Source organism: Collinsella sp. AK_207A (assembly GCF_902501965.1).
Classification (GTDB): Bacteria; Actinomycetota; Coriobacteriia; order Coriobacteriales; family Coriobacteriaceae; genus Collinsella.
On record NZ_CABWID010000018.1, the window covers coordinates 1 to 57,671 of the forward strand.

The 57,671-nt window shown below is 65.9% G+C and carries 44 protein-coding genes and 1 pseudogene; 12 read left to right on the forward strand and 33 right to left on the reverse strand.

Translation table 11 applies throughout. The features are described 5' to 3' along the window. Positions 1-142: 142 nt before the first annotated feature. Positions 143-1,990 carry an arginine--tRNA ligase gene (argS, locus tag GDJ97_RS06440; protein WP_152070481.1) on the reverse strand — a complete coding sequence of 616 codons (1,848 nt, stop codon included), beginning with the start codon at positions 1,988-1,990 and terminating at the stop codon, positions 143-145. A 318-nt stretch (positions 1,991-2,308) separates the two neighbouring features. Here argS and GDJ97_RS06445 point away from each other — a divergent pair, with 318 nt between their 5' ends. After that, entirely contained in the window at positions 2,309-2,812 is a 504-nt protein-coding gene (locus tag GDJ97_RS06445; protein WP_152070482.1) for a CarD family transcriptional regulator, read from the forward strand. A gap of 12 nt (positions 2,813-2,824) precedes the next feature. Here GDJ97_RS06445 and GDJ97_RS06450 read toward each other — a convergent pair whose 3' ends face one another. From GDJ97_RS06450 to GDJ97_RS06460, 3 genes are all read right to left on the reverse strand, one after another. Beyond that, the gene (locus tag GDJ97_RS06450; protein WP_152070483.1) at positions 2,825-3,427 is read right to left on the reverse strand and encodes an HD domain-containing protein; all 603 of its coding nucleotides are present in this window, start codon (positions 3,425-3,427) and stop codon (positions 2,825-2,827) included. A gap of 315 nt (positions 3,428-3,742) precedes the next feature. After that, complete coding sequence (locus GDJ97_RS06455) at positions 3,743-5,056, reverse strand: glutamate-5-semialdehyde dehydrogenase (RefSeq protein ID WP_152070484.1); 1,314 nt, start codon at positions 5,054-5,056, stop codon at positions 3,743-3,745. A gap of 34 nt (positions 5,057-5,090) precedes the next feature. Next, positions 5,091-6,065, reverse strand: a complete 975-nt coding sequence (locus tag GDJ97_RS06460; RefSeq protein WP_152070485.1) for a cation diffusion facilitator family transporter — start codon at positions 6,063-6,065, stop codon at positions 5,091-5,093. Between the two features lie 208 nt (positions 6,066-6,273). On the opposite strand from GDJ97_RS06460, the gene GDJ97_RS06465 reads away from it, so the two are divergent. After that, on the forward strand, positions 6,274-7,227 hold the full coding sequence (locus tag GDJ97_RS06465) for an RsmB/NOP family class I SAM-dependent RNA methyltransferase (protein ID WP_152070486.1): 954 nt from the start codon (positions 6,274-6,276) through the stop codon (positions 7,225-7,227). A 38-nt stretch (positions 7,228-7,265) separates the two neighbouring features. Here GDJ97_RS06465 and GDJ97_RS09390 read toward each other — a convergent pair whose 3' ends face one another. Further along, positions 7,266-7,424: a hypothetical protein gene (locus tag GDJ97_RS09390; RefSeq protein WP_193221340.1), complete on the reverse strand. Its 159-nt coding sequence runs from the start codon at positions 7,422-7,424 to the stop codon at positions 7,266-7,268. A 199-nt stretch (positions 7,425-7,623) separates the two neighbouring features. Here GDJ97_RS09390 and GDJ97_RS06470 point away from each other — a divergent pair, with 199 nt between their 5' ends. Further along, positions 7,624-8,691, forward strand: a complete 1,068-nt coding sequence (locus GDJ97_RS06470; RefSeq protein WP_226808883.1) for a hypothetical protein — start codon at positions 7,624-7,626, stop codon at positions 8,689-8,691. 75 nt (positions 8,692-8,766) lie between these two features. Here the strand turns inward: GDJ97_RS06470 and GDJ97_RS06475 are convergent, their stop codons facing one another. The 16 genes from GDJ97_RS06475 to GDJ97_RS06550 form a co-directional block, all read right to left on the reverse strand. Then, positions 8,767-9,654 carry a DegV family protein gene (locus GDJ97_RS06475; RefSeq protein WP_152070487.1) on the reverse strand — a complete coding sequence of 296 codons (888 nt, stop codon included), beginning with the start codon at positions 9,652-9,654 and terminating at the stop codon, positions 8,767-8,769. A 128-nt stretch (positions 9,655-9,782) separates the two neighbouring features. Next, positions 9,783-11,687 (reverse strand): DUF4012 domain-containing protein, encoded by a 1,905-nt coding sequence (locus tag GDJ97_RS06480; RefSeq protein ID WP_152070488.1) that lies wholly within the window; start codon positions 11,685-11,687, stop codon positions 9,783-9,785. 168 nt (positions 11,688-11,855) lie between these two features. After that, positions 11,856-13,691, reverse strand: coding sequence for a DUF4422 domain-containing protein (locus GDJ97_RS06485; protein ID WP_193221341.1), 1,836 nt, complete (start codon positions 13,689-13,691; stop codon positions 11,856-11,858). 124 nt (positions 13,692-13,815) lie between these two features. Beyond that, a complete protein-coding gene (locus GDJ97_RS06490) occupies positions 13,816-16,305 on the reverse strand; it encodes a glycosyltransferase family 2 protein (protein ID WP_152070490.1) in 2,490 nt (829 codons plus the stop codon). A gap of 3 nt (positions 16,306-16,308) precedes the next feature. Next, a complete protein-coding gene (locus tag GDJ97_RS06495) occupies positions 16,309-17,769 on the reverse strand; it encodes a bifunctional dTDP-4-dehydrorhamnose 3,5-epimerase family protein/NAD(P)-dependent oxidoreductase (RefSeq protein WP_152070491.1) in 1,461 nt (486 codons plus the stop codon). A 103-nt stretch (positions 17,770-17,872) separates the two neighbouring features. Continuing rightward, positions 17,873-18,892, reverse strand: coding sequence for a dTDP-glucose 4,6-dehydratase (rfbB, locus tag GDJ97_RS06500; protein ID WP_152070492.1), 1,020 nt, complete (start codon positions 18,890-18,892; stop codon positions 17,873-17,875). Positions 18,893-18,938: 46 nt separating this feature from the next. After that, on the reverse strand, positions 18,939-19,841 hold the full coding sequence (gene rfbA / locus GDJ97_RS06505; protein ID WP_152070493.1) for a glucose-1-phosphate thymidylyltransferase RfbA: 903 nt from the start codon (positions 19,839-19,841) through the stop codon (positions 18,939-18,941). 121 nt (positions 19,842-19,962) lie between these two features. Continuing rightward, entirely contained in the window at positions 19,963-21,945 is a 1,983-nt protein-coding gene (locus GDJ97_RS06510; protein WP_152070494.1) for an NAD(+) synthase, read from the reverse strand. Positions 21,946-22,026: 81 nt separating this feature from the next. Further along, positions 22,027-22,959, reverse strand: coding sequence for a metallophosphoesterase (locus GDJ97_RS06515; RefSeq protein ID WP_226808900.1), 933 nt, complete (start codon positions 22,957-22,959; stop codon positions 22,027-22,029). A gap of 131 nt (positions 22,960-23,090) precedes the next feature. Beyond that, entirely contained in the window at positions 23,091-24,254 is a 1,164-nt protein-coding gene (locus GDJ97_RS06520) for a phosphoglycerate dehydrogenase (RefSeq protein ID WP_152070496.1), read from the reverse strand. Positions 24,255-24,414: 160 nt separating this feature from the next. Further along, positions 24,415-25,518, reverse strand: a complete 1,104-nt coding sequence (gene serC, locus GDJ97_RS06525) for a 3-phosphoserine/phosphohydroxythreonine transaminase (protein ID WP_152070497.1) — start codon at positions 25,516-25,518, stop codon at positions 24,415-24,417. 147 nt (positions 25,519-25,665) lie between these two features. After that, positions 25,666-26,259, reverse strand: coding sequence for a histidine phosphatase family protein (locus GDJ97_RS06530; protein ID WP_152070498.1), 594 nt, complete (start codon positions 26,257-26,259; stop codon positions 25,666-25,668). A 77-nt stretch (positions 26,260-26,336) separates the two neighbouring features. Continuing rightward, positions 26,337-28,043 (reverse strand): FAD-dependent oxidoreductase, encoded by a 1,707-nt coding sequence (locus tag GDJ97_RS06535; RefSeq protein ID WP_152070499.1) that lies wholly within the window; start codon positions 28,041-28,043, stop codon positions 26,337-26,339. A 263-nt stretch (positions 28,044-28,306) separates the two neighbouring features. Next, complete coding sequence (gene ahpC / locus GDJ97_RS06540; protein ID WP_152070500.1) at positions 28,307-28,870, reverse strand: alkyl hydroperoxide reductase subunit C; 564 nt, start codon at positions 28,868-28,870, stop codon at positions 28,307-28,309. A 199-nt stretch (positions 28,871-29,069) separates the two neighbouring features. Next, positions 29,070-29,549 carry a YbaK/EbsC family protein gene (locus tag GDJ97_RS06545; RefSeq protein WP_152070501.1) on the reverse strand — a complete coding sequence of 160 codons (480 nt, stop codon included), beginning with the start codon at positions 29,547-29,549 and terminating at the stop codon, positions 29,070-29,072. Between the two features lie 166 nt (positions 29,550-29,715). Beyond that, on the reverse strand, positions 29,716-30,786 hold the full coding sequence (locus GDJ97_RS06550) for a putative manganese transporter (RefSeq protein WP_152070502.1): 1,071 nt from the start codon (positions 30,784-30,786) through the stop codon (positions 29,716-29,718). Between the two features lie 156 nt (positions 30,787-30,942). Here GDJ97_RS06550 and GDJ97_RS06555 point away from each other — a divergent pair, with 156 nt between their 5' ends. Next, a complete protein-coding gene (locus GDJ97_RS06555) occupies positions 30,943-31,914 on the forward strand; it encodes a 3'-5' exonuclease (protein ID WP_152070503.1) in 972 nt (323 codons plus the stop codon). Between the two features lie 272 nt (positions 31,915-32,186). Here the strand turns inward: GDJ97_RS06555 and GDJ97_RS06560 are convergent, their stop codons facing one another. The 6 genes from GDJ97_RS06560 to pckA all read right to left on the reverse strand — a co-directional run bounded on the left by GDJ97_RS06560 (position 32,187) and on the right by pckA (position 39,746). Beyond that, positions 32,187-32,981 carry a hypothetical protein gene (locus GDJ97_RS06560; protein WP_152070504.1) on the reverse strand — a complete coding sequence of 265 codons (795 nt, stop codon included), beginning with the start codon at positions 32,979-32,981 and terminating at the stop codon, positions 32,187-32,189. Positions 32,982-33,619: 638 nt separating this feature from the next. Continuing rightward, positions 33,620-34,930 carry an MFS transporter gene (locus GDJ97_RS06565; RefSeq protein WP_152070505.1) on the reverse strand — a complete coding sequence of 437 codons (1,311 nt, stop codon included), beginning with the start codon at positions 34,928-34,930 and terminating at the stop codon, positions 33,620-33,622. 75 nt (positions 34,931-35,005) lie between these two features. Next, the gene (locus GDJ97_RS06570) at positions 35,006-36,280 is read right to left on the reverse strand and encodes a glycosyltransferase family 4 protein (protein ID WP_193221342.1); all 1,275 of its coding nucleotides are present in this window, start codon (positions 36,278-36,280) and stop codon (positions 35,006-35,008) included. Between the two features lie 48 nt (positions 36,281-36,328). Beyond that, positions 36,329-37,090 carry an ABC transporter ATP-binding protein gene (locus GDJ97_RS06575; protein ID WP_152070506.1) on the reverse strand — a complete coding sequence of 254 codons (762 nt, stop codon included), beginning with the start codon at positions 37,088-37,090 and terminating at the stop codon, positions 36,329-36,331. A gap of 15 nt (positions 37,091-37,105) precedes the next feature. Beyond that, positions 37,106-37,927 (reverse strand): ABC transporter permease, encoded by an 822-nt coding sequence (locus tag GDJ97_RS06580; RefSeq protein ID WP_152070507.1) that lies wholly within the window; start codon positions 37,925-37,927, stop codon positions 37,106-37,108. Positions 37,928-38,135: 208 nt separating this feature from the next. Continuing rightward, a complete protein-coding gene (pckA, locus tag GDJ97_RS06585; protein WP_226808884.1) occupies positions 38,136-39,746 on the reverse strand; it encodes a phosphoenolpyruvate carboxykinase (ATP) in 1,611 nt (536 codons plus the stop codon). Positions 39,747-39,939: 193 nt separating this feature from the next. Here pckA and GDJ97_RS06590 point away from each other — a divergent pair, with 193 nt between their 5' ends. From GDJ97_RS06590 to GDJ97_RS06600, 3 genes are all read left to right on the forward strand, one after another. Further along, positions 39,940-41,385 carry a lipopolysaccharide biosynthesis protein gene (locus GDJ97_RS06590; RefSeq protein WP_226808885.1) on the forward strand — a complete coding sequence of 482 codons (1,446 nt, stop codon included), beginning with the start codon at positions 39,940-39,942 and terminating at the stop codon, positions 41,383-41,385. A gap of 204 nt (positions 41,386-41,589) precedes the next feature. Next, complete coding sequence (locus GDJ97_RS06595; RefSeq protein WP_152070508.1) at positions 41,590-42,654, forward strand: hypothetical protein; 1,065 nt, start codon at positions 41,590-41,592, stop codon at positions 42,652-42,654. A gap of 96 nt (positions 42,655-42,750) precedes the next feature. Beyond that, complete coding sequence (locus tag GDJ97_RS06600; RefSeq protein WP_152070509.1) at positions 42,751-44,268, forward strand: hypothetical protein; 1,518 nt, start codon at positions 42,751-42,753, stop codon at positions 44,266-44,268. 112 nt (positions 44,269-44,380) lie between these two features. Here GDJ97_RS06600 and GDJ97_RS06605 read toward each other — a convergent pair whose 3' ends face one another. The 5 genes from GDJ97_RS06605 to xseA form a co-directional block, all read right to left on the reverse strand. Continuing rightward, on the reverse strand, positions 44,381-45,553 hold the full coding sequence (locus GDJ97_RS06605) for an acetate/propionate family kinase (RefSeq protein ID WP_152070510.1): 1,173 nt from the start codon (positions 45,551-45,553) through the stop codon (positions 44,381-44,383). A 59-nt stretch (positions 45,554-45,612) separates the two neighbouring features. Further along, on the reverse strand, positions 45,613-46,788 hold the full coding sequence (locus GDJ97_RS06610) for an acetate/propionate family kinase (RefSeq protein WP_152070511.1): 1,176 nt from the start codon (positions 46,786-46,788) through the stop codon (positions 45,613-45,615). 158 nt (positions 46,789-46,946) lie between these two features. Next, positions 46,947-47,300, reverse strand: coding sequence for a histidine triad nucleotide-binding protein (locus tag GDJ97_RS06615; RefSeq protein WP_152070512.1), 354 nt, complete (start codon positions 47,298-47,300; stop codon positions 46,947-46,949). 2 nt (positions 47,301-47,302) lie between these two features. Then, complete coding sequence (gene xseB / locus GDJ97_RS06620; protein ID WP_152070513.1) at positions 47,303-47,557, reverse strand: exodeoxyribonuclease VII small subunit; 255 nt, start codon at positions 47,555-47,557, stop codon at positions 47,303-47,305. Between the two features lie 5 nt (positions 47,558-47,562). Further along, on the reverse strand, positions 47,563-49,047 hold the full coding sequence (gene xseA / locus GDJ97_RS06625; protein WP_226808886.1) for an exodeoxyribonuclease VII large subunit: 1,485 nt from the start codon (positions 49,045-49,047) through the stop codon (positions 47,563-47,565). A 275-nt stretch (positions 49,048-49,322) separates the two neighbouring features. On the opposite strand from xseA, the gene GDJ97_RS06630 reads away from it, so the two are divergent. From GDJ97_RS06630 to GDJ97_RS06650, 5 genes and pseudogenes are all read left to right on the forward strand, one after another. Continuing rightward, entirely contained in the window at positions 49,323-49,973 is a 651-nt protein-coding gene (locus tag GDJ97_RS06630) for a TetR/AcrR family transcriptional regulator (RefSeq protein WP_152070514.1), read from the forward strand. 156 nt (positions 49,974-50,129) lie between these two features. Next, a complete protein-coding gene (locus GDJ97_RS06635; protein WP_152070515.1) occupies positions 50,130-51,950 on the forward strand; it encodes an ABC transporter ATP-binding protein in 1,821 nt (606 codons plus the stop codon). 141 nt (positions 51,951-52,091) lie between these two features. Further along, positions 52,092-53,804, forward strand: a pseudogene (locus tag GDJ97_RS06640) (ABC transporter ATP-binding protein). After that, positions 53,801-56,221 (forward strand): ATP-binding cassette domain-containing protein, encoded by a 2,421-nt coding sequence (locus GDJ97_RS06645; RefSeq protein WP_152070516.1) that lies wholly within the window; start codon positions 53,801-53,803, stop codon positions 56,219-56,221. The pseudogene GDJ97_RS06640 and the gene GDJ97_RS06645 overlap by 4 nt, the downstream one beginning before the upstream one ends. A gap of 15 nt (positions 56,222-56,236) precedes the next feature. Further along, positions 56,237-56,824 carry an MptD family putative ECF transporter S component gene (locus GDJ97_RS06650; protein ID WP_152070517.1) on the forward strand — a complete coding sequence of 196 codons (588 nt, stop codon included), beginning with the start codon at positions 56,237-56,239 and terminating at the stop codon, positions 56,822-56,824. 59 nt (positions 56,825-56,883) lie between these two features. Here GDJ97_RS06650 and GDJ97_RS06655 read toward each other — a convergent pair whose 3' ends face one another. Further along, on the reverse strand, positions 56,884-57,603 hold the full coding sequence (locus GDJ97_RS06655) for a zinc metallopeptidase (protein WP_152070518.1): 720 nt from the start codon (positions 57,601-57,603) through the stop codon (positions 56,884-56,886). Between the last annotated feature and the right edge of the window lie 68 nt (positions 57,604-57,671).

The window sequence follows — 57,671 nt, forward strand, 5'->3', positions numbered from 1 at the left end:
CATCTCCACCATTCCTTCAACTGGGAAAATGCCGCCCCCGGGGCCCGGATAGGACCTCGGGGGCGTTCGGTTAACTGCGGGAGCGTGCCGTCAGCTCAATGTGTTCGGTTGGGATCGGAAATCAACCAGGTAGAGGGATGTGCTACATCTGCGTGGGCGCGGAAACGCCGATCAGGCTGAGCACGAGCGCCAGCACGGAGCGAACGGCGTCGCACGCGGCCAGGCGGGCGCGGGTGAGCTCCGGCTCGATGGGACGACCCTCGCTCGGCAGCACCTGGCAGGCGGCGTAGAAGCCATGGAAGTCGGAGGCGAGCTCCTCCAGGTAGTGCGTCAGGCGGAACGGCGCGCGGTCGCGAGCGCAGCCGGCGATGAGGTCCTCGAGCTCGGAGAGCTTGCGGGCGAGCTGGAGCTCCGTCGGATCGGTTAGCAGCGCGTAGTTCACGGGCTCGCCGCCGATGGCTTTGAGCGCCACGTTCTCCATGGTCATGAGGTCGCCCTGCTCAACGGAGACGCCGGCGGCGCGGCGCAGGATGGAGCAGATGCGCGCGTGGGCGTACTGCACGTAGTACACCGGGTTGGACTGGCTCTTCTCCTTGACGGCATCGATATCGAAGTCGATGGTCTGGTTGGAGGAGCGGCTGATGAGCGTGTAGCGCGTGGCGTCCGGACCCACCTCATCGATGAGCTCGCGGAAGGTGATCATCGTGCCCTTGCGCTTGGACATGCGGATAGGCTTGCCGCCGCGCAGCAGGTTGACGAACTGGCCCAGGGGCACCTCGAACTGACCGGGGTAGCCGAGGGCGTCGCAGACCGCGCGCACGCGGGCGATATAGCCGTGGTGGTCGGCGCCCCAGATGTCGAGGACGCGGTCGACGCGCTGGAACTTGTTCCAGTGGTAGGCGATGTCGGAGGAGAAGTAGGTATAGTCGCCGTTGGTCTTCTGGATGACGCGGTCCTTGTCGTCGCCGAACTCCGTGGACTTAAACCACAGGGCACCGTCGTCCGTGCGGTAGAGGTAGCCCATCTTGTCCAGCTTGTCATAGGCGCGCTCCACCGGCGAGGTGCCCGTCCAGTCCTTCTGGTACATGGTGCGCTCGCTCATCCACACGTCGAAGTCGCAGCGCACGTCGTGGCAGGTCTCGCGCATGTCCTTGAGCATCTTCTGGTAGCCGCGCTCGCGGAACTCGAGCATGCGGACCTGCGGGTCGGCGTCAACCCACTTGTCGCCGTCGGTGCGGAAGAACGCCGCGGCCTCGTCGATGATGTAGGTGCCGCCGTAGGAGTCCTTGCCCAGGTCGTTGGTGAACTCGTCCATGTAGGGATGGCTGTCCGGATGCTCGTCGGCCTCGTCCTGCACGAAGTTGTCGCGGTCCTGGGCCAGGAAGTCGCGCGCGGCGTCCAGGTCGCAGCCCTGCTTCTCCATGATGTCGGCAAGCTGCATGTAGCGCTTGGAGATGGAGTTGCCGAAGGTGTTCATCTGGTTGCCGTGGTCGTTGATCCAGAACTCGCGCTCGATGTCGTACCCGGCGTGGCTCATGACGTTGGCCATGGAGTCGCCGAGCGCAGCCCAGCGGCCGTGGCCCACGTGCATGGGGCCCACGGGGTTGGCGGACACGAACTCGATCTGGGTCTTCAGGCCGCCGCCCACGTTGGAGCGGGCGAAGTCCATGCCCTGCTCGCGAGCCTCGCCGAAGATGGCGTTCACGGCCGCGGCACCCAGGTAGAAGTTGATGAAGCCGGGGCCGGCGACCTCGACCTTGGCGATGGCCGGGTCGGCGGGCATGTGCGCCGCGACGGCGTCGGCGATCTTGCGAGGCGCGCAATGGGCGAGCTTGGCGGACTTCATCGCGCACGTGGAGGTCCACTCACCGTGGGAGGTGTCGGCCGGTCGCTCGATGCCGCAATCCTCAAGCTCGAACGCAGGCAGCTCACCGGCCTCCTGCGCAGCCGCGAGGGCAGCGCGAACCAGCTCTTCGATCTTCTCGGGCATAGATCCTCCTTGGATGTGGCCCCGCCGTGCGATTCTGGGGCAGATATGCAGATAGTTGAACGATAGCACACTTACCCTTTTGGCTTTTCTAAAACACCACGTTGACGGGCCATCGTGCTCATATTCCCCAAAGCACGGACGCAGCGCCCGCAACTGAAGCAAACCGAGCGCGCGATCGCTCCCAAAGGCCTTTGCCAGCCGCGTAACATGCGCCACACGCGCCCGAAACCTGCCCATTTTATGGTGTTTTGTCATAAAAACCCACGTAAACATGCTATTCTAGAGCCTAATTGCATACGTTTGAGACGGAGGCTGAGCATGTTCGAAATCGGAGAGCATATTATTCACCCCGGACAAGGCGTGTGCACCGTTGTGGGATTCGAGGACGCCCCCTCCCCCATGATTGTGCTGGAAGCGAAATGCGGGCACGCCCGTACGCGCATGATGTACCCAATGTCCCAGGTAGAACGTCTGCACGCCTGCATCTCCCGCGCCGATGCCGAGCATCTCATCACGAACTACGACGCCCTCGAATGTGACCCCTTCACCGAACGCAACAGCTCGCTCGAGGAATCCCATTTCAAACAGCAGATCAAGCAGGGCGCACCCGAGACGGTGCGCGTGGCGAAGACCATGCGCTGCCGCATCCACGATGCCGAGCGCCGGGGCAAGAAACCGTCCTCGTACTACACGCGCGTGCTAAAGGAGGCGCACCGCCGCGCCACGGAGGAGCTGGCGGTGGCGCTGGACTGCACCGAGGAGGACCTCGAGAGCCGCCTGGCGTCGCTCGGCCTCACCGACACGACGCCCAGCGTGAACTGACCACGCGAGGCCCTACTCCGCCTGGAACGTGTCGCGGTCCGGTGCGAAGCTCTGCATCGCCTTGATGGTGCGGTCGAAAAGCTCATCGAGCTCCCAGCCGAGCGCCGCAGCGCCTTCGCGGATAACGTCGCGCGAGACACCGGCGGCAAAGCGCTTGTCCTTGAACTTCTTCTTGAGCGACTTCACGTTGAAGTCCATCACGCTCTTGGACGGGCGCATCACCACGGCCGCGCCGATGAGCCCGGTGAGCTCCTCCGTGGCGAAGAGGATCTTCTCCATCTGCAACTCGGGCTTGGGCAGGGCATCGTTGTAGTCGGCGTTATGCGACTGGATGGCGCGGATGAGCTCGGGGCTCCCGCCCTGCTCCTCGATGAGCTCGGCGGCGTAGACCGTGTGGTTCTTGGGATCGTCGTCATGCTCCTCCCAATCGAGGTCGTGGAGCAAGCCGACGATGCCCCAGAACTCCTCGTTCTCGGAATCGAACTCCCGCGCGAAGTAGCGCATCGTCTGCTCGACGGTCTCACCGTGCTCGATATGGAATGGATCCCTGTTGTGAGCCGTGAGCAGCGCGAATGCCTCGTCGCGCGTCATGCCGGCAGACAGCTTCTCGGACATGATCAATCCCCTCTCGACGCTGATATCCCGAGATGGTACCCACGGGCACGGAGCGCCATACCGCACCGCACCCCAAAGGACCCGGCGTGGACGGCTTGGATCCGTGGCAGAAGACCCTTCGAACTTCCGCAGCGAACTGAGGCGTTTCTGGGAGATAGTCCCTGGAACGAACAGCGGTCTCCACGCCCATCGCGACAACGAGCTCATCCTCGTTCTGTTCGTTCCAGGGACTATCTCCCAGAAACGACCAGTCTCGCGAGGAGCGAGCAAGGGTCTTCCGTCGCCCTATCCGGGCCGTCTGCGCCGAGCCGGCAATTACGGCCGTACCTGACCGGTACCGCGAATCTCGTACTTGTAGGTGGTGAGCGCCTCGGTGGCGAAGGGACCGCGAGCATGGAGCTTCTGCGTGGAGATGCCGATCTCCGCACCCAGACCGAACTCGCCGCCGTCGGTGAAGCGCGTACTCGCGTTGGCGTAGACCGCCGCCGCATCCACCTCGCGCAGAAAGCGCTCGCACGCCTCCGTATCCTCTGCCACGATGGCCTCGGAGTGACCGGTGCCGTGGGCGTTGATGTGCGCGATGGCCTCGTCCTCGCCGGACACCACCTTGACGCTCATCTCCAGGGCCAGGTACTCACGGTCCCAGTCGGCATCCGTGGCGGGAGCGAAATGTGCGAGCGGCGCGTCCGCGTCGCCCCGCCGGCCCGCAGAGGCCGTCACCGCGGCACCGCGCGTGGCGGCGTCGCCGTGGATGAGCACGCCGGCCCGGGCGAGCTCGTCCAGTATGCCGGGCAGGAACTCAGGCGCGACCTCGTCGTCGACCAGCAGGGACTCCGCCGCGTTGCACACGCCCACGCGCTGCGTCTTGGCGTTCATCACGATGGCGCGCGCCTTCTCCAAATCGGCGGAACGGTGCACGTAGATATGGCAGTTTCCCGTGCCTGTCTCGATCACCGGCACCAGGCTCTCGCGCACGCAGCGCTGGATGAGGCCCGCCCCGCCGCGCGGAATGAGCAAGTCGACCACGCCGCGCTGCCGCATGAGCACAGCCGTGGCCTCGCGGTCCGTGGTCTCGATGATGCTCACGGACGCGTGCGGCAGGCCCTGGGCCTCCACCGCGTCGGCGAGCACCTGGGCGATGGCCACGCACGAGCGTTGCGCCAGGGAGCCACCCCGCAGGATGCAGGCGTTGCCCGTGCGGATGCAGATGCCCGCCGCGTCCGCCGTCACGTTGGGACGCGCCTCGTAGACCATGGCCACGAGACCGAGCGGCACCGAAACCTTCGTGAGGTCGAGACCGCAATCGATCGTGCGGTGCTCCAGCACGCGCCCGACCGGGTCGGGGAGCTCGGCGAGCGCATCCAGGCCCGCTGCCATGGATTCCATGCGCTCGGGCGTGAGCAGCAGGCGGTCGAGCATGCCCTCTGTGGTGCCTGCGCGACGCGCGTCCTCCATGTCCTTGGCATTGGCTGCCAGGGCCTCGGGCGACCGTTTGCGCAGCGCGCACGCCATGGCGTGAACCGCCGCGCGACGACTGTCATCGCTCGCGAACGAAAGCTCCCGCGAGGCGCTCTTGGCATCGCACGCCAGACGCTCCACGTATTTCCTGACGTTGTAGATGATGGTCATGGCAGCCCCTTCGCTCGGCATTTCGCCCATCATACTACGATGCCATGCGGTCCCCCGTATCGGGGTCCGTGCCGTCCCATCCGCCGACCGCGGTGCGAACCGGGTCCCAGTGAAGCGTCATCTCCAGATGGTCCTCGGCGAGGAACTCGCGCTCGATGCCGTTCAGTATTCGGTGCGCCTCGATCGGGTCCATCTCAGCGGGCATGACCACGTGCGCGGTGGCGAACCGACGTCCGGGGCCGTAGTCGTGCACCCTGAGCTCATGCATATCGAGCACACAGGGGCGCGAGAGCACGCGGTTGCGAATGTGCTCCACGAGCTCCGGGGAGGGTGCCTGGCCCAAGAGCGGGCTCACGGTATCCCGCACGAGGCCGATACCGCTTACCAGCACGAACAGGCCGAGCGCGAGGCCCACCCAGCCGTCGAGCTGCACGCCCGTGCCCTGCGAGATCAGCGCACAGGTCAACACGCCGAAGGTGGTGATGGCGTCGTTTCGGGAGTCCATCGCCACGGCTTCGAGCGCCTCGGCGTCGATGCGGCGCGCCACGAGCTGATTGAATCCCATCATCCAGGCCTTCATCCCGATGGACATGAGCATGATCGCCAGCAGAGGCAAGCTGAACTCCACGGGCTCGGGATGCAGGATGCGGGCGAGGCCCGACCGGCTGAGCTCCACGCCCACGGCCACGACCAACACCGAGGTCACGAGCCCCGCCAGATACTCGAAGCGCCCGTGACCGTACGGATGCCCCGCGTCCGCCGGGCGCTCGGCGAGCTTGAACCCGAGCAGGCTCACGATGTTGCTGGCGGCATCCGACAGGTTGTTGATAGCGTCGGCCACGATGGAGACAGAACCCGATGCCATGCCGATCGCGCCCTTCGCCAGGCAGAGCAGTATGTTGCAGACGATGCCCACCGCGCCGGCAAGCTGCCCGTAGGCGCTCCGGACCATCGGGTCCGCCGTTTCGCGGTAATCATGCACGAACAGCTTGATGAGCCATGTGGACATAGGACCTCCCCACTTGAGCGCATACACTTATTAAACGTTGTTCAATTGCGATTGTGAGCCTTCTCACCCAGAACGTCCACTGTTCACCTGCTTGAACATCACAAGGGAGCCACAGTTGCCCCGAGCTGACCGAACCGCGGCGCTACGGGCGAAAACCACGCCCCGCTCAACTAGAATGGATGAAACGCAAACGGTTGGAGTTGTTCCCATGACGCAGCAGAACGCAGACGCACCCATCCCCGCTTTCCTGCACGATCAGCTGGAAGCGGCCTATCAGGCAGAGGTCGTTCAGCGCCTCCTCGACGGATACCGCGCGGCGGCGAGCCGCCCCGTCACGCTGCGGGCGAACACGCTCAAGGCGGACGCCGAGACGGTGGCGGGGGCGCTCGGCAGGGTGGGCATCGGCTTTACGCGCGTGCCCTGGTACGAGGACGCCTTCGTTTTGGACGACGCGGTTTCCGAGCGGGATGTATGGACGCTCGACATCTATCGGGAAGGCGCAGTCTACCTGCAGTCCCTCTCCTCCATGACGCCACCCCTCGCGCTCGGGCCCCGTGCCGGCGCGGACGCGCTCGACATGTGCGCCGCCCCCGGCGGCAAGACGTCGCAGATGGCCGCGCTCGAGCCCGAGGCCCACATCACCGCCTGCGAGCTCTCGGCGCCGCGCGCAGAAAAACTCACCTACAACCTGCAAAAGCTCGGCGCCCACAACGTGCAGGTCATGAAGACGGACGCGCGGCGCCTAGACGAGTTCTTCAGCTTCGATCAGATTCTGCTCGACGCCCCCTGTACCGGAACGGGAACGGTGCGCGCCGGGGACCAACGCGCCGAGAAGCGCATCACCGCCCAGCTGCTCGCCAAGGTGACGCGCTCGCAAGCGCAGCTCCTCGACCGCGCGCTCACCGTGCTCAAGCCGGGCGGCGAACTCGTCTACTCCACGTGCTCCGTGCTACCTCAAGAAAACGAGGAACAAGTTCGCAGCGCGCTGAAGGCCAAGCGCCATCGCGATTGCGAGCTTGTGCCGCTAAACCTGGACGCCGCGTGGACGGAAGGCGACTTCGCCCTCCCGCTCCTGGAAAACGGGTTGCCCGGCACACTCACCATCGCCCCCGCGCGACACTTCGAGGGCTTCTACATCGCCAAGATCAAGAAAGCGCACTAGCGAGAAGCGGCCACGCGAGCGCGCGGCCGACAACGGGGTTACCGCAGATGGGACCCGCCGCGAAAGGCCCGCGGGTCCTCGTCGTCACCGCGAGAACGGTCGCGCAGAGCGGTGATGCCCAGATACACGAGGGCGACGACGGCGATAACGCCCACGCAGATGAGCATCGGGCCCATAACCTCGACGATCTCGTTCATGCGTGCCACCCCTTCCGATCGTTCGTTGGTTGGACTAGCATAGCAGACGCCCCAACCGCTCCCCCAAGACTCCGCACTCGCTACAAAAGGGCCATGGCGCGCATGACTACCGCCGCCTGCGCCGGGGTACAAAAAAAGCATCGTTGCGATACCCTGCGGCACGCACCGCATCAAGAACTCAATCATACGAGGAGGCACCATGGACGTCACGGATACCGTCAAGATGAACGAATCAGGCGCCGGGAACGCGCCGACGAAATGCGCGGTCCCCGAGGTCGATACCAAGGTCGCCGAGGAACCGGACGCCGCGCTCGAGGTACCCGCCGAGGTGCCCGAGAGCATCGATGCCGCCGTCGATTTCTCTGAGGTGGAGATCGCCGAGGAGTTCTCCGGTGCGCCCACCGTGGTCACGCCTGCCGGCAAGCTGCAGCTCGAGCCTACCCCCATCGAGGGGCGCCTCCGCCACGCCGCGCTCTCCGTTCCCGCCGAAACCGAGGAGTGCAGCGGCTTCACGCTCTTCGGCCGCCGCATCCGCTCGCTGCTTTACACCACGGACGTCGCCGTGATCAAGAACTCCAACGCGGATGCCATCTTCGCCGTGTACCCCTTCACCGCGCAGCCCGCCATCACCCAGGCCCTCCTGACGGTGGCCGAATGCCCCGTCTTCGTGGGCGTGGGCGGCGGCACCACCACGGGCAAGCGCGCCGTGCAGCTGGCCGCCGTCTCCGAGATGCAGGGCGCCGCCGGCGTGATCGTCAACTCCCCCGCGAGCCCCGACATGGTCGAGCAGATCGCCAACATCGTGGACATCCCCGTGGTCGCCACCGTCGTGGCCTGCGACGAGGTGGCCCATGCCAAGGTAGCCGCCGGCGCCAAGATCCTCAACGTGGCCGCCGGCAAGGACACGCCCGCCGTCCTGCGCGAGCTCCGCGAGCACTACCCCAACATGCCGCTCATCGCCTCCGGCGGGCGCAGCTCCCTCTCCGTGAGCGAGACGGTCTCCGCGGGCGCCAATGCCGTCATCTGGACGCCCCCCTCGGCCCAGCAGCTCCAGGCCGACATGATGAAGCGCTACCGCGCCGCCGCAGCCGAGAAGACGACGCCGGAGCCCGTCTTCGACCCGGTGAGCGCCGCCTCCGAGAACCCGCTTGAGAGCGCGCGGGCCGACGTCCCCTTCCCCGACGAGCTCATCGCCAAGGCGCACAACGCCCGCGATCGCCGTGCCGAGCGCCGCAGCAAACTGCGCTTCTTCTTCCCTAAGAACTAGAAAGCTGGCTCCGGCGGTCCCGCCCGGAGGGCAAGCGCCGCCGGGATGCCGGGCGCTTGCCCTCCGGGCGGGAGTCTAGTCCACGCGCTTGTCGCCCATGAAGAAGAGCGCCACCGTGCCGGGGCCGGTGTGTGCGCCGATGACCGTGCCGATGTCGTGGATGGCGATCTTGCCGGCAAGCTGGGGAATCTGCTCCCCGATCATGCGGGCGACCTCTTCGGCGTCCTCGCGGCAATCGGATTGGCTGATGCAGCACTTGCCCGTGTAGGCGGCGCCGTCTTCCACGTGCGCCATCATGGCCCGCACGAGCCTCTTCTGGGCCTTCATTTTGGTGCGGATCTTCTCGCGCGGAATCAGCTTGCCCTGGTAGTCCATGTTCAGCAGCGGGCAGATCTTCAGCGCCGTGGCGATGAGCGCGCTCGTCTTGCTCACGCGGCCGCCGCGCTTCAGGCACTCGAGGTCAGAGACGTAGAACCAGCTGTTGAGGTTCGTCTTGTGCTCCTCGCACCAAGCCGTGAGCTCGGCGAGGCCCATGCCGGCGTCGCGCAGGTCGGCGAGGTATTCCACAAGAAGGCCATAGCCCGAGCTCGCGCAGAGGGAGTCCACCACGTTGATGGTGCGCTCGGGATAGGCCGAGCGCAGCTGCTCGGCGGCCACGCACGCGGAGTTGTAGGTGCCCGAGATGCCCGAGGAGAGCGTCACGTGCAGGATGTCATGGCCGGCCTTGAGCTCCGGCTCCCAGGTGGCCACGTACTCGCCCGCCGCGATCTGCGAGGTGGTGGGCTGGCTACCCGCCTTGATCTTGCTGAAGAACTCGTGCGGCGTGATGCGCGCGTAGAGGTCGTCGGGGTAGGTGCCGCCGTCCATGTTGTAGTGGAAGCAGGTGAGGAGCACGTGGCGCTCCTCGAAGAACGAACGCGGATAATCGGCGGTGGAGCTGCAGGAAAGCACGTAATCAGACATGGGAACCTCTTAATCGGCGGGTCAGAACCTTGACTTCTGGGGATTATCGCACAAAAGGACGGCGGCCGCCGCATGTGCGACGACCGCCGTTCAGCGCTCTCACCGAAACCGGGCCAGGAGCAGGACCGCTACATGAGCGATTCCTGTGCAAGGGGCGTGGTGCGGAGCGTCATGGCTTGCGTGGCGCCCGCGGGGACCACCACGTTGTAGGTAAAGGTGGTGGTCTCCTGGGCGTCCGTTTGGAAGAGGCCACGCAGCACCTGATGGCCCTGGAACGTGGCCTCGGTCCAATCGCCGTTCTGGTAGCCGTTAACGTTCATGTTGGTGATCGTGCCGCCCGCGGGCGCGTAGAACATCATCATCGTCAGCATGTCGCCGTTGGTGCGCTTGGCGGGATTGTAGCCGCTGACGTACAGCGGGGCTGTCGCCGCCTGCTCGGGCGTCATGATGTTGGTGATCGCGGTCGTGACGGCGTAGGTGGTGGTGCCGTCGGCGTTTTGCACGCCCTCGCCGATCTGCGTCTTGATGGAAGCGAACCAGTCGATCTTGCTCCACGTGCTATCGTACTCGAAGACGCCGAGCTCAGGCTTCGTGGGATCGCTCGCGAGCTTGCCCGAGAACCCGAGGGTGTCCATCACGGCCTCCTCGTCCTCGTTCGCCATCCACACGAGCAGACGATCCTGTTGGGCGGATTCGTCGATCGTCTTCCAGAGGTCGCTCACGCCCACACCGCCAAGATTGTTCATGACGGTCTTGAACGCCATCGCGGCGACAGAGGAAAAGTAGGCATCCTGGGCACCGGTGTCGTTGCCAAGGCGCCAATAGGTCTCGCTCAACAGCATGGAGGCGGCGTTAGTGCCGTCGATCGTGCTGCCGTCGGCGGCGGTGAACCCACCGGTCAGGCTGAGCAAGCGCTGCAGGAAGACGGGATCGATGGCGATGACGCCGTCCACGTTGCCATAACCCGCCTGGGCCCAGAAGTCGCGCGAGAGCGCGCCGACACGGGAGAAGTCGGGGATGGTATTCACCTGGGCGGGGTCGACGTCCATATTGGAACCGGAGGCAGCGCGTTCCTCTTCGGTGATCTGCACCTGCAGGCCGGGCTGATGCAGGATGGAGGTGAAGTCGCCGTTCATCTCGATCTTGCCGTCGGTGACGGTCAGCACGCCCCACGAACCGGGCAGGCCACCCGTGGCGCGCAGCTCGGAGTTGTTCTGGGCGATGATCAGGTAGCTCCGCTGACCGCCTTCGCCGAACATCTGCGGCAGCACGTTCAGGATGGGCTGGAGCTGGTCGAGCATGCCGCCCGCCTTGCCGAGCGGCTCCTGCACCTTGTCGAGCACCGCCTGGACCTGGGGGATGCGGGCCTTCGGCAGCGAGCTGATCGTCTCCGCGTCCGCCTTGATCGTGGGGATGGCACCGCTCACGGCGGCGGAGACCTCCTTGAGCATGGGGATGTTCACCGAGCCGTCCTGCAGAAGGTCGGAGAGCTTCTTGCCCGAAAGGCTCTGGCAGATGGGTGCGAGCGCGTTGTCCACCAGATCCTTCGCCGAGGAGCCGAGCGTCTGCACGCTCTGGATATCCTGCCCCACTACGGGTAGGTGCGCCGCCACGCTCCAGAGCGGCGCGTGCACCTCATCGTTGATGCTCGTCGTACGATCCTGGATGATGCTCAGCGAGGTAGAGAGCCCGCCCGTGTCCCCGTTTTTGAGGTTGTCCTTCAAGACAGACGCCTGCGCCATGAGGACCGTGGAGTCGGACTTGACCTTCTGGGCGGAACGGAAGAGCAGGAAGCCGGACACGCCGCAGGCCACGATGAGTACCGCGATGACCACGGCGACCACGGTGCCCGCCACGTGCCGACGGCGGGGCGGCTCCGGCTCAAAGCGAGGGGCGCGACCGCGCGACTGGGGAGCAGCGCTTGCCCGAACGACGCCCTGACGCGGCGCGGCATATTGCTGCCGTCGGACCGGTTGCCGTTGCTGTACGGCCGATGGCTGCTGGGAGCTCTCTTTAAAATGTCTTCCTGCCACGAACACTCTCCTCACCCATAGACAAGCGACTTCGAAATGATAGTTCACCCACGGTGCCTGAACCTAAATGCATAGTGGGCCGCATCGAGTTACCAAGAAACTCCGCAGGTGCCCCCTATCGCGGCCCGTTATGCGCCGCACCGAGCCCTCCCCAGCCGGAACAACTCCTTACGCCTTGTTCGTGATCTTGCGAACGAGGTAACCGGCCAGCTCTCGACGAGGCGTGCGCGCGGGGAAGAGCTTCTCGTACAGCGGCCTCAGCTTGTTCTTCACCCGACGCATGAACGGCAGCTTGTTCTTAGTCATGCGGTCGATCGCAATGGGTGCGAACGGGGTCTTCAGGGCATAGCGCCAGAAGTAATCGGCATAATCCGTCTCGGGATGATCCCAGGGCTTGTCGTCGCCGGCGAAATGAACCACATACGGATCCTTTCGCGCCTCCATATACGGTTCGCTCAGGTGGCGCGGTGCCAAGCTGATGATCTCCTTGACGCGGATGCCGAACCAATCCATCATGACGTTCCACCGCATATCGAGATATTTCACATGCCCCTCGGCAAAGTGGTTGAGCACATCCTGGTCGAGAAGCTGCCACTCGTAGGACGTGGCGTACGCGAACAGCTCCTCGACAGTGTAGTGCCGCCGGAACTCCGCGAGATTGAAGATGATCGTCCCCGCCTGAAAATAGCTGTAAGGGTCCTTCATCTTCAACACGTTGTCCATGTAGTCCTTTTTATCCGGCTGCGCCCCGTTATAGAGGCCCGCCGTATCCGCATCCGCCACGGCGGCGAGCAGGTACCCGTCGACATCGACGTCGAACAGCTCGGCGATATCATGGTTCACGACCATATCGCTGTCCAGGTACAGGGCCTTGTCGTACTCCGGAAGAATATCCTGCATGAGCAGACGGAAATACGTCTCGATACGGAAATGCCCGCGAAGGAAGAGCTTGTCGTTGTAATCGACCATAAAACGCGTGGTGTTAAAGAACCGCAGGGAGAAGTTGTCGGGCATCATGCGCCGCAGCACGACCTGGTTGCGCTCGCTGATGTCGCGATGGAGCACGATGACGTCGTACTGGCGCGTCTCTGATGCGTTTTCCGCAATCGATTCGAGCAGGGTTCCCATGTAGGGGACATAGAAATCATTTGCGGAGAGCACGAGCGCAACGGGGGGCTTGTCGCCCACCTGCTTGAGGGGCCGCGGGAACGCGGGGCGCGTCACGTTGTCGAACAGCGTCCGCTGCAGCTCGCGATACGTGTAGTGGCCCTGACCCTTGAGCCAGGTAAAGTAGATGCCCAGCAACCGCTCGGCAAGATATCCGCTCACGCGATACTGCGCCGAACTGTAATCGGAGAAATCCCGTCGCCGCTCGTGCTCGGCCAAGATATCGAACAGCCATGAGCAGTAGTCGAAGAAGATCTCCCGCTTCATGATGAACATGTTGCAGAAATAGCCGGTAGACCCATCCAGATAGGCGTTGGCCGCATCCATCATGTGCGGGTACCGTTCCTGGATGATATCCAGGACGCACTGGAGGTCTTCGGGACGATGCTGCAGCGCCCGGCAATATTGCTCGCGCATGGTCATCTTCCCCACAAAGCGGCCCCGCTCGGGAAGAATGAAGTCGTTGCCCTCGATCACCTCGCGCATACGGTGCTCGTTCAGGCCGATGCGCTCGAGCGTTTTCTCGTCGTTGGAATCAAAGAGGGCATCGGCGAAGCGGTTGGTACGGAAAGGCTCGTCGGAAAACGAGAAGTAGCGCCGATAGTGGAAGAGGCCGTAGTAATCGGCGTCCAGGTTCTTCCAAGCCCAGTACTGCGCCGTCAGCTCGCAGTAGTACGGGTTCTTGTACGAAATGTTCTCACCCTCGTCATCGTGCTGCATGCCCTTGAAGCGATGATCGGCAAGCGCCGTTCCCACCTGAACGGGAACGATCAGCGGGTTGTCGGGAATGACGATATCGTCTCGATGGCAAGCCATGACGATCTTGATTGTTGACATGAATTCCCCCATGTCGTCTCAGCGATGAGCAGAAAGCGCCACCAAATAGCGCGGCAAAGCCCATCAAGTGTACCGAATCACCGCTACCGGGACATCCCGAGCCCGCTGATAGCGTCGAAAAGCCCTACAGGGTGTGGTCGGCGCAAAGCCCCACAACGAGCTCCCACCAATCGCTATCCGGGTTGAAATTGGAGTTCACCGCGGGATCCGGACTGGAGAAGAACGCCGGGTGCTTGCTGATAGTGTAGGACCGTTCGCGAAACAGCCGGGCGCGCAGGCGCGCATCGGTGGCCTCGCGGCCCCGCGACGCGAACTCCTTGTGCTGCAGCACGGCGGAAGCCTGGTAGACCACCACGTAACCGCGTTCGCGCGCAGAGAGGCAGTAATCCCCGTCGTTGTAGCCCACGGCAAGGCGCTCGTCGTAGCCGCCGATATCCTCGAACAGCGAGCGGCGCGTGAGCTGGCAGGCGCCCGTCACCATGGAGTACTCCTGGGACATGCCGGCGGAGAACCCGTAGCCGGGTATGCTCGCCGCCAGGTTGCGGTTCACATGGGAGAAGCCTCCCTCGCTGCGGACGGACATGCCGGCATGCTGCACCAGGCCGTCTGGGAAGAGCAGTTTGGCCCCCACCACGCCCACGTCCTCGCGCGCGAAGCACCCCACCATCTCGGAGAGCCAGGCGGACTCGATCACCTCGGTGTCGTTGTTCAAGAAGAGCAGGAGCTCGCCGCAAGCGTGGGCGGCACCGAAGTTCACGAGCGCCGAGTAGTTGAAGCCATGCTCGGTTGGCGCGTCCGGAGCGAGCAGGTCCGGCGTCCACGTGATCACGCGCACGCGGCCGTCCTCCTGCAGGCGCCCGTAGAGCTCGAAGGTCTCGGGGTTCTCGCTGCCGTTCTCCACGACCACGATCTCGAAGTTAGGATACTCGGTCTTCTGCAGGATGGAGGATGCGCATGCCTCGAGGAGGTCCGCGTGATCGCGGCTCGGAATGACGATGCTCACGAGCGGAGCGGGGTCGGGCACGTCGAAGCGCACCCGGTAGGTGTAGGGCAAGGGGCCGTCCAGCACCTCGCCCGCCCAACCGCGGCGCTCAAGATGCCGCTTGAGGGCGAGGGCGCCCGCCGTGTGGGCGTAGGGCTTCTGGTTCCCACCGCCGGCCGTCGAACCCTCGTGCTCGCGCCAGTGATAGAGCACGCGCGGCACGTGCTCAATGTGGCGCGCAACGTCGAAGGCCTTGAGCGTGAGGTCGTAGTCCTGGGCGCCCGCCACGTCCGAACCGGAGCGCTCGGCGAGGCCCAGGACGCGCCGGCTCACCATGAGGAGGTGCGTGATGTAGTTGTGGCCGTGCAGGCGCGTGAGGCTGGGCGCCGGCTTGAACGCGGGCGCAGCGTAGACGCCGTTGCGCAGGTGATCCTCGTCGCAATAGAGCAGGTCGCTCTCCGGATTCCGGGCGATGGCCTCGGCGAAGCACCAGAGCGCGTCCGGCTCGAGCACGTCGTCATGGTCGAGGAACGCCACGTACTCCCCCATCGCCGCCGCGATACCGGCGTTCGTGTTCTCGGAAATTGAGGCGTTCTCAATCCGAAGCACGCGCACGCGTGGATCGGAAACCTCCGCGAGCACGCCGTCGACGCCCGCATCCGGCCCGCTCGCGTTCACGAGCACGAGCTCCCAGGAGGTATAGGACTGCGCGAGCACCGAGTCGATGCAGGCACGCAGGTACGCGGGCGGCGTGCGGAAAACGGGCACGACGATGCTCATGAGAGGACCGGGGTGCGCCGCCGACCGCTCACGCTGTCGGGCAAGCAGCTCGGGCGTGGCGCGGTGCTCCTCGAACCAGACGGTGTAGTCGCGGTCGGGGGCACCGCCCTCGGCGAGCATGCCGAAGTGACCCCGCAGCCCGGCGAACGAGCGCTCGCAGACCGAGGTGAAGTCGCGGCACCCCTCATGCCCCGCAAGTCCCGCCTCGATGACCAGGTTCCGCACGCCTGCAGGTGCCGCCAGGGAGAGCATGACCACGCGCTCCGAGAACGAGGGATCGATCTCCGAGGGGACCACGTGGTCCTCCAAAACACTCCAGGAAAGCTCTACCGGCTCCAAAGTCCGGCCGTCGCGAAGCTCGACGTACAGCTCTGCCGCGGCATCGTCCGTTGGGAAGCGACAGGGGATGCGCAAAACGCCTCCGTCGGAGCCGTCGGGCCAGATCTCGAGGAGCTGCACATGGGCGCGCAGGGACGAGAGCTCAGTGTCGACGCCGCGCAGGAACGTGGCGAGCACGGGCTTGCGCATGGTGAGCAGGCGCGACTGCAGGCCGGAGAGCTTAGGGTCGAAGATCGTGCGAACCAGGCGCGTGCCATCGTCCGTCGCGATGAGCGACACATCCTGGCGCGCCTCGAGCAAAGGCACCGTCACGACGACGACTCGTCCGCCCGCACGGCATCCGGCTTCGCGAACGATGGCGGAGCCGCCGTCGAGCTCGAACACTGAGCACGGCACCTCGCGTCCCCCGGCGTGAGAGCTGGCGCGAACCTTCTTGGAAACCGGCACCTCGAAGGCAAGGTAGCCGCGGGCGGCGCCGCGGCACTGGGCGAGGAACCGAGTTGAGGCACCCATCCCCTACTCCGCATCCGCGGCGAGCAGCTCGTCCAGGTACTCCCCGAGCTCCTCTTCCCAATCGCGCGGGGTAAAGCCCGCTGCCTCAAGCTTGGAGAGGTCGAGCGCGGAGTGCACCGGGCGCGGGGCGATGGGGCCCTCGGCGCTCGCGTAGTACGCCTCGGTGCTCACGGGCACCACCGCATCGCCGTTGCCGTTCGCGCGCTCGAAGACGCGCCGGGCGATATCGGCCCAGGAGCGCACGGCACCCGAACCGGTCATGTTGTACGTGCCGTACGGCGCGTTCGTCTGAAGCAGGTGGAAGATGGCGCCCGCCATCTGATCAGTGAAGGTCAGGCGGCCCAGCTGGTCGTCCACCACGGTCACCTGGGGCAGCTCGCCCGCGGCCGCGCGGTCGGAAAGCGCGCGCATGGTCTTGGCGAAGTTCTTGCCGCGACCGATCACCCAGCTCGAGCGCAGGATGTAGTGCTTGGGGCATCCCGCCACGGCCAGGTCGCCCGCTGCCTTGGACTCGCCGTACACGGAGAGCGGGCTCAGCGGCTCGTCCTCCGCATGAAGCTCCGCGGTGCCGTCGAACACGTAGTCGGAGCTGATGTGCACGAGCGCGATCCCGTGCTCGGTGCAGGTGCGGGCGAGGAGCGCCGGCGCGGTGGCATTGGCGGCCCAGCAGATGCGGCGACCCTCCGGCGTCTCGGCGCGATCAACCGCCGTGTAGGCGCCGCAGTTGATGACGGTACCGTAGAGGCTCCAATCGTATTGCGCGTAGGCAGCGGGATCGGACATGTCGAAGGTGTCGATGTCGCAGTAGTCGAAGCCCTCGAGGCCGTGTGCCTCGGCATAGGCCCGCACGGCGTTGCCGAGCTGACCCTTGCAGCCCGTCACGAGGGTACGCTTGGGCGCCATGGGCAGGGCGTCCGCGATCATTGGATGGTGCTGGTCGGCCTCGGAGAGCTCGCATTGCTCAAGCGGGATGGGCCACTGGATACCGAGCGTGGGGTCGGCCAGGTTCACGAAGGTGTAGGTCTTCTTGAGCTCGGCGGACCAATGGGCGTCCACCAGGTAGGTGTAGGCGGTGCCGTCCTCGAGCGCTTGATAGGAGTTGCCCACGCCGCGCGGCACGTAGATGGCCTTGGAGGGATCGAGCGTGCAGGTGAAGACCTGCCCGAAGCTCTCGCCGGGGCGAAGGTCGACCCAGGCGCCGAAGACGGATCCCGTGGCCACGGAGATGTACTTGTTCCAGGGCTCGGCGTGGATGCCGCGCGTGACGCCGCGGTTGTCGTTGAAGGAGATGTTGTTCTGCACGAATCGCAGGTCGGGGAGGCCGAGTGCGCACATCTTCTCGCGTTGCCAGTTCTCCTTGAACCAACCGCGCGCATCCCCGTGCACCGACAGGTCGAACACGAGGACACCGGGAATGTTGGTGGTGGTGACCTTCAGGTCCTTCTCGAACTCGAACTCGACCATGCGGCCCTTCCTCTCCTCAAGACGAAAGGCGAGACGAGCAAGCGCCGTCCCGCTGCTCAAAGGTGGCGGGGAAAACCGGCTCGCCCGCCGCCCGATGCATTGCTTACTGACCCTGCGCGCGGTACTTGGCCTCGGTGGCCCCCTTGGCCGGGCGCCACCAGTCCTCGTGCTCGGTGTACCAGGCGATGGTCTGCTCTAGACCCTTCTGGAAGTCCGTGTGCACAGGCTTCCATCCCAGCTCGCGGCGGAGCTTGGAGCTGTCGATGGCGTAGCGACGGTCGTGACCGGGGCGGTCGCGCACCCAGTCGAAGTCATCCGGGTCCTTGCCCATCACGGTCAGAATGTCGCGCAGCACCGTCAGGTTATCGCGCTCGCCGTCCGCTCCGATGAGGTAGGTCTCGCCCAGCACGCCCTTGGTGAGGATGGTCCACACGGCGGAGCTGTGGTCCTCGGTGTGGATCCAGTCGCGCACGTTCTTGCCGTCGCCGTAGAGTTTGGGGCGCTGGCCGTCCAGGATGTTCGTGATCTGGCGCGGGATGAACTTCTCCACATGCTGGTAGGGCCCGTAGTTGTTGGAGCAGTTGGAGATGGTGGCGCGCACGCCGAAGGTCCGGTGCCAGGCGCGCACGAGCAGGTCGGAGGACGCCTTGGTGGAGCTGTAGGGGCTGCTGGGACGGTACGGTGTCTCCTCGGTGAAGCGCGCGGGATCGTCCAGCGCGAGGTCGCCGTAGACCTCGTCCGTGCTCACGTGGTGGTAGCGCACGTCAAACTTGCGGCATGCTTCGAGCAACTGGTAGGTGCCCTCGACGTTGGTGCGCAGGAACGGCTCGGGATTGGCGATGGAGTTGTCGTTGTGGCTCTCGGCCGCGTAGTGCACGATGGCGTCGTGACCGGGCACGATGCGCTCGAGCAGCTCGGCATCGCAGATGTCACCCACCACGAGCTCCACGCGGTCCTCGGGCAGCCCGGCGATGTTCTCGGGATTGCCCGCGTAGGTGAGCTTGTCGAGCACCGTCACATGGACGCCCGGATGCTCGCGCACCACGTGGTGCACGAAGTTGGAACCGATGAAGCCGCAGCCACCGGTCACGATGATGTTCTTGGGCTCGAAGTCCTGGGACATGGATTCCTCCCGCCTGCGCACCGGACCGCATCCGACGCGCGCGCTGCTAGTAGTCGCTGTTCCTGCTGTTGATGGCACCGGCTGCCACGGCCTTCAGGTGCTTGCCGTAGACGCTCTTGCCGTAGCGCTCGGCCGCTTGCTCGAGCGCCGGGGTATCGATCCAGCCGTGCTCCCAGGCGATCTCCTCGGGCACGGAGACGGGCAGGTCCTGGGCGCGCTCCACGGCGCGCACGAACTCCCCCGCCTCGTACAGGCTCTCCATGGTGCCCGTGTCAAGCCAGGCGTAGCCGCGGCCGAGCGTCACCACCGAAAGGGAGCCGTCCTCCAGATACATCTGATTGAGCGTGGTGATCTCGAGCTCGCCGCGCGCGGAGGGCTTCACCTGCTTGGCAAACTCGCATACGCGCTCGTCGTAGAAGTAGAGGCCCGTGACGGCGTAGCTGCTCTTGGGATGCGCCGGCTTCTCCTCGATGGAGATGGCGTTGAAGTCGCGGTCGAACTCGACCACGCCGAAGCGCTCCGGATCGTCCACGTGGTAGCCGAAGACCGTGGCGCCGCCGCCGGCCTCGGCCTGCTCGACAGCGCGCTTGAGATGGCGCGAGAGGCCGTTGCCGTAGAAGATGTTATCGCCGAGCACGAGTGCGCAGGGCTCGCCGTCGATGAACTCCTCGCCGATGATGAAGGCCTGGGCCAGGCCGTCCGGCGAGGGCTGCTCGGCGTAGGAGAGGTTCACGCCGTACTGACTGCCGTCGCCCAGCAAGCGCTCGAAGTTCGGCAGATCCTGCGGCGTGCTGATGATGAGGATGTCGCGGATGCCGGCAAGCATGAGCGTGGAGAGCGGATAGTAGATCATGGGTTTGTCGTAGACGGGGAGCAGCTGCTTCGACGTCACGAGCGTGAGCGGGTACAGGCGCGTGCCCGAACCGCCCGCCAGGATGATGCCCTTCATGGCACAGGACCTCCATGGAGCGAGGGGTTTCACAGATGGTTAAAGTATACGATGCATCGTGAGCACTGCCGTAACGCCGTGCCGATGTCCACGAAGAAAGAATGCCCAAGTGGGCACGACGCTAGGAGAGCGCCTCCAGCTCCTCCAACCACAGCCGCGCGCTCGCGTCGCTCGGCATGCGCCAGTCGCCGCGCGGCGAGAGCGTCACGCTGCCGACCTTTGGGCCATCGGGCAGGCAGCTCCGCTTGAACTGCTGCGTAAAGAACCGCCGGTAGAACTCCTTGAGCCACGAGAGGATGACGGCGGGCTCGTAGGCGCCCGCAAACGAGCGGCACGCCTGCCGGTAGATGCGCGCGGGCGGCAGCCCGAAGCGCAGCAGGTGGTAGAGGAAGTAGTCGTGGAGCTCGTACGGTCCCACCAGGTCCTCCGTGCGCTGCGCGATCTGGCCGTCCCCCGTGGGCGGCAGCAGCTCAGGCGAGACGGGCGTGTCGAGGATGTCGCGCAACACCTCCTCCGCCTCGCCGCCGAAGAGGCCCGCGGCGTAGGCCACTAGGTGCCGCACGAGCGTCTTCGGCACGCCAGCGTTCACCCCGTACATGCTCATGTGGTCCGCATTGTACGTGCACCATCCCAGCGCGAGCTCGGAGAGGTCCCCCGTCCCGAGCACAAAGCCGTGCAGCTCGCCGGCGAGGTCCATGAGCACCTGCGTGCGCTCGCGGGCCTGGGCGTTCTCGTAGGTGACGTCACGCACCTCGGGGTCATGCCCGATTGCGCGGAAGTGCAGCTCCACGGCATCGCCGATGGGAATCTCGCGGAAGTCGACCGCGAGGCACCGGGCGAGCTTCTCGGCGTTGCCCTTGGTGCGCCCCGTGGTGCCGAAGCCAGGCATGGAGACCGCGTGCACGCCGATGCGGGGAAGCCCCAGCTGGTCGAAGGCGCGCACGGCCACGAGCAGGGCGAGCGTGGAGTCGAGCCCACCCGAGAGCCCGATGACCAGGCTCTCGGTGCCCGTGTGGGAAAGGCGCGTGGCCAGGCCCCGGCTCTGGAGGTTGAGGATGGTCTCGCATCGCTCGGCACGACGCGCGCGGTCGGCCGGCACGAAGGGCGCACGGTCGAAGACGCGGTCGATCTGGTCGGCGTTTCGCAGAATGGCCGGGGCGTTCGCACCCGATCCATCCTCCGCCGCACCCGGCGCGAACGAGAAGGGAACCTCACGCGCCCAGGGCACCTGGTCGTCGCGTCGCCAGGTGGTGCTCCGCCGGCGCTCGGCCATGAGACGGGCGAGGTCGACGTCGGCCACCGCCATGTCGCAGGTGAAGAGCTCAGTACGCGCCAGCACCGCCCCGTTCTCCGCAATGAGGTTCTCGCCCGCGAACACGAGGTCCGTAGTCGACTCGCCCTCCCCCGCATCGGCGTACGCGTAGGCGGCGTAGAGGCGCGCGCTCTGGGTCAAGACCAGCTGCCGACGATACGAGGCCTTGCCGATGACCTCATCGGATGCGGAGAGGTTGAGCAGCACCGTGGCACCGCCGCCGAGCGCCATGCCCGTCGAGGGCGGGTTGGGGACCCACAGGTCCTCGCAGATCTCCACGCCCACGCGAACGTCCTCGAGGCCAGGGTCCGTGCACGCGTAGACCAGGGAGGAGCCGAAGGGCACCTCCTCGCCGTCCCGGGCAACGTTGCCGGCACTCAAATCGACCGAGGGCGCGAACCAGCGGCCCTCATAGAACTCGCCGTAGCTCGGAAGATGGCGCTTTGCCGTAAAGCCCAGCAGGCGACCGGCGCAGCAGACCGCCGCGCAGTTGTAGACCTCCTCGGCATGGGCCAGGGGCAGCCCCACGGCAAAGAGCAGCGGGAGGCTCGCCGTCTCGCGCAAGATGCGCCGAAGCGACGCGCTGCAAGCGGCGAGCAGCGCTTGGTCATGAAAGAGATCGCCGCAGGTATAGCCGGTGAGGCAGAGCTCCGGCAGCACGAGCACCGAGACGCCGGCGTCAGCCGCGGCGCGCACGGCCGCAAGAACGGCCTCGGTATTGCCGGGTACATCGGCAACGTGAATCTTGGGCGTGGCGGCGGCGATGCGCAGGAATCCATCGGTGGCGGGCATGGGGCTCCCCTCTCTGGTCGAATGCGTCAATTGTAGCGTGTTCGGGACGCGGTCCGTGCCCGTGCGGGGGAGGCCGCAGCCCTACTCCCCCTCCTCCACGGGGGCATACCAGACGCGATGGTCCTCCAGGCGCATGACGGCCACCTGCCCGTGGGGAGCGCCGCCCGCCGCGCTCGCGTCGATGTCGATGCGGTCGGCTACACCGCCGGTATCCTGGCAGGCGCCGACCTCCACCACGAGGGCGCGCTCGTCGGCGTTCAGGACGGGTCCATGGGTGTGTCCCGCGTAGCGCTGGATGAGGACGCTCGGCGTGTGCCCGGCCACCACCAAGGGCCCGCGGCCCTCGCCGTCGACGAAGCCCGTCGGCCTGCCCCAGAACTCTTCGCGGATCCACAGCAAATCCTCGGTTTTCTGGGCGCCCATCATCACGTAGAGCACGCTCGCGTCCAGGTTCTGCAGCACGCCGGGGCGCTCGACGGGAATTCCCGAGGCGGCGAGATAGGCATGGGCCGCCGGGGCGTTGATGCCGGCATGGCAGAGCATATAGGTGCGCATGTAGGTGGGGGCGGCGCCCGAGACGGGGGCGACATCGGACGCGGGGCGCGGGCGCGGGGCGAAGTGATCCTCCACCTTCACCACATCGTAGAGCGGCAGGCCGCGCATCCAGGCGATGATGTCATCGGCCTGCTCGCGCGGCAGCGCATCCAGCTGCCCAGCCGTCACCCAGCCGCCGTTGATCTCCCAGTCGCCCTCGGAATACGGGGTCGCGCCTTGGAGGGCATCGAGCATCAGACCCTCATGGTTGCCCTTGAGCACATGCACCTGCCCGATGCCGTGCGAATCGGCGAGGCCGCGCACCAAGTGGATGACGCCCAGCGGCTCCGGTCCCCGGTCGATCATGTCTCCGAGCACGTAGAGCGTGTCGTCCGCCCCCACGCCCGATGCCTCGAGCACACGGTCCAGGGCGCGAAGATGCCCGTGGGCATCGGACGTGACGTACGTGGCCAAGGGCACCTCCTCGATTGAAGCGGACACCATCCGGCGCCCGCTAAACCTTCAAGTTTCAATCGAGAGTTTACCCCTTTGCGCGCGACCGTTCACGCACAACCTGTGACAATTCGCTTACGGGGTTTCTTTATTCCGTTTTACTTGATCACGCGCACGCGATAGACAGCGGGAATCTGCTTCAGCGCCTCGATGGTGCTCTGGTCCAGATGCTCGTCGGTATCGAACATGGTGTAGGCGTTCTCGCCGGCGCTCTCGTTCACCATACGCTGCACGTTGGCGTTATCGTGCGCGAGAATCGCCGTGATCTGACCGATCATGTTGGGCACGTTGGCATGCAGACAGGCGATACGGCTCGCGGCGCGCGCCTTGCCCATGGAGCAGGCCGGATAGTTCACGGAATGCGCGATGTTGCCGTTCTCCAGATAGTCCTTGAGCTCGGAGATGGCCATGTCGGCGCAGTTGGCCTCAGCCTCGCCCGTGCCGGCGCCCGAGTGCGTGGTGACGAACGTGTTCTTCATCTTGACCGTACCGGACGTGGCGAAGTCGGTGGAGAACCAGGAGAGCTGACCGCTCTCGAGCGCCGCGGCCACCGCCTCCTCGTCCACGATGGTCTCGCGCGCGTAGTTGATGAGCACGGCGCCGGGCTTGAGCTTGGAAAGCTGCTCGGTCGAGATCATGCCGATGGTGTCGGCCTTGCTGGGCACGTGCAGGGTGAGGTAGTCGCAGTTGCGGCACAGGTCCTCGAGCGTGCCCACGCGGTTCACGGAGTGCGAGAGCTCCCAGGCGTGCTCGACGGAGATGAACGGGTCATAACCGTACACATGCATGCCGAGATCGACGGCGGCGTTGGCCACCTTGGAGCCCACGTTGCCGAGGCCCACCACGCCGATGCGCTTGCCGCGCAGCTCGTGGCCGACGAACGCCTTCTTGGCCTTCTCGGCATCTACCTGGATGTTCGGGTCCGCGGCATGTGCGCGCACCCAGTCCATGGACTGCACCACGCCGCGGCTCGAAAGCACGAGCATGGCAATGACGAGCTCCTTCACCGCGTTGGCGTTGGCGCCCGGCGAGTTGAAGACCACCACGCCGCGGCGGGCGTACTCCTCCACGGGGATGTTGTTGACGCCCGCGCCGCAGCGGCCGATCGCGCGGATGGACTCCGGCAGGTCGTAGCCGTGCAGATCCGTGGAGCGCATGAGGATGGCATCGGCCTGGGCCGCGTCGTCCACGAACGCGTAGCCGTCGCCGAACTGGACGTCGCCGTCCTTGGTGATGTCGTCGATCGTCTTGATGTAGCGCATGATGGCTTTTCCTTCCCACCGCTCCGAGCGGGCATGCCCTTCGCTCAGCCCTCGCAAGACTGGAAAACGGCGAAGCCGTTTTCTCAGTTCGCTGCGGAGTGTCGCTTCGGGCATACCCGCCCGGACCTTCGTTCAATCCACACTTGCTTGGGTGTGTATTCTACTTGGCAGAATGACTTGCTTCGAACTCTTCCATATATGAGGCGAGGGTCTTCACGTCGTCGAGGGTGACGGCGTTGTAGATGCTCGCGCGCATGCCGCCGACGAGACGGTGCCCCTTGACGCCCTGGATGCCTCGCTGGGCGGCACCGGAGACGAACTCCTTGTCCAGCTCGGGGGAATCGGTTCGGAAGGTGACGTTCGAAAGGGAGCGGCTGGACGGCTGCGCGGTGCCGTGGAAGATCTCGCTCTTATCGAGCAAACCATAGAGCACGTCGGCCTTCTCCTGGTTGCGCGCCTGCATGGCCTTGAGGCCGCCCGTCCTCTCAATCCACCGGAGCACCTTGCCGCACAGGTAGATACCGAAGGTATTGGGCGTGTTGTACATGGACTCCTTGCTCGCCTGGAGCCGGTAGTCCAGATACGTGGGACAGATGTCCGCCCGCGCGGGACCGTCCGCGATGAGGTCCTCGCGCACGATGACGACCGTCACGCCCGCGGGGCCAGCGTTCTTCTGGGCGCCTGCGTAGATGAGGCCGTAGCGCTCGACGTCGAGCGGATGCGAGAGGAAGCAGCTCGAGACATCGGCCACGAGCGGCGTCTCGCCCGTCTGGGGCAGCTCTCGGTACTCCGTGCCGAAGATCGTGTTGTTCTGGCAAATGTAGACGTAGTCCAGATCGCCCTCGGCAACGCGCGACGCAACGGGCCCCAGATCGGGAATGCGATCGAAGCTCGTGCCCTCGCTGGAGGCGAGCACCGGCGCCTCACCGTATTTCTGCGCCTCCTGCCAGGCCTTCTTGGCGAAGTTGCCCGTCACCAGGTAGCCCGCGCGGCCGCGGCGCATCAGGTTCAGCGGAATGCCGGCGAACTCCAAGGTGGCGCCGCCCTGTAGAAAGAGCACGCGATAGGTATCCGGGATGTCCAGGATGTCGCGGAGCGTCTCCTCGGTCTCCTCGATGATCTGCTGGTAGGCAGCGGAACGGTGACTCATCTCGAGCACGGACATGCCAAGGCCGCGATAGTCGAGCAGCTCCGATTGCGCCTCCTCCAGCACCTCGAGCGGCAACGCCGCCGGGCCGGCGGAGAAATTATGCACGCGCGCCATCTGATAACCTCCGTACGAGTCGCCTTATCCAACGCGCATGAACTCTAACACACTAAAGCAGCAGGACACGCCCCATGGCTGACTCGATACAAAACCCTATCAATTTGCTAGAGATTTACCGCGCGATGCGTGCCTCAGCAACCGCGACTACTCCCCGAGCTCCCGTCGCATGGCATCCTGCTCCGCGATCTCTTGCAGCCGGAAGGCCTCACCGTCAAAGCCGTACCGCGCCACCGAGCAGTTGCCAGGAACGACCATGTGCTCGTCCGCCTTACCGCCGTCGCGCACCGCCGTGATGAACTCGCGGCTCGCGGAGCCATGGCTGACCACGAGCACGCTCCGATGCCCAGTGCGCTGCATGATCTGGGTGAGCGTGCTGACGATGCGATCGCGAAACGCCAGCTGTCCCTCGCCGCCAAAAGGCACGAAGAAGTCACCCCAGGGCCAGGCGGGCATAAGGTAGGTGCGCTCGCCCTCGAAGGCGCCGAACGACCACTCCATGAGGCCGCGCTCACACTCGAAGGGCATGTCGGTGATGCGCTCGAGCGTCTGATGCGTGCGCGCGACGAGCGAGGCGTAGGCATGGTCGAAGGTGACGCCGCGCTGCGCGAAGTACCGGCCCACGCGGGACGCCTGTTCCTCACCCTCGGGTGTGAGCGGGGAATCCACCCAACCTTGAATGATGTGGCGCTCGTTGAACAACGTGCGACCGTGGCGTACGAAATAGAGCGTGCCCGACATGAAGCCTCCTTGAAGCGGGAATGTCGGACGATTATAGCAACCGGCCATGACCTGGCGGACGGGCGCGGCTAAGTCTTTTACAGCCTCTTTGCGCGTACGAGATCCAGCGCCTGAGCCAAGTTCTTCTTGCCGAAATGCACCTGCTCTGCGCCGCCGCGCTCCACGACCACGCAGGGCACGCTCATGGCGTTGTAACGCTCGCGCAGATCCGGGAAATGAGCGATGTCGAAGACGTCGACGGTTACGAGCGGGTTGTCCGCCGCGATGCGCTGCAGCGAGACGACCGTCTCGGGGCACATGGTACAGGAGAGCGAGACGAGGACCTTCACGCGCACCGGATCCGCGATCGCGGCGATGGCCGCGCGATCGGCGTCGTCGATGGGCTGGCCGGGGCCCGCCGCGTTGTAGAGGCCGAGTACGAAGCTCGTGAACTCGTGCCCGCCCGGCACGCCGTGGAAGGCAAGGCCGGTCGGATTGGGCTCGCCATCGCCACCCGGACGGCAGACCTCCACGAACGGCAGGGAAGCGGCATCGTCCTCGGCGGTATCCGCATGCTCGACCGAGAGCTTGTCCGTGAGCTTGGCAAGCTCGTCCATATAGCCCTCGAGCTCGCGTGAGACAGTGCGGTCGTCTGGGTGCAGGCGCAGCACGAGCGAGCCCGTCATGCGCGAGAAGACGGCGTTCAGCTGTGCGAGCATCGCCTCGTCGAAGAGCGCCGACGCCGCGGCGGAGCTCGCTGCCTCACCCTCGGCCGTCGGCTTGGGGGCGGGTTCGTCGGCCGCGTCCGCAACCGCCGGACGACTCACGGGAACCTGGGGCACGAGACCTGTGCGCCCCTGCGCCGCCTTGAGGTAGCGCTCCATGTCCGTTGCGGTCTGCGCGGCCTGGCCCACAGCGGTGGTGACTTGGCGAAGCGTCTTCACGCAGACATCGCCCGCGGCGAAGAGGCCGTCGGCGCTCGTCATCTGTTGCGCGTCCGTGAGCGCGTAGCCGCGATCGTCCGTTGCCGCCACACCGTCCATAAGGCTCGTTGCCGGCGCGTACCCTACGAAGACGAAGATGCCGAACGTCTCGCCGTCCGCGGCACGATACTCCTCCACCTTGTCGGTCTTAAGGTTCTTGTAGCGCAGCCAGCGGAGCGCGGAGTCGCCACCGGCGGCCTCCACCTCGGTGTTGTAGAGCACGGTGACCTTGTCGTTCGACTTGGCCTCCTCCGCGGCCGCGGGCGCGCAGGTGAAGTCGTCATCGCGCACGAGGATGGTCACGTGGCGCGCGTACTTGGTGAGAAACACGCTCTCCTCCGCCGCAGCGAAGCCGCCGCCCACGACGAAGACATCCTTGCCGGTGAAGAACTCGCCGTCGCAGGTGGCGCAGTAGGCAACCCCGTGGCCGCGAAACTCCTCCTCACCCGCAAAGCCCACGTGCCGGGGGCTCGCGCCGGTGGCGAGCAGCACGGCGAAGCAGTCGAGCGTTCCCTTTGAGGTGCAGACGTGCTTGATATCGCCGACAAGGTCCAGGGAGCGCGCCTCAGCGAGCAGGAACTCCGCGCCGAACGCCTCGGCTTGGCGACGCATGGTCTCGGTGAGCTCGGCGCCGCCCGTCGCGAAGACACCCGGGTAGTTCACGACCTCGCTCGTGATGGTGATCTGCCCACCAAAGTGGTCCTTCTCCACCACGAGCACCCGGTACCGGGCACGCGCAAGATAGATCGCCGCCGTAAGACCGGCGGGACCGCCGCCGATGATGACGGCGTCGTAGAGCTTGGAGACGTCGATGTCTGACATGTTGCTCCTTTCCTCCTGGTCGCTGGTCGGGACGGGCGGGGCCACGGCTGACGCAGGGCGTTGCGGTAGCCTGGGCCCGGTTCAGCTGAGCGCAGTTTTCTTTTTTAGAGATGGGGAGGCGGCACTCGTCCGGGACAGGGGGGCCGGAGCGGCAGGGCGGGGTGGTACCGTCCCGGGCGAGTTCTGGCGCAGCCAGCTGTCTGAAGCCCGGGACGGTACCGCCCCGCCCCCAAGCCCTAAACCCTAGGACCTGAGTTCTAGACCTACAGCTGGCCCACCAGGTCCAGGCTCGGCTTCAACGTCTCGGCACCCGGCGTCCACTTGGCAGGGCACACCTGGTCGCCGTGCTCGGCCACGAACTTGGCGGCCTGCACCAGGCGCAGCAGCTCCTTGGCATTACGGCCAACGCCGCCGGCGGTCACCTCGTACACCTGCACCTTGCCCTCGGGATCGACGATGAAGGCGCCGCGCTCGGCCACGCCGTCGGGCTCGATCAGCACGTCGAAGTCGCGGGCGAGGACGTGCGCCGGGTCGGCGAGCATCGGATAGGCGACCTTCTTGATGCGCTCGGACTCGTCGTGCCACGCCTTGTGGACGAAGTGCGTGTCGGTGGAAACGGAGTAGATCTCGCAGCCCTCGGCCTTGAAGGCGTCGTAGTTCTCAGCGAGCTCCTCGAGCTCGGTGGGGCACACGAAGGTGAAGTCGGCCGGATAGAAGAAGAACAGGCTCCAGCAGCCGAGAACATCAGCCTTGGAGACAGCCTTGAACTCGTCGTTCTGGAAGGCCTGGACGGTGAAGTCGCCGATCTCGCGTCCGATCTGGGACATGGTTCGCTCCTTTGCAACCCGGAAACTGCCGGATACAGCTTCCTTATTGATACTGATTATCAATATAGAAAGTTAACCATGGTTGTCAAGTAGAATTCGGTGGATATCGATCGGAACGATGTCATAGCAGATGCGGCGATGCCGCTCATCGCGCCATTCTGCGATGGCTGATGTTGTCACAGGGGGAAATGGAGAGCGGCTACTCCCCCTCGCGCCAGCCCTTGCCGACGTCAACCCAACCGAGGGCGCGCGCATAGCGCTCCAGCTCGGGTACCGTGAGCTCGATGGCGCTGTTGGAGCTACCCGCGGCCAGGAACACCGTGCCAAACCGTTTCAGGCTCTCGTCCAGGTAGACCGCCGCGCCCTCGTTCACCGCGAAGGGACACACGCCGCCTATGGCATGTCCCACGAGGCGTGCGACGTCGTCGTGGGACAGCATCTTTGCTTTGGTATGGAACGTCACCTTGAAGCGCTTGTTGTCAGCTCGCGCATCGCCCGCGAACACCACGAGCGTCGGAGTCTCCCCCACCATGAACGAAAGCGTCTTGGCGATGCGCGCAGGCTCCACGTCCAGGGCCTGGGCGGCAAGCTCGATGGTCGCGCTCGATTGGCTGAACTCCAGAATACGGTCGGCGATGCCGATCTCGCCGAAATACGCGCGCACCCGCTCGATCGACATGCAATGCCTCTTTTCCCCTAGGTTTATTGGGAAGAGACTATCCCATGACGGGCGTCGAGCCGGCTGCCCGCAACCTTGGCGCGAATCGCCCGGCGCCACGTCCTACAAAAGCCCCAGATGCTCGCAGGTATGGCATCAAGGGGCAGCGCGTGCGCAAAGCGTTCCGCTAGAGTCCCAGCACCATGAGCACGATGCCCCAGAAGACACCGAGCACGTAGAGCATCCCCAAGATGGCGACGTTCTCGCGGACGCTCCGGTTGGCCGAGAAGAGCACCAGGAAGCCCACGCCCACGCCCACGAGCGAGCCGGCCATCATGGGACCGAAGGCGAGCACGCCTTCCAAATAGAGCTGGGTGATGACCACGCTCGCGGCGCAGTTGGGAATGAGCGCCACCAGGGCGGAGGCGAACACGGCGAGTACCTCGTTCGACGCGAGGAACTGGGAGAGCACGGGCTCGCCCACCGTGTCGAGTATCGCCACGAGCGCCACGGTCACCAGGAAGATGAACGCGGTCACCTTCACCGTGTGCGAGAGGGCGGAACGGAGCGCGAACCGGGCAATCGCCCGCTTGTCCGTGGGGTCGACCTCCTCGCAGCCGCAACCGCAGCTGTACTGGTAGCTGGGCGGGGCGTCGTAGCTCTGCACCTCGAACTCGCCGCCGGGATACCCGCTCGGCCCCAGGCGGCGCAGCGCGCACACCTCGGAGACGGCGTTCCACGCGGGGTCGTCCTCTTCTTCCTCTTCCTCCACGGCAGAAGCGACGGAAGCCTCATCGGACATGCCGGGCCCGAGCACCCGGCGCTTGAGCGTGGCATGCAGGCGGGGGCTCTTGCGGATCCCGCGCAGGGCGAGGTCGATCGCCATGCCCGAGACAACGGCGACCACTGCCTTGGTCAGCAGGATGAACGTCATCTTCCCCAGATCGACCTGCTCGGCAACGAGCAGGGGAAGCATCTCGTCGGACGTGGACAGGAACACCGCCACGAGCGTGCCGAGCGTGATGACCCGCCCCGCGTAGAGCGTGGCGCCCATGGCGGAGAAGCCGCACTGGGGCACGATGCCCGCGATGGCGCCCACCACGGGGCCGGCCGCGCCGGCGCGCTGGATGGCAGAGCGGATCTTGTCTCCCGCCGCGAACTCGAAGACCGCGAGCAGGGCGAAGGTGACGAACAGGAACGGCACGAGCGCCAGCGTGTCCTTGGCGGCGTCGATCACGATATCCAAAACAAGTTCCATGGAGGGACCACGTTCCTCTCGAAGGACGGATGTGAAGGGTTTCTACCCATGAAGCAAGCAGTTAACCTACCATGAGCAAGGTAGGCTATGGTACCCAAAGCGGTTGCACATAGGAAACTCTACACAAGACATCGTTCCCGAAAGGACCTCTTGCACATGAAGCTCACCGACGCGCTCGACTACGCGAACTCCTTCTACATTCCCGAGCTCATCTTTTCCGGCGGCTACGACTCCATCGAGTCCGAGCGCCAGCGCGGCGAGGACGCCCTGAAGACGCTCGTGGACGAATGGAACGCCAACGAGAACCCGAGCTTTGGCTTCGACCTCATCCGCGAACTCGCGGACCGCAACCGCGGCATCTGCGACCATATCGGCGAGGCACGCCTGCGCAACCTATCCTCCCCCATGCTCGCCCGCAGCCTCTCCGACGCCGACATGTGCGCGGCAATCGGCAAGCTCCAGGGCCGCGGAGCGGCGACCGTCATGCGCGAGGTGCGCGGGGACGCCAACGCCTACGCCGTGGCCTGGGTGCGCAAGCCCATCAAGGGCAAGGTGCTCGGCATCGACATCGAGACCACCGGGCGCGCGCCCGAGCGCGGCTACATCATCAACGTGGGCTGGGAGCTCATGGAGATGACAAGCGACGCGGTGCCCACGGACGGCGAGGCCGTGTACTGCGGCCTGCCGGAGGAACCGTACCGCGAGACGGGCGTGCCCCTGGCAGACATTCACCACATCACCTGGGACATGGTGGCGGGCAAGACGCCCTTCCGCGAGGATAAGGCCCTGCAGAAGCGGCTGCTCACCCTGATGAAGAAGTATCCCATCATGGCGCACAACGCCGCCTTCGAGGATTCGTGGTTCCGCCTGCACCTGGACGGCTACGCCGAGGCGCGCCGTGCGGGCAAGATCATCGTGATCGACTCGCGCCACATCTGCCGCTCGCTCGATGGCGAGGTCCGCACGCTGCCGCGCGAGAGCGCGCCCGCCGCGCTGGAGAACTGGGCAAGGCGTCGCGGCACCTTGGTCGAGGGCGAGGCCGAGCGTCACCTGGGCCTGGACGACACGGACCTTATGCTCAAGACCGTGCAGGCCGAGATGAATCAGAAAAGCATGTTTGCCAAGTAGGCAACGGGCGGCGAGCCGGGAGCGATCCGCCCGGCCGTGCCCGGCTCTCGTGGGTTTTTCCGAGTAGTGAACGGGGCTTCTCCGTCCAAGCAGTGGTCGCCGCCATTTCCCCAGCTCAGGGGCCATCGGTTTATCCGAAAAATGAACACCGCGTTCACAACTCGGATAAACCGGAGCCGGGAGCGTTCACTACTCCCGATTTTCAACGACAACCGCAAACCCGCCGAGCGTGCTCGGTGCCCACGCACTTTGCACCACCATCGCCGCCACCCCTACGCCATGCGCCGAAGCACGAATCGCCTCAGCTCCTCTTGCCTCAGCTCGAATTCATCGGGTAACGCCGCCGGCGAGATACCCATCTTGCGCCGAATGCACAGCATGAAGCGCCCAAAGACAGCACGGTTGAAGAACCCCCATCGACGTATCGCCATCACACCATGCCCCATCGCCCGGAGCGCTCGTTCTCGCTCATCATCTTCCACGGCGCGCATCTCGTCATCGTGGAAGAATCCGTGGTACTCGATATCCAGATGAATTCGCGGGAGATAGACATCGCAATAGAAGCAACTGCGCGCCGTAAGATGCCTGGCCCGGGCATTGACCTCGATTCTATAATCCATCTCCAGCCCCCGAATGCCAAGCCCGCCCTCACGCTTCGGCATCACCAGCATCATGACGAATGCCGTCTCCATCGGAGAGCGCGCTCCGTCACGTACGTAACGGATAGCGCGTCGAGCAAGTTCCACCCCATGACGCCGACCCGTTTTCTCAAAGTACCGAGCAAGCTCAGCCGTCGAAGTGAGAGCCGGACGCTCTCTGTAACCATCGGTTTCTTCGAACGGCAACTCATATGCTCCGCAGAGCTCGTAGTAGTACTCAACGAGCTCCCGAAAGGAAAGGTCGCGCGCAGCATTGAGCGCGGTCTGGCGAATATCGGTCACACAGATTCCGCCCTGCAACGGAATGATCGATCCGGCGGGCATCGTTCCCCGAAGCACATGGCAGATGACGCCATCGGAAAGACGGCGCTCCCCAGCCTCGGAAACAAGGACGTGCACGCGCTCCAAAAGCTCTGGCGGCACTCCATACCGCGCCAGCTTGATACGCGCATCCTGCACCAGCGCCGTATCGCATGGACCCGTTCGAAGTCGTTTCGAGCGAGGCGGATACGACTGCTCGGAGACCGGACGATACGGCGCACGATGGTACAGTCGCGCGGTGCTATGTGCTAAGACAATGCTCATACGGCCAGTATTTCAAAGCACTGGACCCGGCAAAGCGTTTTTTCAGAATCAGAACCGCGATATGCGGTAATCGCTCCCCCTCATCTGACGGCCCAGTCAGAATTGTGGCAGATTCACCGGAATCCCCGTCTAAATCGTGTTAGATTTCAACCCTCCCCTGTAGCGCTCCGATGCATGCAGCGGCTCTATACATTGAAGGCACTCGGGTACGGGATAGACAGGTTCACCTGTGTTTTTGGGAGCTGTGAACGCTGCAAGACAACCGAATCCCGAGTTGTGAACGCTGCGTTCACAACTCGGATAAACCGATGAACTCTGACCGGCGGGTTTACAAGAGCGCCGGCCGCGGTGAACAGCCGGCGTTCACAACTCGTGTATTTCAACGACAATCCTGCCGCGAGCTTGCACGCGGAGTCGCAGAGCCGGATGGCGATGCACCCGATCACGCCCGGCCGCGGCCTCTACCGTGCCCTGGCGCGGCGCCAGCGCACGGCCGTGAGCACGAGGCCCACCGCTGCCACGCAGGCGAGCACGTGGAACACGAACGTGAACCCCGCCATGAAGACCTCCGGACGCCCCTCGACGAAATGCGTCACGGTGCGGCCCATCTCCGCGCTCATCCGTCCGTACAGCAACGCGGAGCACCCCGAAATGCCGATCGCCATGCCCGCATAGCGCGCAAGGCCGGACACGCTCCCGGCAAAACCCAGGGCCTCGAGCGGCGCGGAATCCATGAAGAGCGCGTTGTTGGGCGACTGGAAGATCGAGGTCCCACAGCTCATGAGGCCAACGCAGAGCACGATCTGGACAACCGGGCTCTCGATGCCGAACGTGCCCACCAGCAACAGACCGCACACGTACACCGCGAGCCCCACCATGGTGGGAACCTCGCACCCCACGCGGTCGGACACCGTACCGGAAACAGGCCCCACGACCGCGTTGGTCACCGGCAGGGCCAGAAACAGCAGGCCCGAGACCGTTGCGGTAAACCCATGCGCATCCTGGAAGTAGAACGGCAAGACGAACTCCGAGGCGCCGATGCCCGCGAACACGATGAACATGGTCAGGAAGTTCAGCCGAAACTCCGGGCTGCCAAAGCACAGGCGCGCGGAGCCGAGCATGGAAAGGCCCGCCCGGTGCCCATCGCGCATCGGATGCACATGGGGTAGCGTGCGCAGCCCGACCAGGAACGAGACCACGCCCACCGGCACGTTGATGAGGAAGATGCCCTCCCAGACCCAGCTGGAAACGATGATGCCGCCGAACACCGGGCCCGCCATCATGCCGAGCGCCACCGCGGTCGAGAGAAATCCCATGGCGCGTCCGCGCTCCCGCGCTGGGAACGCCTCGGTGATGATACCCATGTTGTTGGCCATGGCGAGCGCGCACCCCACGCCCTGCACCGCACGCGCAACCACGAGCATGGGCAGCGAGGAGGAAAGTCCGCAGAGCAGCGAGCCCAACGTGAAGCCGACCACACCCGCCTGAAAAACGTACACCTTGCCGAGCTTATCGCCCAGACGGCCAAAGGGCAGCAGCGCGATGCACGTGGCAACCAGGTAGATCGAGGAGACCCATTGGATCTCGTCGCCCGCGCCCAGCTCCTTCTGCATAACGGGCAGCGCCACCGTGACGATGCTCGAATCCAGGCAGACCATGAAGGTCATAACGAGCACCGTGACGAGAATCGCCCACTTATTGTACGTGCGCCCGAGGGGCGCACCCGTCTCCGCGCGCCCAACCTGCTTCTCGGAACCATGCTCGATAGCCATATCAATCTCCACGAAAAAGGGCGGAGCACGTCGCAGTGCCCCGCCGCATCGATCGCTCAACCCGTTAATCGTACATCAAGAATCCGGAGCGGACCCGTTACCGGCAGGCGCGCCGAGTAACCGTCGAATGAGGCCGACCGTGGCCTCGTAGGAGTGGGCACGGTCGAACTGCTCCTCCGCCACGGCACGTGCCCGCTCCCCCATCGCCGCGCGGCGAGCGGGGTCGCCCGCGAGGTCCACCAGCACGGCAACGAGCGCGGAAACGTCTCCCGGATCCACGTTCACGCCGAAGCCGTCCGCTTCCACCTTGGCGCGAAACTCCGGATTCGTGGAGGCGTTGACCATGGGCGAGCCCGCGGCCAGGTAGTCGCCAATCTTGGTGGGCACGCTCTGCGGCGCGTTCTCCACCAGCGAGTTCACCGTCATGTCGGACGCCTTGAGATAGGCGGCCATCTTGCGGTAGGGCATGTACCCCAGAAGCTCCGCCGGGGCCCCCGTGCGCTCCACCGCGGTCTCCACCGCCGAACGGGCAGGCCCATCTCCCAGCACCTTGAGCCTGAGCCCGGGGCAGCTGCGGGCGGCGACGGTCACCGCCTCCACCAGCGTCTCCAAATCGTAGAGCGGCGAGATGTTGCCGGCGTACACCACCCAGGTCTCATCCGCGGGCTTCTCCACTTCATCGGCGAACTCGCGCGCGCCCGCGTCGAACTCCATCAGGTTGTTCCCCACGTACACCACGAGCTTGGGAATGTCCTCTGCGCGATCGCGGAACCCGCGGGCGGCGTACTCGTCAGAGGTTCCCACGATCGCGTTCGCCAGGTCGTAGGCCCGTCGCGCCTGCCGATAGAACGGGGAGAAGAGCACATCGGAAACCACGGGCACGCTGAAGGCCACGCGGAACGCCTCGGGCCAGAGGTCGTTCACGTCCACCACGAAGGGAATGCCGAAACGCTCGGCTGCCCGACCCACGGCAAGGCAGACGTCGTTGGGCGGGATCTGGCAATAGATCAGGTCGTAGTCGTGGTGCTCCTCGAAGTAGCGCGCCACGTTGCCCGCCATCACGTGATGCGCCCAAATGCGCTGCGGGCACATGTTCTTGGGATAGGACGGCTCGGGGATGAACACCACGTTGAAGGGCTGGGCAGAGCGGTCGAACGCGGAAAGATCGCGCTGGCGCTTCTCCCAATGCTGAAAGCCCGCGGTGATGAAGTCCACCTCGAAACCGCGCGCCGTGAGCAGCGAGGCCAGGAACGTGTAGCGCGTGGCACCCTTCACCTCGTGTCCGAGCTTGGCATCGCAACTGAAAATCGCGATGCGCGGACGACGGGGGATGTCAGCCTGAACACTCATACCCTTCTCCTCAGCTCGCTGTGATGGCGGACGAACGCTCGAGACGTCCTAGTCGAACTGCTGGCGGTAGGCGCGGCAGACATCCTTGACGGGCCCGACCATACGCTGCACGCCGTGCTCGATCCAGACGGCGCGCGTGCAGAGGCGCTCTACCTGCTCGAGCGAGTGACTTACGAAGAGCACGGTCACGTTGCCAGAGTCGATGAAGCTCTGGATGCGGCGCTCGCACTTCTCCTGGAAGAAGACGTCGCCCACCGAGAGCGTCTCGTCGACGATCAGCACGTCTGGCTCCACCACGGTGGCGATGGCGAACGCGATGCGCGCCACCATGCCCGAAGAGTAGTTCTTGAGGGGCACGTCCATGAAGTCGCGCAGCTCGGCGAACTCGATGATGTCGTCCAGATGCTCGTCCATGAAGTGCTTGGAGTACCCAAGGAGCGCGCCATTCAGGTAGATGTTCTCGCGCGCCGTGAGCTCCACGTCAAAACCGGCGCCGAGCTCGATCAGCGGTGCGATGTTGCCGCGGACCGTGCAGCTGCCCTCGCTCGGCTCGAGCACGCCCGCGATGATCTTGAGCATCGTGGACTTACCGGAGCCGTTGGTGCCCACGAGGCCCAGGACCTCGCCCTTCCGCACGGAGAAGCTGATGTGGTCGAGCGCACGGAACTCCTTGAAGAAGAGCTGGTGCTTCGCAAGCGCGATAAAGTACTCCTTCAGGCTATTGAGCTGCTCGCTCGCCATGTTGAAGACCATCGAGACGTCGTTGACCTCGATGACTGACGGGGCGGCACCCCGGGTGTCTTGAGCCATGAGAGATGCCCTCCCTTAGATGTAGAGGATGAACTTGTGCTGCGTCCTGCGGAACACGAGGACGCCCACGGCGAGGGCGATGAGTGCCCACACCACGCAGGCGATGAGGACGCCGAGCGTCGGGCTCTGCCGGTACAGCAGGATATCGCGCATGAACGTGAGGTAACTGTACATGGGGTTCGCCTTGATGATGATGATGACCCACGCCGGCGCCCCGCGATCGATGAGCATCTGGAAGTCCCAGAAGCAGGGCGTGATGTAGCTCCAGGCGGTCAGCACGACGCCCCAGAGATGGATGACATCGCGGAAGAACACCGCGAGCGAGCCGATGAGCAGGCCGATGCCCGCGCAGAAGAGCATGAGGAAGACGAGGCACACGGGCAGCAGGATGAGATGCCAGCTCGGCACCACGCGGTACCACAGCATGACGATGGCCACGGCGATGAGCGAGAAGGCGAAATTCACGAGCGCGAAGAGCACCTTCTGCACGGGGAAGACAAACTTGTCGACCTTCACCTTTTTGAGCAGCGGGGCCGCCGCGATGAACGAGGTCAGGGCCGCCGAGGTGGAATCCGACATGAAGCTGAAGGTGATGTTGCCCACGATGAGGTAGAGCGGGTAATTCTCGATGTTGGAGCTAAAGAGGAACGAGAACACGACGCTCATGACCACCATCATGAGCAGGGGGTTCAAAACGCTCCACAGGACGCCGAGCACGCTGCGACGATACTTGAGCTTGAAGTCCTTGGTCACGAGCTGCCGCAGGATGAGCAGGTCCTTGTTGAGCACCGTCTTTGCGACCGCGTTCGAAATGGAAGCCGTGGAATCAGATGCCACCGAGTCGCCTCCCTAGATATACAGGCCATTCTATCAAAATAGAAATGCTAGCACAGAGGGAAACGGCCCCCTGAGATTCAAGAAAAGCCTATCGGGGAGCGGACACGCGGGCCATGATGCGGAGCGCGCCGGGCCACCGGCACCGGATACGCGAAGGGGCGCCGCGCAGCAGCGACGCCCCTCGAAGCCAGGTTATGCGACAACATGCCTACGCATGCGGACCGGCATCGCGGACCTCGTCGGGGAGGTTCGGGAAGCGACGTGCGAAGTTCTCCTCGAACATACCGGCGAGCTTGCGAGCGCTCGCATCGTAGGCCTCGGGATCGGCCCAGAAGCTCCGCTGGTCCATCATCTCGGTGGGCACGCCCGGGCACTCGACCGGCACGTCCAGGTTGAAGATGTCGTCGTGCACGTACTCCACGTTATCGAGGGCGCCGTCGTAGGCGGCCGCGATGCTCGCGTGGTTGTACTGGATGGGGATGCGGTTGCCCACACCGTAGCCGCCGCCGACCCAGCCGGTGTTCACCAGGTACACCTTGGCGCCGCTGCGGTCCATGCGCTCGGCGAGCATGTCGGCGTAGACCATCGGGTCGAGCGGCATGAAGGGCTCGCCGAAGAGCGCCGAGAACGTCGGAACCGGGTCGACGATGCCCTGCTCCGTGCCGGCCACCTTGGAGGTGAAGCCCGTCACGAAGTGGTACATGGCGGCCTCGCGGGTCAGGCGCGCGATGGGCGGCAGCACGCCGAAGGCGTCGCAGGTGAGGAAGAACACGATGCTCGGCTCGGGGCCGGTACCGGCCGGGTTGCAGTTGGGGATGTACTCAACGGGATAGCCCACGCGCGTGTTCTGCGTGAGCGAGAGGTCGAAGTAGTCCGGATGACGCTTGGCGTCGGAGACGACGTTCTCCGTCAGCGCGCCAAAGCGGACGGCGCGGTAGATCTCGGGCTCGCGCTCCTCCGTCAGGCCATCGCACTTGGCGTAGCAGCCGCCCTCGATGTTGAAGACGCTGTCGCCGAGCGCCCAACCGTGCTCGTCGTCGCCGATGAGCTGGCGCGTGATGGTGGCGGAGAGCGACGTCTTGCCGGTGCCGGAGAGGCCGAAGTACACGGCGGATTTGCCGCTCTCGGGGTCCACGTTGGCGGAGCAGTGCATGGAAAGCACCTTGTCCTCCACCGGCAGCAGGTAGTTCATCACCGAGAACACGGACTTCTTGATCTCGCCGGAGTACCCGGTGCCCGCGATGACGGTCATGCGGTCCTCGAAGTTGATGATGACCGTGGCATCGGAGTGCACGCCGTCGCGCTCGGGGTCGGTCTTATAGTCGGGAGCGGCGAGGACGGTGAAATCGGGGGCGCCGTAGGTCTCGAGCTCCTCGTCCGTGGGACGCACGAGCAGCTGCTTGATGAAGAGGGCCTGGCTCGCGCGCTCGCACACGATCAGGAACTTGCGGGCATGGCGACGGTCGGCGCCGGCAAGCCCGCGCACCACGTAAAGCGGACGCTCGGCAAAGCGGCCGGCGATGCCGTCGCGCACGGACTCGAAGCTCTCGCGGGCGATGGGCACGTTCACGCCGCCCCAGGCGATCGTGTCGTGCACGTCGGGGGTGTCCACGATGAAGCGGTCCTTGGGCGAGCGGCCGGTGCGCTCGCCGGTCTCCACGGAAAGGGCGCCGTTGTCAAGCAGCTTGCCCTCCCCCGCCGCGAGCGCGTGCTCCACGAGCTCGGGAACGGTGAGGTCAACGTGGACGGGAGCGGCGTCGGCACCGGCAGTGCGGATGCCCAGGGATTCAAGCACCTTCATAATCGATTCGTTTGCCATGATCTGGTCCTTTCGGCCGTGCGGAAAAATCATTGCATTCCTTCATACCGCAATTGCGCTTTAGCCGAGCGAGGTATTCGGCGGGTGGTGGAGACCAGGTGGACAGACGCGTACCGTCGGTAGCGCGGAGGAATCCCCGCCAGCGCACCCGCCTATAATGGCGAGGCAGACGAACGGTTGAAAGCGGGAGCACATGACGAGCAGCCCTTGGGACACGATTCGGAAGGCCCGTGCCGCACGCGCGGCGCGGCAACGCGGGACGACTCGTCACCGAGCGGCGCGCAACCGGTTCATCTCGCCTGTGGCGCGCCTTGTCAACCAGTGGTGGACGCGCTTGCTCCAGGCGGTGTACGAGGGCTCGCTCTCCGACCAGGAAGCCGAATACCAAGAGCACGAGACCACCCGCGACTATCTCTGGAACACCGCGGGAACGGCTGTCTGGGGCATGGTGTTCCCCGTCCTCTCCATCGTGGCGACGCAGCTCGCGGGAGCCGAGGGCGCCGGCATGTTCGCGATGGCGTTCGTCACCGGCACGCTGCTCATGATCGCGGCCGGTTACGGCGTGCGCACGCACCAGGTCTCCGACCTGGACGAGGACGCCTCGTTCGCCTCCTACCAGGTCAATCGATGGCTCACCGGCATTGCGGCCTTCGTGATCGGCCTACTCTACTGCACCCTGCGCGACTACGATGCGGCCATGATGGCGATCAGCCTGGGCGTCTACGTCTACAAGGTGGTCGACGGCGTCGCCGACGTGTACGAGGGGCGCCTGCAGCAGGCGGACAAGCTCTATCTCGCCGGCATCAGCCAGACGATCAGATCGGGACTCGCGATCGTCTCTTTCTCGCTGCTGCTCCTGGTCACGCGCGACCTGGGCGTGGCGAGCATCGCCATGGCCGTGGTGACCGTTGCCTCGCTCGTGCTGGTAACGATTCCGCTCGCCCTGCTCGAGACGGAGCGCTCCGCCCCCATCCGCCTGAACGAGGTCACCGCGCTCTTTCGCCAATGTCTCCCGCTCGCCGCGGCGCTTTTGCTCTTCAACCTCATCGAGAGCATGCCGAAATTCGTGATGGAGGGCACGCTCGCCTACGAGAACCAGCTGTACTTCAACGCGCTGTACTTCCCCGCCCAGGCGATCCTGCTCACCGTGGGCTTTCTGTACAAGCCGCAGCTGGTGCGCCTGACGAGCATTTGGTCCAACCCACGCCGGAGGCGGCGCTTCGACCTCATCGTCGTGGCCATGCTCACCGTGGTCGTGGGCATCTCCGTGGTCGCGGGGCTCTTCATGGCGTGGCTCGGCATACCGCTCATGAGCTTTTTGTACGGACTCGACTTCGAGCGGTTCCGCCTGCTCGCCTACTTGATGGTCGCCGCCGGCGGGGTGACCGCGGCGATCGACTTCCTCTATGCCATCGTGTGCGTCCTTCGGCGCGCGGGCGATGTCATGAAGCTCTACCTCATCTGCTTCGCTGCCTCCGTGGTAGCCCCGCTCATCCTGGTGAATCTCCTGGGCCTCACCGGCGCCGTGGCAAGTTACCTGGGCGTAATGACGCTGCTGCTCTTTTTGCTGCTCATCGAGTACGTTAAGATTCGGCGCGCGATCACGCGGGAGCGCAACCCGTTTCTGAGCCGGCGGTAACGCGACGGCCTGTAACGCGACGGCCTGAGGGGTTCGCCGCGCACGGGCGATATATGTTCAGCGCCGCCTCTTACGATGCCGCTAAGTTTATGTGGCCGCCCTCTAAAGCGCCTTCCGCTCGAGCGGTCGGGGTACTAAGCTATGTGGCCCACTGGGCGTGGCAACCCACGGGGTCCCAGTTTAACCGGACGGGAGGAACCGGACATGGCTTCGCAACTACCCGAGTACACCGACTTGCAGCGCACGCGCGTGGTCAATCGCGCCGATGCCGCTGCACCATCCATAGGGAGTACCCAACCCATAACACCTCGTGAGGGGCTCTTCGACGGTCTCTCGATCGCGCAAATCGTGGCAGGCGCCGCCGCAGCCGCCACCTCCGTGCTGTTGATGTCCAAGATCGGCGTGGTCGGCTCAGTGATCGGCGCGGCTCTGAGCTCGGTGATCACCGTGGTCTCCACCCAGGTGTACCGTCGCATCCTCACCGCCGGAGCGCGCAAGCTCACACCGGGCAGCTCTTCGACCGGCACCACCGATGCCGACGCTTCGCGGACGGCCGTCGCGTACCGCCCCGCGGCGTCCGCATGGGGAGCCGATGCGCTCGACGAGGGTGCCTACGCCGACAACGACGCGACGACCTACCAGCCCTTCGGAACCGCCGGCTACCGCTCTTCCGCCTCCGCAGGAAATGAGGCCGGTGGCACCCGTATCGCGCCCACCAAGCTCCGCGCCCGCGCCGCCGCCGAGCGCAGCGACGTCCAGCGGAAGATCGTGGCTGCCTCGGTGGTCGCCGCCATCCTGGCCGTCGTGCTCTGTGCCGGCATCATCCTCATCACCACCGCCGGCGAGGGGCTCGGCACGCGGCCCAACTCGATCATCTACGAGCCGCTCGCGCAGGATGAGAGCACGACGGACGGCAGCGACGCTCAGCTAAGTGGCCAGGGCGCGGATACGAGTTCCAGCTCCTCACAGGATGCGAGCACCTCTCAGAACAGCTCCTCGGGACAGCAGGGCGCGACGAATTCTCCATCGTCTTCAACGAGCTCCTCGTCCTCCAACTCAAGTGGCTCGACGAGCGACTCGAGTGCCTCGACCGATAGCTCGAACTCATCGGAATCGTCGAATAGCAGCAGCTCCAATACGAGTGGCGGCGACACCGCGAGCGGCGGCTCCGCCGGCAGCGATTCATCCGCCGGCACGGGAAACCAGGGTGAATCGAACCGGAGCGGAAGCGGCACAGACTCCGCGCGGGGAACGACCGCGACGTCGTAGCCGCACGGGGGCGCAAGAGAATCCAAAGGTCAGGGCCAAAGCCACCTCCGGCCCGATGGTACACTGTGAGGTTGACCTTTCAACGATTGGATTTCCATGCGCCACGACACCTCGATCGCACCTCAGCTGAGCGCTGCCAACAAACTCTATCTCTATGCCCTCCTCTCCCGTGAGCTCGGCTGCGGCAAGCAGACCTTTGCCACCCGCGTGGAAGAGGCGCTTGCCTCCGACCGCATGACGGCGGACGACCTCGGCTTTACCGACACGCGCGCGCTGCTCGACGCGCTCTCGGAGTTTATCGAGCTCATAGTCTTCAAAGGCGGTCGCCTGTATGCGACGGTGATTGCGCAGCCCGACTGGGACGCCGCCCTCGCCGCCCCGGAAACCGCTAAGGATTCCTCTGCGAAGACCGGCAAACCCTGGAAGCGCAAAAAGGGTGCCAAGACGCTCAAGCCCGCACGCCCCAAACGGGTGAGGCGCAGCGTCGAGCCGGCGAGTACGGCGCCGGAAGCAGCAGGGCGCGCCACCGCCCCGGAGACGGAACCTGCCGACAGCGCGCCCTCCACCCCCGCCACAGAGCCCGTCCCCGCACCGGAACCGGTGGTTGCTGCGGAGCTGAACCAGTCGGAGTGCGAAAACGTGCCGGTGGTTGCCGACGAACCCGCTCCCGCCCCTGAGGACTCCGAAAGCCCCGCTGAACCGGCCGGTGCGGAAAAGCAGGCCGCGGATGCCGCCGCGGCCGCTCCGGACGAGCGTCCCGCCATCGCGCTGACGGTGACGTACGACCCCTACACAGGCCGAGACGAGGAGGTCACCCTCACCGCGACGAAGCGGGCCGTCCCGGATGCCCCCGCTACATCGCCGAAGGCGCCTGTGGCCACCCCTGAGCAGGAAAAGGGAAACGACCCCGCACCCGCTCCGGTAGCCGCTCCGTCAAACCGCCCGCAACGCACGGAACCTGCGGCACCAAAGCCCTCGGTGAAGCGCCGCCCCGCCGACGCTCTGCTGACCACGGCGCCCTCCGCGCTCGCGCTCAAGGGCTATCCGCGCGATTTCGAGACCGACGTGCACGTGCCGGGAGCGCTCCTCTCGCTGCTTGCCCGGATCGTTCCCGTGGGGGCAAACCCCCTCGCCACGCTCACCGAGGACTTTCGCGTGGCACGCGGCCTGAACACCGCCTCGGGCAATCGCACCCATGCAACGTTCTCCCTGCGCTACCAGGGCACGAACGGTAAGCCCGTACTCGCCGGCATCAAGCGCAATCCCGGCCCCGGCGCTCCCTGGGTGCTCGCCACCCTCGACCACGTTGACGAGGAGCTGCTCGCCCAAGCGGGAATCGAAGGGCTTGCCACGCGGCTCGACGACCCACGGCAGCAGGCGCTCTTCCAACTGGGCCTGCACGTGCGCTTGGAGACGGAGGCCCTCGAGCGGCTCACCGCCGCTGCGTATCCCGCCGTTTGGACCGCCGATAGCCTGCGCGTCCAGCTGGCCTTCGCCTACGCCCGTACCGGAGCGGACGCAAGCTTCCCCACTGGGCTCTTTACCGCGGACGGCACCCCGTTGCTCGCCGAGCTGGAAGCAGCGGACGACGACATTCCCTGGAAACTCGTCTAGAACCCACGAGCTAAAAGGGTGGGAGCGGACCCGCAGCCAGCGGGTCCGCTCCCAACAGGAACGCTCATATGGGCGGAAACGGCTTCCCGATACCGTCCGCGATTCAGAACGCCTACGCCGTCAGGCGCTCCACGTCCTTGGCGATCATGTACTCCTCGTCCGTGGGAATCACCATGACGGTCACCGAGGAACCGGCGGCCGAGATGACCTGCGGGCCGCGGCCGACCGCATGCTGGTTGCGCACGTCGTCCACGCGCACGCCCAGCCACTCGAAGCAGTGGCAGAACGCGCGACGGATGGTCCAGTCGTTCTCGCCGATACCGGCTGTGAAGGTGATGGTGTCCACGCCCGCCATGCTCGCGATCATGGCACTCGCCTGCTGCATAGCCTTGTAGGCGTACATATCGAAGGCGAGCAGGCAGTTCTCGTCGCCCTCATCGGCACCGGCGCGGATGTCGCGCGCGTCGCTGGAGATCTGCGAGACGGCGAGCAAGCCGGAGCGCTTGTTCATCATCTCGTCCACCTCGTCGTAGGTGTAGCCGCCCTCGCGCTGGAGGTAGCACACCGTGGCCGGGTCGATGGAGCCGCAGCGGGTGCCCATCATGAGACCGTCCAACGGGGTGAGGCCCATGGTGGTGTCGCGGCAGACGCCGTCCTCGATAGCACAGAGCGAGGCACCGTTGCCCAGATGGCACGAGAGCAGGCGATGGCAGTCGTCCCCCAGCAGCTGCTTGGCCACCATCCACTCGTAGCGATGGCTTGTGCCGTGTGCACCGTACTTGCGGATATGGTACTTCTCGCGCACCGCGCGCGGCAGCGGGTAGGTGTAGGCCACCGGCGCCATGCTCATGTGGAACGAGGTGTCGAACACGGCCACGTTGGGCAGCTCGGGATAGGCGGCCATGCAGTGCTCGATGATCGCGGCCTCGCCGTAGTTGTGGAGGGGTGCCAGCGGCGCCACCTCCAGGATCTTGGCGAGCACGTCCTCCGTTACCAGGGCGGAATCGTCGAAGTACCAGCCGCCCTGCACGATGCGGTGGCCGATGCCCTCGATCTTGACGTCCACCGTGGCCAGGCACTTCAGCACGCGATCGATGGCGGAGGCATGGTCGGGGAAGAGCGCGTCCTCCACCACCTTCTCGCCACCGAACTCGGCGTGGCCGAAGATACCGCGATCCTGGCCGATGCGCTCGCAATTGCCCTTGGCGAACACCTCGCGGGTGTCGGAATCCATGAGCTGATACTTGAGCGTGGAGCTGCCGGCGTTGACGACCAGCACGTTCATAGGGGTCCTCCTCTCGGACCGCTTGGCGCGGCCCCGGGCCTCGTTATCCGCTGAAAGCCTTATGCCTGGCCGATGATGCGCTCCACGTCGGACGCGATCATGAACTCCTCGTCCGTGGGGATGACGTAGATATCCACGGAAGACGCCGTGCGCGAGACCTTCCACTCGCCCTCGGCGCGCAGCGCGTTCATGGCGTGGTCCATGCGCACGCCCAGCCACTCCAGGCGATCGCAGACGCCGGCACGCACCGCGGGGGCGTGCTCGCCGATGCCGGCGGTGAAGACCAACGTGTCGATGCCGTTCATGGCGCAGGCCATCTCGGCCACCTTGGCGGCGATCTTGTAGACGAACATGTCGAACGCCAGGCGGTAGTCGGGGTTACCCTCCTCGGTGCCCTCCTCAACGTCGCGGACGTCGTTGGTCTTACCCGTCACGGCGAGGAGGCCGGAGTGCTTGTTCATCATCTCGTCCACCTCGTCGTAGGTGTAGCCGCCCTCGCGCTGGAGGTAGCACACCGTGGCCGGGTCGATGGAGCCGCAGCGGGTGCCCATCATCACGCCGTCAAGCGGGGTGAGGCCCATGGTGGTGTCGGCGCAGTGGCCGTCCTGGATGGCGCAGAGCGAGGCACCGGAGCCGATGTGGCAGACGACGACCTTGCGGGCGCGACCCTCGGTGATGCGCTCGACCTCCTGGCTGATGTAGCGGTAGCTCGTGCCGTGCGCGCCGTACTTGCGGATATGCAGCTTCTCGCACACGTCCTTGGGCAGCGGATAGGTGCTCGCCACCTTGGGCATGTCGAAGTGGAAGGCGGTGTCGTACACCGTGACGTTGGGAAGCTCGGGATACTCGTGCAGGCAGTAGTCGATGACGTCGGCCTCGGGGTTGTTGTGCAGCGGGGCGAGCGGGGCCACCTCGCGGATCTTGGCGAGGATGTCGTCGTCCACGAGCGTGGAATCGCCGAAGTACCAACCGCCCTGCACGATGCGGTGGCCGATGCCCTCGACCTTGATGTCATGGGCGGCGAGGTCCTCGAGCACCACCTTGATGGCGGCCTTGTGGTCAGGGAACTCCACGGAGTCCGTGGCCTTCTTCTCGCCGCACGCCTGGTGCGTGAACGTGCCGCCGGGGAACGTGACGCGCTCGCACGCGCCCTTGGCCGAGACCGCGCGGGTCTTGGTGTCGATGACTTTGTACTTGAGGGTCGAGCTGCCGGCATTGACGACGAGGACGTTCATTGGTCTCCCTTGTTGCGGTGTACACAGGTAGTTTGATTTTACCGCTCATGCGCGCCGGCGAACAGACGAAAGGGAGACCGATACGCAACCGCGGGCGCTCCCCGTTGGAAGCACCCGCGGATAATCCGCTCCTCAAGGAAGCCTATTGCTCCGGAGAGCTATTCCTCCGGCAGCAGCCCCTCGCCGAGGTGCTTGCCGCCCAGCACGTGCATATGGAAGTGCATCACGGTCTGACCGGCGTCGGCGCCCTTGTTGGAGATGACGCGGAAGCCCTGGGTGAGGTCCTTCTTGGCCGCGACCTCCTTCACGGCGTGCACCATGGCGCCCATGGTCTCGACCGGCACGTCATCGGCGATGTCGGCATAGTGCGCCTTGGGAATCACCAGCGTGTGCACCGGCGCCTGGGGATTCAGGTCGTCGAAGGCGATGACCTGGTCGTCCTCGTACACGACCGTGGACGGAATCTCGTGCGCGGCGATCTTGCAGAAGATGCAATTGGGATCCTGGCACATGGCTACTCCCCTTCCTTCTTGGCCTCGGGCACCACCACGTCGGTGCCGTCCGCCTCCTTCATGAGCACGGAAACCTTCTGCTGGGCATCCGCCAGGCGGGTGCGCAGGCTCTTCAGGAGCTCCACACCGCGGGCGTAGCCCTCGAGCGAGTCCTCGAGCTCCAGATCGCCCGATTCGAGGTTGCGGATGATGAGCTCGAGCTCGCGCGAGGCCTCCTTGTAGGTGAGCTCTTCCACGGGACGCTTCTCGTCTGCCATGTTTCTTATCCCTTCTTTCCGGTGGGAACAGCGCTTGCCGTACCCTCCACCTTGTTGACCGTACCGTACACGCGCCCGTCGGCGAGCCGCACCGAAAGCACGCCTCCCGGGACAAAGTCGGAAATCGAGGTCGCTACCTCATCGCCGTTGTACGCAATAGAGTAGCCGCGCGCGAGGACCTTGAGCGGCGAGAGCGCCTCGAGCTTGGCCGCGCTCTCCGCGAGCTTGGCCGCGGGCTTCTCGACGATGCCACCCGATACCGCGGAGAGCCGCGATGACATGAGCGAGAGCGCGTGACGGCGCGAACCGAGCGCACCGGCGCTCGCATTGGCCAGGCGCGGAGACAGGCGATCGAGGGCAGCGGTAAACGCGGCGGGCACGCGGCCGCCCGCATCCTGTAGCCGTTCCTCCGCACGGTCCAACTCGAAGACGCGCTGCTCGAGCGATGCCGTGGGCTTGGTGAGCACGGGGCGCGACGCCACCGCGTCAAGGGCCGTCTGCAAACGGTCCAGACGGTTCCCCATCGCCCGCGAGGCACGCTCCTGCGCGGCATCGAGGTCGGCCGATGCCTCGGAAACCAGCCCGCTCGCACACGCCTGAAGGCGTTCCGCGCGGGCGGCGAGCAGCTCCACGAGGTCCTTGCGCGCGGGCGCCACGGATTCCGCAGCGGCCGTGGGCGTGGACATGCGCCGGTCGGAGACCATGTCGCAGATGGAGTTATCGGGCTCGTGGCCGATGCCCGTCACCACCGGCAGCGGGCACGCCGCCACCGCGCGGGCGAGCGCCTCGTCGTTGAAGGCCATGAGGTCCTCGTAGCTCCCGCCGCCGCGAACCAGCAAGATGCAGTCGGGCGCTGGCTTGATCGCCGCGGCGCGGGCGAGTCCCTCGATCAGCTCCTCGGGGGCGCCCTCGCCCTGCACCTTGGCGCCCACGCAGATGATCTCGACAAAGGGGTTGCGCCGCTGGAGCGTCTGCTTCACGTCGTCGATCACGGCGCCCGAGAGCGAGGTCACCACGGCGACGCGCTCGCAGAAGGCGGGAATGGGCCGCTTGCGCGACTCGTCCATGAGCCCCTCGCCGCGAAGCTTGCGGGCGAGCGCGTCAACCTGCTGGCGCAGGAGCCCCTCCCCCACCATGGAGAAGGAATCGGCGATGAAGGCGAGCTCACCTTTGGCCTTGTAGACGTCGAACCGGCCGGTGAACTGCACCTTCTGGCCGTTCTCGAGGTCGAAGGAGCGACGCTGGTACACACCGCCCCAGATGCGGCACTGCAGCGCGGCGTCCTCGTCCTTGATGGCGAAGTAGCAGTGGCCGCGCTGGCCCCACGGGCCCTTGAAGCCCGAGACCTCGCCGATGATAGTGATGCGCGGGATGGTCTTGAGCTTGCCGTTCGCGAGCTCCACCGCCTGGGCGACGGTCAGCACACCGTCGTCCTGCGCCTCCCCGGGCGAGCCGTCCGCGGCGACCGCCGTCTTGTCCCAAATGCTCACGTGCCGCTCCCCTCGCTTCCCTGTTGCCTGCCCAGCAGTCTACCCCACGGCGCGGACACGAGCGCCGTGTACGAACGAACCAGACACGTTCTTTCACCCGGCTCCGCGGACGGCGGGCGTGAAAGAACGTGTCTGGTTCGTTCGTACACAACCCCTGTCCCGCGTACCGTTCGTCCCCGTATTCGCGCCATCCGTCTGATTTCGTTGACATCTCCCCGTGGACCGGTAATCCTGTTACCTGAGATAACCTCGTTATCAGAAGGGATTCCGGTTCCATGCCCCACGCCGCCCAGCGCACCCGGGAGCGCATCCTCGCCGTCGCCGCGCAGGAATTCCTGGACAAGGGATTCGCGAAGGCGAACCTGCGCGACATCGCCCGGAAGAGCGAGGTCACCACGGGGGCGATCTACCGGCACTTCCCGGGCAAGGAGGAGCTGTTCCAGGAGCTCCTTCGGCCCGCGTTCGACGTCATCGCAGAAGCTCGCACCATCGCCGCGGAGGAGGACGCGGCCCATCCGGCCATGCACATGCTGTCCGAGGCCGCCATCCAGTGCTCGCTGGACGGCGTCATGCAGGTCATCGACGCCATGTACGAGCAGGCGACGGCCTTCAAGCTCCTCCTTTGCTGCGCCGACGGCTCCCCCTACGAGGACACGGTGGAGCTGATCGTCGATTCGTACACCGACTCGTACGAGGCCTACGTGGACCACCTCGTCGCGCTCGGCATCGCCACCCACCGCCCCGGGCGCATGGAGCTCCACATGCTCGCGCGGGCCTTCATCGAATCCATCTGCGAGTGCGTCCGGCACGACATCGCGCCCACCGCGGCCCGTGACTACCTGAAAAGCATCGTCATCTTCGAACACCACGGCTGGTACGGACTGCTCGGCATCGGGGCCGGGCGGGCCGGACACCTGGCCGCCTGAGGCGGGCCCCGCGACGCCCAAGAGCGAAACGGGGCCCCTGCCGCACATAAAGTAAGACTCTTCTAACTTTTAAGAACGGCTCGGAACTCCAGAACCGCTCGGAACGTCCTCACATCCAACTGCCAAGAACTCATCAAGCACGCAAAGGAGATCGCCATGGCCGAAACGAATCAACCGGGAACGTCCGCCGGCGGCGTGCGCCAGCTCCTGGCCTACGCCGGCCCGCACCGCGGTGCGCTCTACCGGGCCGTCGCCCTCGCCATCGCGGGCGAGCTCTGCGGCATGCTGCCCTACGTGGCGGTCGCGCTCTTCGTGGGCCGCCTTTTGAGCGGGCCGGCCAGCCAGGTCGCGCCGGCCGGGCAAATCGCTCCGGCCTGGCAGTCCGGCCAGGCGACGCCCTCCCTCGCGCTCGTCCTCTTCCTCGTCGCCCTGCTGGGGCAGGTTGCGCGGGAGCTGCTGACGTACCGCTCCACGCTCTGCTCGCACCTGGCGACCTACGCGATCCTCCGCGAGATGCGTCGCGCCGTGGCGCGCAAGATGGAGCACGTGCCGCTGGGCGCGATGATCGACACGCCCATCGGCGCCCATAAGATGCTGCTCGTGGACACCATCTCGAAGCTCGAGGACTCGATGGCCCATTTCATGCCCGAGTTCACCTCCAACATCGTCGCGCCGCTCGTCTCCGTCCTGGCGCTCCTCTGCATCGACTGGCGCATGGGTCTCGCCTCGTTCGCCACCCTCCCCCTCGCGGCGCTCTGCTACTGCGGCATGACGTGGCGCTACCGGGAGCGCATGGACACCTACACCCGGGCGGGGAACGCCATGAACGCGGCACTCGTGGAATACGTGAACGGCATCCAGGTGATCAAGGCCTTCAGCCGCTCGGGCTCCTCGTACGGGGCGTTCTCCCGGGCGGTCGACTTCTTCCACACCTCCACGATGGCCTGGTACCGGCAGTGCTGGTTCTGGTCCGCCGCGGTGCAGGCCATCATGCCCTGCACGCTGCTGGGCACGTTGCCCGTGGGCCTGCTCCTGTATATGCACGGCCAGATTGCCCTGCCGGTGCTGGTGCTGGGGCTGATCCTACCGCTTGGCTTCATCGCCCCGCTCATGCGCGTGGCGAAGCAATCCGAGAACTTCGTCATGATCAAGGAGCACGTGAGCCGCGTGACGGCGTTCCTGCAGACTCCCGAGCTCGAGCGTCCGAACGACCGCGCGCAGTTGGACGGCACAGCGCTCGCGCTCCGCCACGTGGGGTTCGCGTACGGCGAGACGGAGGTCCTGCACGACCTGAGCCTGGACATCGCGCCCCAGACCATGGTGGCGCTCGTGGGGCCCTCGGGCTCCGGGAAGTCCACCGTGGCGAAGCTGCTGGCGGGCTTCTGGGACCCGGGCGCCGGCAAGATCTCGCTCGGCGGCGTGGACCTGCGGGACATGCCGGCCGCGCAGCTGGCGGAGCACGTCTCCTACGTGGCGCAGGACACCTTCCTCTTCGACAGCTCCATCCGCGAGAACATCCGCATGGGGCGGCCCGGGGCAACGGACGCCCAGGTCGAGGCCGCGGCACGGGCCGCGGCAGCCGACGCGTTCATCCGCGCCCTCCCCCAGGGCTACGACACGCCCGCCGGGGACGCCGGCGGCTCGCTCTCCGGCGGGGAGCGCCAGCGCGTCACGATCGCTCGTGCCTTCCTGAAGAACGCGCCCGTCATCATCCTCGACGAGGCGACCGCCTACACGGACCCGGAGAGCGAGTGCGAGATCCAGCGCGCGCTCACCCAGCTCGTCGCGGGCAAGACGCTCATCGTCATCGCGCACCGGCTCTCCACCGTGCGCGCGGCCGACGCCATCGTCGTGCTGGAGGACGGGAGCATCGCGGACACCGGCACGCACGAGCAGCTGCTGGAGCGCTGCGAGCTCTACCGGCGGATGTGGGACGCGTCCGTCATCGACCCGACGACGACGGAGGAGGTGGCGTAGATGGTTGCGATCGTGCGACGGATCCTGAACCTCGCTGGGCCGACCTATCGCGGCAAAATGGTATGGGGCCTGGCGTTTCGGATCCTGAAGTCCCTCTTCGCGTCGTTCGTCCTCATGGCCGTGCTCTTTGCATTCACGCAGATGCATGCGCTGACGACGGACGTCGCGCTCACCGCGGTGGGCATGCTCGCGGCGAGCGTGACGGGGCAGTTCGTCTGCCAGTACCTGAGCGACATCTTCCTCACCCAATCGAGCTACCGGCTCTTCCACGACCTGCGCCTGGAGATCGGCGACAAACTCAAGCGGGCGCCGATGGGCTACTTCTCCGAGCAGCGGCTGGGCAACATCCAGACGGTGCTGACCACCACCATGGGGGACCTCGAGGCGAACTGCGCGCTCGGCCTCTCGTTTTTAGTGGGCGGGTTCTCCCAGGCCCTGTTCATGGGCGCGATGATCACGGTCTTCTGCCCGCCCGTGGGCACGGTGGTCCTCGCCATCCTCGCCCTGGGGGCCATCGCCCTGACGCGCGTGCAGTCCCGGGCCGCGCGCTTCACGGCCCGCATGCAGCGGGCACAGGAGAGCTTGACCGGGCGCTCGATCGAGTACATCCGGGGCATCGCCGTGGTGCGATCGTTTACCGGCACGGGGAGCACGGCCGAGGTCGACCGGGCCTTCGACGAGAAGTACCGGATCGACATCGACTGCACGCGCGGGACCGCCGTGCCCATGAAGCTCTACAGCTCGCTCTTCCGGGTGGGCGCGGCGGTGCTCTTCGGCACGACGGCGCTCCTCGCCGTGGACGGAATCGTGGACACGGCCGTGTGCCTCACGCTCATCGTCGCCTCGTTCCTGGTGTTCATGGAGATCGAGCAGATGGGCGACGGGGCATTTCTCTCCAAGCTGTTGGCGGCCCAGCTCGACCGTCTGGAATCCGTGTTCGACATCCCCGCGATGGACGGCGAGCGGCGAAGCCTGCAGCCCCCGTTCGACATCGAGCTCGCGCACGTGGACTTCTCCTACGGCGAGACGCCCGTGCTCCGCGACGTGTCGCTCACCATCCCCGCCGGAACCACCTGCGCCATCGTGGGACCGTCCGGGTCGGGCAAGACGACGCTCGCCAACCTGATAGCGCGCTTCTGAGACGTGGACGCCGGAGCGGTGCGCGTGGGCGGCACCGACGTGCGCGAGATCGATCCTGAGGCCCTGCTCGCCCAGGTGAGCATGGTCTTCCAGGACGTGTACCTGTTTCACGAGAGCATCGAGGAGAACATCCGCTTCGGCGCGCCCGAGGCGACCCACGAGCAGGTCGTTGCCGCGGCCCGGCGGGCCCGCTGCCACGAGTTCATCACGGCCCTGCCCGCGGGGTACGCCACGGTGGTGGGCGAGGGCGGCTCGACCCTCTCGGGCGGCGAGCGGCAGCGCATCTCGCTGGCGCGCGCCATGCTGAAGGACGCGCCCCTCGTGATCCTGGACGAGGCGACGAGCTCCATCGACCCGGAGAACGAGCTCCTGCTCATCGCGGCCATCGAGGAGCTCACGCGCGGAAAGACGCTCGTGACCATCGCCCACCGCCTCTCGACGGTGCGGACGGCGGACCAGATCGTGGTCATCGACGGCGGACGGGTGGTCCAGCGGGGCACCCATGAGGAGCTCGCGGCGCAGCCGGGCGTGTACGCCCGGTTCCTGGCGGCGCGGGAGGAGGCGGCGTCGTGGACGCTGGCGCGCGGGGCTGCGGTGGGGGCCGGGGTTGGTCCGGAGATTGGTCCGGGGGACGGTCCGGAGGCCGCGGCGCAGCTCACGCCGAAGGCCGGTCCGGGGGCTTCGCCGCGGCTTGCACCGGAGGTCGCGCGATGAGCGAGACGGGGCTGGTCGCCCGGCTGGAGGACGTGGGCTTTCGCTACGAGGGCCGGGACGCCGCGAGCCTGCGGGATCTGTGCTGTGCCGTGCGGCCCGGCGAGTTCGTGGTGCTCACCGGGCCGAGCGGCTGCGGCAAGACGACGCTCGTCCGGTGTCTGAACGGCCTCATCCCCCACTTCTTCCCCGGCGAGCTGACGGGTGCGGACGAGCTCTTCGGGCGCGACGTGCGACAGACCGCCCCCTGGAAGGTGGGCCGGCGGTGTGCCTCCATCTTCCAGGACCCGCGCAGCCAGTTCTTCACCACCAACAGCTCGTGCGAGGCGGCGTTCGCCTGCGAGAACTACGGGGTCCCGCACGACGAGATCGTGCGGCGGGTGGATGCCGCCTTCGCGGCGGGCGGGCTGGAAGGCCTCGCGAACCGGAGCGTCTTCGACCTCTCCAGCGGCGAGCGGCAGAAGGTAGCCTTCGCCGGCGCCTGGGCGATGCAGCCCGACCTGTACGTGCTGGACGAGCCCTCGGCCAACCTCGACCTGGCGAGTATCGAGCGGATGCGCGCGATACTCGCCCGGCTGAAGGCGGCGGGCAAGACCGTCGTCGTGTCCGAGCACCGCCTCTCCTACCTCGCGCACCTGGCCGACCGCGTGCTGTACCTGCGGGACGGACGGCTGGCGGAGGAGTTCTCGGGCGCGGAGCTCCGGAGCCTCGCCCCGGGCGAGCTGCGGCGCCGGGGGCTGCGGGAGCTCGACCTAGGCCGGGTCCGGCTGGGGACGGGCGAGAGACCGGCGACGGGGCGCGGAATGGGACTCGCGGCAGGACCGGGGTTGGTAACGGAACACGGACCGGAAACGGCCGCGGGGCCGGGGCCGGCGGCGAGGCGGGCAGCGGCGCGCCCGGCAGCGACGACGTTCCGCCCGCGGGCGCACCCGACCCCCGAACCGGCCGTCCCCCTCTTCGAAGCCGCCGGTATAGCCTTCGCGCCGCCGCGGTCCCAGCCGATCATCCGCGATCTTGCCCTCACGCTCCGCCGGGGCGAGGTGGTCGCGCTCGTGGGACGGAACGGCTGCGGCAAGACGACGCTCGGCAAGATCATCGCCGGGCTCGTCCCCTGCCGGCGGGGACGATTCCTCGTGGACGGCCGCCGGACGCGGCGCCGCTGGCTCTCGGATGCCGCGTACTTCGTGATGCAGGAGGCCGACTTCCAGCTCTATACGGACAGCGTCCGCGCGGAGCTGCTCCTGGGCCGCGAGGGCGACGCCGAGAGAGTCGCGCGCGCGGACGAGGCCCTGGAGCTGCTGGGGCTCGCGCCCGTTCGGGACGACCACCCGCAATCGCTGTCCGGTGGGCAGAAGCAGCGCGTGACCGTTGCCGCGGCGCTCGTCTCGCAGAAGCCCCTGGTGATTCTCGACGAGCCGACGAGCGGACTGGACTGGGCGAGCATGGCGGCCTGCGCGCGGGCGGTGGGTGCCCTGCGGGACGCGGGCCGCTGCGCGCTCGTCATCACGCACGACCTCGAGTTCATCGCGCGCGCGGCCGACCGGGTGCTCTTCATGGAGGACGGCGCGATCTCGCGCGCGGTCGCGCTGGAAACGGACGCGGACCTGGATGTCGTGCGCGCCTTCATGGCAGGGCTCGCCTGCGATGAAGGGGGCGGCAGGGGGAGCACCGAGACCGGGGCCGAATCCGGGGCCGCCGAGCCCGCCCCGGCACCCGTGCGCGGGTCGCGGGGCCCGGTCCTCGACCCGCGCGTCAAGCTGTTGAACGCGCTCATGGTCTCCACGCTCGCCTTCTCGCTGCCGGGGCGGCTCGCGAGCCTGCCCCTGCTGGCCGCGGGAGCGCTCTTCGCCCTCGCGGTCGGCCGGCCCGGACTCGCCGCCAGGTTCATGGTCGCCTGGGGTGCCCTGTTCGCGCTCGCCCAGGTCGTGCCGCTCGTCCTCGCGTCGATCATCTACTTCCTCTTCCTGCGCGCGGTGGTGGTCGCGCTCGCGGTGGGCACGATGTACGCCACGACCGAGATGGCGGCGCTCGTCACCGCCCTGCGGGCCATGCGGCTGCCGCGGGAGCTCGTGGTTGCCGTCGCCGTGATGCTCCGGTTCATTCCCTCGTTTCAGCAGGACGTGCAATCTATCGCGCAGGGCATGCGGACGCGCGCCGTCGGCGTGACGCCGCTTCGCCTGGTTCGCCATCCCGCGCTCGTGTACGAGGGCTTCGTCGTGCCCCTCATCATGCGCGCGCTCATGACGTCGAGCGAGCTCGCCGCCTCCGCGGAGACGCGCGGCATCAGCTGCCCCTGCCCCAAGACCAGCTACCTCGTCGTAGCGTTCACGGTCCGCGACCTCGTGGCGTGCCTGGCGCTCGTCGCGATGTACGGAATCATTGTCGGAGTGCTCGCATCGGGTGCGATGGCGAGCCTGTAGAGAAGGGAATCTCCCATGTCGGAAACCGCGACCAGACCGTTCCAGATGAAGGACCTGATCACCTGCGCGCTGATGGTGGTCTGCGCCTATGTGATCTACTTCCTCTGCGCGCTGCTGTCCTTCACGCCGTACACGATGGTGTTGGTCTGCCCCCTCTGGGCCGTGCTGGCGGCCATCACCTTCTTCCTGGTGGGGGTGCGGACGCGCAGCTCGCGGATGCTCTTCGTATTCATGGCCGCCGTATCCCTGAGCGGCCTGTACCCGCCCAACATGGCATGCGGCCTGATCGCGGCCATCGCGTGCCTGCTGCTGACGCGGGCCCGGGGCGCGGCGGACCTGCGCGCGCTGACCGCGAGCTGGATGCTCTACGCCGTGGCGACGGCGTTCGGCGGCATGTACGTCCCGTTCCTGTTCTTCTCCCAGCAGACGATCGCGAGCTACGGGAGCATGCACGGCGAGGCCTACCTGGAGACGCTCACCACCATGTCGACGCCCTGGTTCGTAGCGGTCATGCTCTGCGTGACGGCAATCTGCGCGTTCATCGGCTCGCTGGTCGCTCGGAAGCTGCTGAAGAAGCACTTCGAGAAGACGGGCGTGGTGTAGGGCCGGACCTGTCATTCGGGTTCAAATGAACCCGAACGCACGGAAAACCGAACGCTCCGCTAGTCGCGATCCCGGCCGCGCGTCTGGAACAGCAGGTAGAGCAGCTGCAGGATGCTCGTCAGCGCGGCCGCCACGTACGTGAGCGCCGCCGCCGTGAGCACCTGGCGCGCACCGCGCACCTGTGTGTCACTCATGCCGCTCTGCTCGATGTAGGCCACGGCGCGGCGGCTGGCGTCGAACTCAACGGGCAGCGTGACCAGCTGGAACACCACCGAGAACGCGAAGAGTGCGATGGCGAGCGTGGTGAGGCCGGAGACGTTCAGGAACACACCGGCCAGGAACACGAGCATCCAGGCCTGCTGCGTGAAGTTGACCACCGGCACGAGGGCCGAGCGCACGCGCATCATGGCGTAGCCCTGGGCGCGCTGGGCCGCGTGCCCCGCCTCGTGGCAGGCCACGGCCACGCTCGCCACCGAGCCGCCGGAGCGGTTCGCCTCGGAGAGGTAGAGGTTGTTGTCCCGCGGGTCGTAGTGATCGGTGAGCGTGCCCGCCACCGACTTGATGCCCACCTGCGAGCACCCGAGCGCGTCCAACATGCGCCGCGCCACCGCGGCGCCGGTGTCGCCGTCGGAGCGCACCTTCGACCACTTCCGGTAGGTGGAATTGATGTAGGACTGGGTGACGAGGCCCAGCGCCAGCGATGCCACGACCAGCATCAGGTACATCGGGTCGATGCCGTACCCGAAGCCGTAGCCGTATCCCAAACCGTACCCGTACATGCGGATTCCCTCCTGTCAAAAACGCGTTGGACCCCTTGTACCCACAAGCCGGGCGCGTCACGCCCGCC

Coding starts and splice junctions, on each gene's coding strand:
- argS (WP_152070481.1), bottom strand. CDS start 1,990: ATGCCCGAGAAGATCGAAGAGCTGGTTCGCGCTGCCCTCGCGGCTGCG.
- GDJ97_RS06445 (WP_152070482.1), top strand. CDS start 2,309: ATGTTCGAAATCGGAGAGCATATTATTCACCCCGGACAAGGCGTGTGC.
- GDJ97_RS06450 (WP_152070483.1), bottom strand. CDS start 3,427: ATGTCCGAGAAGCTGTCTGCCGGCATGACGCGCGACGAGGCATTCGCG.
- GDJ97_RS06455 (WP_152070484.1), bottom strand. CDS start 5,056: ATGACCATCATCTACAACGTCAGGAAATACGTGGAGCGTCTGGCGTGC.
- GDJ97_RS06460 (WP_152070485.1), bottom strand. CDS start 6,065: ATGTCCACATGGCTCATCAAGCTGTTCGTGCATGATTACCGCGAAACG.
- GDJ97_RS06465 (WP_152070486.1), top strand. CDS start 6,274: ATGACGCAGCAGAACGCAGACGCACCCATCCCCGCTTTCCTGCACGAT.
- GDJ97_RS09390 (WP_193221340.1), bottom strand. CDS start 7,424: ATGAACGAGATCGTCGAGGTTATGGGCCCGATGCTCATCTGCGTGGGC.
- GDJ97_RS06470 (WP_226808883.1), top strand. CDS start 7,624: ATGGACGTCACGGATACCGTCAAGATGAACGAATCAGGCGCCGGGAAC.
- GDJ97_RS06475 (WP_152070487.1), bottom strand. CDS start 9,654: ATGTCTGATTACGTGCTTTCCTGCAGCTCCACCGCCGATTATCCGCGT.
- GDJ97_RS06485 (WP_193221341.1), bottom strand. CDS start 13,691: ATGTCAACAATCAAGATCGTCATGGCTTGCCATCGAGACGATATCGTC.
- GDJ97_RS06490 (WP_152070490.1), bottom strand. CDS start 16,305: ATGGGTGCCTCAACTCGGTTCCTCGCCCAGTGCCGCGGCGCCGCCCGC.
- GDJ97_RS06495 (WP_152070491.1), bottom strand. CDS start 17,769: ATGGTCGAGTTCGAGTTCGAGAAGGACCTGAAGGTCACCACCACCAAC.
- rfbB (WP_152070492.1), bottom strand. CDS start 18,892: ATGTCCCAGGACTTCGAGCCCAAGAACATCATCGTGACCGGTGGCTGC.
- rfbA (WP_152070493.1), bottom strand. CDS start 19,841: ATGAAGGGCATCATCCTGGCGGGCGGTTCGGGCACGCGCCTGTACCCG.
- GDJ97_RS06510 (WP_152070494.1), bottom strand. CDS start 21,945: ATGCCCGCCACCGATGGATTCCTGCGCATCGCCGCCGCCACGCCCAAG.
- GDJ97_RS06520 (WP_152070496.1), bottom strand. CDS start 24,254: ATGCGCTACATCAAGACGATCGACGACATCACCAAGGACGGCGACGTC.
- serC (WP_152070497.1), bottom strand. CDS start 25,518: ATGGCGCGCGTGCATAATTTCTCCGCCGGCCCGGCGGCGTTGCCGCTC.
- GDJ97_RS06530 (WP_152070498.1), bottom strand. CDS start 26,259: ATGTCGGGCACGCTCTATTTCGTACGCCACGGTCGCACGTTGTTCAAC.
- GDJ97_RS06535 (WP_152070499.1), bottom strand. CDS start 28,043: ATGTCAGACATCGACGTCTCCAAGCTCTACGACGCCGTCATCATCGGC.
- ahpC (WP_152070500.1), bottom strand. CDS start 28,870: ATGTCCCAGATCGGACGCGAGATCGGCGACTTCACCGTCCAGGCCTTC.
- GDJ97_RS06545 (WP_152070501.1), bottom strand. CDS start 29,549: ATGTCGATCGAGCGGGTGCGCGCGTATTTCGGCGAGATCGGCATCGCC.
- GDJ97_RS06550 (WP_152070502.1), bottom strand. CDS start 30,786: ATGGAACTTGTTTTGGATATCGTGATCGACGCCGCCAAGGACACGCTG.
- GDJ97_RS06555 (WP_152070503.1), top strand. CDS start 30,943: ATGAAGCTCACCGACGCGCTCGACTACGCGAACTCCTTCTACATTCCC.
- GDJ97_RS06565 (WP_152070505.1), bottom strand. CDS start 34,930: ATGGCTATCGAGCATGGTTCCGAGAAGCAGGTTGGGCGCGCGGAGACG.
- GDJ97_RS06570 (WP_193221342.1), bottom strand. CDS start 36,280: ATGAGTGTTCAGGCTGACATCCCCCGTCGTCCGCGCATCGCGATTTTC.
- GDJ97_RS06575 (WP_152070506.1), bottom strand. CDS start 37,090: ATGGCTCAAGACACCCGGGGTGCCGCCCCGTCAGTCATCGAGGTCAAC.
- pckA (WP_226808884.1), bottom strand. CDS start 39,746: ATGGCAAACGAATCGATTATGAAGGTGCTTGAATCCCTGGGCATCCGC.
- GDJ97_RS06590 (WP_226808885.1), top strand. CDS start 39,940: ATGACGAGCAGCCCTTGGGACACGATTCGGAAGGCCCGTGCCGCACGC.
- GDJ97_RS06595 (WP_152070508.1), top strand. CDS start 41,590: ATGGCTTCGCAACTACCCGAGTACACCGACTTGCAGCGCACGCGCGTG.
- GDJ97_RS06600 (WP_152070509.1), top strand. CDS start 42,751: ATGCGCCACGACACCTCGATCGCACCTCAGCTGAGCGCTGCCAACAAA.
- GDJ97_RS06605 (WP_152070510.1), bottom strand. CDS start 45,553: ATGAACGTGCTGGTCGTCAACGCCGGCAGCTCCACGCTCAAGTATCAG.
- GDJ97_RS06610 (WP_152070511.1), bottom strand. CDS start 46,788: ATGAACGTCCTCGTCGTCAATGCCGGCAGCTCGACCCTCAAGTACAAA.
- GDJ97_RS06615 (WP_152070512.1), bottom strand. CDS start 47,300: ATGTGCCAGGATCCCAATTGCATCTTCTGCAAGATCGCCGCGCACGAG.
- xseB (WP_152070513.1), bottom strand. CDS start 47,557: ATGGCAGACGAGAAGCGTCCCGTGGAAGAGCTCACCTACAAGGAGGCC.
- GDJ97_RS06630 (WP_152070514.1), top strand. CDS start 49,323: ATGCCCCACGCCGCCCAGCGCACCCGGGAGCGCATCCTCGCCGTCGCC.
- GDJ97_RS06635 (WP_152070515.1), top strand. CDS start 50,130: ATGGCCGAAACGAATCAACCGGGAACGTCCGCCGGCGGCGTGCGCCAG.
- GDJ97_RS06645 (WP_152070516.1), top strand. CDS start 53,801: ATGAGCGAGACGGGGCTGGTCGCCCGGCTGGAGGACGTGGGCTTTCGC.
- GDJ97_RS06650 (WP_152070517.1), top strand. CDS start 56,237: ATGTCGGAAACCGCGACCAGACCGTTCCAGATGAAGGACCTGATCACC.
- GDJ97_RS06655 (WP_152070518.1), bottom strand. CDS start 57,603: ATGTACGGGTACGGTTTGGGATACGGCTACGGCTTCGGGTACGGCATC.